We start from the raw sequence: 57,671 nt of genomic DNA on the forward strand, positions 1-57,671 counted from the left end.
CCGTCTTCCCAGTACTGATAACTGGCTTCTTCACCCACTTCCGCCGGGTCGGCGAGCATATGGAAAAGCGGGCCGCGGTGGGCGCTGATGGAGCTGGTCATGGCGTGTCAGGGTTCCTCATTTTGTATCAAAATCAACGGATTATAAATCAATTGTCCAGGGCGCGTCGGGCAGTTCGACTTCGTCGCAGTTATTGCCCGGCCCTTTGCGGTCGACGACCAGAAAGTCGCTGACGTCTTCCAGCGCCAGACAATAGTGATGCCAGACGCCTTTGCGGTAATTCACGCCCTGTCCCGGCTGCGCCAGGAAGACTTCTACTTTGTCCGCGTCGAAGTCTCCAGGCGGCGCCACTACCACCAGATAGGGACGGGGGCTTAATGGGTAGAACGCCTGACTGCCCAGCGGGTGCCGCTCCATGATGCGGAGACTGACCGGCTGCGCCAAGGGCGTGGAACGGAACAGGCTGATAATGGGCGCGCCATCGGACTCCGCCACATCCACCGTCGCCAGATTGTGATAGCGTTCCGTCTGCCCGTAGTTGATGGTGAAATGTTCACTGCCTGCGTCGGCGACAATGACGTCGCCGTAGGGCGCGAAAGCTTCCCGGGTCAACGGCTGCGGACGTAAGCGACGCGCGGACATCTTAGCTGCCCCGGTAAGTGGAGTAGCCATAGGGAGAGAGCAGCAAGGGAATATGGTAGTGCTCGCCATCGCCGCTGATTTCAAAGACGACGTCCACATACGGGTAGAAACAGGTTTCCGGACCGCGATAACCGGGTGTATGCGTTAGCTTTTTGAAGTACGCCGCGGTATCGAAGGCCATCAGATAACGGCCTGCGGGCAACACCACGCTTTCTTCCAATAGATTGGGCAGACGGCCGTCGGCGTTGGTTTCGCCGCCGCCAATTTGCTCCCAGTCATCGTCGACGAATGCAAAGAAGCGAATGGGAACGCCGGCGGCGGGTTTGCCCTGGGCGGTGTCCAGAACATGAGTGGTGATTTGGCTCATAGCAGTTTCTCCAGGCGGATGCGGGTGATTTTACGTTGCTCTTCCGCAGCGTTGTTAACTTCCTCGCTACGCGCGTTGGGGAGTCTCGCCTCCAGCAGCGACAGCATTTCCGCCGCCGTTTTACCGGTGGCGCAGACAATAAAAATAAAGCCGAATTTCTCTTCGTAAGCCTGATTTCCGGCGGCCAGGCGCTGCAGGGTTTCCTCGTCAGCGCTGTTGACGCCGGACTGCTCGCCGGCGGCCAGGGCTTTGGTGTGAGCGTACTTGGCGCGCAGAGAGCTAACGTCACCGATTTTGGGGTGGCCGGAGAAGGCTTCCAGATAATCCTGCTCAGTTAATCCCGCCCAGATGCGGTCGGCGGTTTCGTATACAGCCGCGTGATTGGCGAATGGACGCGCCGCCGTCATGCCACGGGCCCAGGCTTCACTGCTGCAACAGGTCAGGAAGGTCGCCTGCGCCGTTTGTTCCGGCATAGCGTTGAGTTGTTCCAGGGTGACTTGGCTCATTTGGGATACCCCAGCACGCGCAGACGGCTGACGCCGCCGTCAGGATAAATATTCAAGCGCAGATGGGTGAACGCGGTGGCTTTGTCCTGGATTTCATCCATGAACAGATGCTCGCGATGCGCATGCAGCTTGGTTTCAGCAATGACGGTTCGCCACTCCAGGGCTTTCAGGCTGTCTGCGTCCGTGCAGTTCGGGTCCGCCGCCACCGCGCCTTCCAGAGAAAAGCGGTCAGGGTAGTTACCTTTGAAGTGGCAGGTGTCGACGATGATTTTCTGCAAGGCTCCCGGAGCGGCCAGACGCATGATCAGCCAGTCGTAGCCTGGGCCGCGACGTCGTTTGGTTTCCCAGCCGTCGCCCATATTGACGCCGCGTCCGGGCATCAGCAGGTTCTGCATGTCGCTGAAGAACATGTCGCTGCATAGCAGGGCGCGTCCACCGTTGGCGATAGCGGCCAGATCCACCAGCTCGCCGGGCAGGGTGCGCGACCAGTCCACCTGGGGAGAACCGTATACCCGCAGCCGCGCCACGCCACCGTCGGGATAAATGTTCAAGCGTACGTGAGTCCAGTTATCGGCGCTGTCCACTTTGATCAGGTTCTGGCTGTGAGCGTTGACGCTGGTTTTTGGCAGGATCTCTGTCCACTGTGTGCCGGCGTCCGGCTCGCCCAGACAGTAGCAGGCGTCCAGAGACACCGACGCTGGGGCGTTGCCGCGGAAGTGATTGGTGTCGGCGTCGATAAAATCGATGCGACCGGGCGCGCCGAGACGCACTGTGCACCAGTCGTAACCGCCATCGCGGCGACGCCGTGATTCCCAGCCATCCATCCATTTGCCGTTATCCGTGTATTTATCGGCGATGAAAATGCCGCGTCCGGACTTGATCAGGTTGTCCTTGGAGGCGAAGAAGTCGTCGCTGCAGGACAACACCTGGGTTCCCAGGCGTTCGGCCGCCAGGTTAAGGGCGCCAGGATAGGGCAGTTCAAAATCGATGGCGTGACTCATACAGAGAATTCCAAAATAAGTGTGGAGGTTAATCGTTGTTGTGTGTCGTTCATTGCGTCCGCGCTTAGCCTGCTTTGCTTTCTCTCAGCAGCGGCTGGCCTTTGGCGGCGCCGATAAACTGGTCGTCCTTGTAAATGCATTGTCCGCGTAGCCAGGTCTGGCGAATGGCGCCGGTGGCCTGCATGCCTTCATAAGGCGTAATTTTGTGGCGATGCTTGATCATGTCCTTACTGATGGTGACCGCCTGATGGTCGTCAAATACCAGCACGTCGGCGTCATAACCCGGCGCCAGGCGGCCCTTGCGATGGGATAAGCCGGCGAAGCGCGCGGTTTCCCAGCTCATCAGGCGGGAAATAAAGGGCAGCGACAGGCCCCGCTGGTGGGCTTCATGCCATACCAGGGGCAGGCTGAACTGCAAGGCGGAGATGCCGCCCCAGGCTTTTTCAATGTCGCCGCTGTCGATTTCTTTCAGTTGCGGCGTACAGGGAGAATGATCAGACACCACGAAGTCGATCAGACGTTGCTCCAAGGCTTGCCACAGGCGCTCACGGTTGTCGTTTTCACGAATGGGCGGGCAGCACTTGAACAGTGTTTTGCCATCCGGGATGGCTTCGGCGAACAGGGTCAGGTAGTGCGGGCAGGTCTCCACAGTGAAAGTCAGTCCGGACTCCTTGGCGGCCCCGATGGCGGCCAAAGCCTCCGCGGACGACAGGTGTACGATATGTACTTTGCAGTCCACGCCTTGCGCCTTAAAATCGCGGGCGGCGCCGATCATCAGATCAATGGCGTCGTTTTCCCAGGCTTTGGGGCGCGAAGCGAGGAAACTCTGATAACTATTGCCGATAGCGGGCGGAGGGCTGTGCTCTTTGTCCAGCTCTGCGTGAATCAGATAGGGAACGCCATAGCGCGCCAATATCGGCATGGCCCGCTTGACGTCGCTCTCCGTCACTGGCGGAAACTCATCGATTCCAGAGTCGATCAGAAACGACTTGACGCCCAGCACGCCTGCGTCCAGCAGTGCAGGCAGCTCATCGATATTTTCCGGTACGACGCCGCCCCAAAAGCCGCAGTCGACCCAGAGTTTGTCGGACACTGCATCCAGCTTGGTGCGAAAGGCGTTGGCGGTGGTGGTGACCGGGATGCAGTTCAGCGGCATGTCCACCAGGGTGGTGATGCCGCCTGCGGCGGCGGCCTGGGTGGCGGTATTGAAGCCTTCCCATTCGGTGCGGCCTGGCTCGTTAATGTGTACGTGAGTGTCCACCAGACCGGGCATCACCACGTCATTGCCGACATCCACCAGCTTGTAGTCGGCGTCTATCGACATATCATAAGGCTGCACTTCCACGATTTTGCCGCCGGCCATCAGCACCGTTGCAGGCTGCATGCCCTGATCGGTGATCACTCGGCGGCTGCGAATGGCGACGCCACTCATAAAGTCTCTCCTGAGGATGTTTGCGTTGACGTTGAAGCGTCCGTGTCGCTGGCGTCGCGCGGCTCTGCCTGATCGGCGGCCCAGCTTTTAATGTCTTTCCAGGCCACGCCCTGTTGCGTGGGGCTTTCGGAAGTGTGGTACAGGCCGATTAACTCGGCGGCGATAGACACCGCCACTTCCATTGGCTGCTTGCCGGGAACGGCGGACAAGCCTACCGGGCAGCTCACGCGCTCGACCTGACTGGACGCCACGCCGCGATAGTCAAAGCGCTGGCGGAAGCGCGCCCACTTAGTGGCGGAGCCGATCAGCCCCAAATACGCGAAGCGGTCCTGGCGCAGGATCTTTTCCGCCAGCTCGTAATCCAGCTGATGGTTGTGCGTCAGAATCAGGTAATAAAGGTTATCCGGCAGATCGTCGATCACATCGCAGGGATAGGCGTCCACGCGCTTTTGAGTATTGGCGGGCAGCGTGCCAGGAAACAGCTCTTCCCGGGAATCTATCCAGGTCACTTGCACCGGCAGATCCGCCAGGATCGTCACCAGCGCTTTGGCGACATGGCCGGCGCCGAACAAAGCGATCTGCGTGGGGCAGGGCGCAAAGGCTTCAAACAGGACAGTGGCGCTGCCGCCGCAGCATTGGCCCAGACTGGCGCCAAGAGGGAAGTGCTCCATGCGCTGACTGTAGTCCCTTCTGGCCAGCATCTCCCGCGCCATGGCGGTGGCCTTGAACTCCAGATGGCCGCCGCCGATGGTGTCGAACGTAGCGTCGGCGGACACGACCATCTTGGTTCCACTGTCCCGGGGCGTAGAACCGCGCGCGCCGATCAGCGTGATCAGCACGAAGGGCTGCCCGGAGCGGCTGAGCCGTTGGGTGACTTCGAACCATTGCTCCTTATACATGGCTTATTCTCCCTTGGCGGCGCTCAAGGTCGCCTCAACCGCCGCCAATACCCGTTCTGGCGTCGCCGGCGTATGCAGCGGCGCGTCAATGCGGTAATCGCTCAGGCTGGAAATCGCGTCTTTGAGGGCGCACCAGACTGACATCGCCAGCATGAACGGCGGCTCGCCCACCGCTTTGGAATGATAAATGGTTTCCTCGCGATTGGGCTCATTCGGCAACAGCTCAACGTTCAGGACTTCCGGCAGGTCCCCCAGGGTGGGAATCTTGTAGTTCGCCGGGCTGTTGCTGAGCAGGCGGCCATTGGCGTCCCAACACACTTCTTCAGTGGTGAGCCAGCCCATGCCTTGAATAAAGCCGCCTTCTATCTGACCGATGTCGATCGCCGGGTTCAGCGATTTGCCCACGTCATGCAGAATATCCGCCCGCAGCACTTTGTATTCGCCGGTCAGGGTGTCGACGACCACTTCCGAAGCAGCGACGCCGTTGGCGAAGTAAAAGAAAGGACGGCCCGACGCGGTGTCGCGGTCATAATGGATTTTCGGCGTTTTGTAGAAACCGGTGGCGGACAGAGACACACGGCCCATGTAAGCCTGTTGGATAAATTCGGCGAACGGAAACGCCCTTTCGCCCACATGCACATGATTATCTGCAAAGTAAATCTGCTCCGGCGTCGCCTGATACTGCTCACAGGCGAACTCAATCAGTCTGCCCTTGAGTTTCTGCGCGGCGTTCTGCGCCGCCTTGCCGTTCAGATCCGTGCCCGAGGACGCCGCCGTTGGCGAGGTGTTGGGAACTTTGTCCGTGCGTGCGGCGGAGACGACGATATGGTCCATATCGACCTGGAATTCCTGCGCCACGATCTGCGCCACTTTGGTGTACAGGCCCTGGCCCATTTCCGTGCCGCCGTGGTTCAGGTGAATACTGCCGTCGGTGTAAATATGAATCAGCGCGCCAGCCTGATTCAGGTGCTGTACGGTGAAGGAGATGCCGAATTTCACCGGCGTCAGCGCCAGCCCCTTTTTCAGGATCGGGCTGGATTCGTTGAAAGCGCGAATGGCTGCCTTGCGGGCGTGGTAGTCGGCATCCGCCATCAGCTTGCGCGTCATCAGCGGAATGAGGTTCTGCTCTACTTTTTGATGGTAGGGCGTGACGTCATAGCCGCCTTGTTTGAAGTCATAGCGCTCATGATCTTCCCGGTAGTAGTTCAGTAGACGCACTTCCACCGGATCTTTGCCGACGCGTCGGGCGATCGCTTCGATCATGGCTTCCGCCGCCATCATCCCCTGAGGTCCGCCAAAGCCGCGAAACGCAGTGTTGGACACCGTATGGGTCTTGCAGCGGTTGCCGAGAATATTGGCGTTAGCCAGGTAGTAAGCGTTGTCCGCATGAAACATGGCGCGGTCGACGATAGCGTCGGACAGGTCCGGCGAGTAACCGCACAGGCCATTCACGGTAATGTCTGCGGCCAGTATGCGGCCTTCGTCGTCAAAGCCCACGTCAAATTGATTATGGAAGTGATGGCGCTTGCCGGTCATTTCCATGTCGTCGCTACGGCTGAGGCGGAACTTCACAGGGCGACCGCTTTTACGCGCCAGCACCGCAGCGAGGCACGCCCAGGGCGCGGCCTGAGTTTCTTTGCCGCCGAAACCACCGCCCATGCGTCGCACGTCGACGGTAATGCGATTGAAGGGGACGTCGAGCACTTCCGCCACCAGCTTCTGCACTTCCGAAGGATGCTGGCTGGAGGAGAAAATCTGCATGCCGCCATCTTCGTCTGGAATCGCCAGGGAAATCTGGCCTTCCAGATAAAAATGTTCCTGCCCGCCGACCTCAATATCGCCGCTCAAGCGGTTAGGCGCGCTGGCGATCGCCGCTTCCGGCTCGCCCAGTCTCATCTGATGAGGCGGACGCACAAACAGCTGTTGTTGCAGGGCGTCTTCAATAGTGAGCGTCGCGGGCAATACTTCGTATTCAACTTCCGCCAGTTTCACCGCGCGGCGGGCGGCGTTATGGCTTTCCGCGGCGACGGCGAACAGGGGCTGACCGACGAATTCCACCTTATCCTTGGCCAGCAGCATATCGCCGGGAAAAACCGGACCGATATCCAGATGCCCCGGTATGTCGTCGGCGGTAATCACGCACAGCACGCCGGGCGCGGTGCGGACTTTGTCCAGGTTCATGGAAAGAATGCGGGCGTGGGCGTGAGGACTTTTACCCACGCAGCCGTATAGTTGCCCCGCGTGGGAGAAGCGATCGTCGATGTATTGGGCTTCGCCGGCTACGTGTTTGTGCGCGCTGTCGTGCTTGGCGTCGCGCCCTGCTTTGGGAGAGCCTTGAGATGGTTCCAGGCGCGTATGGGCCGCTGGCGCGCCATCCAACTTCACCTCAAGTGGTTTGCCGAGTTTGTTCAACAGATCACGCATAGTGAAATACCCTCGTCGCCACCGCCCCATCGGCGCTTTCAATATACAACCGCTGCAACAGGTTCGCAGCCACTTTGCTGCGATAGTCGGCGCTGGCGCGGACATCGCTCAAAGGAGAGAACTCCTGTGTTATGGCCGCCTGAGCGGCGCTGATCGTGTCTGGCGTCCAGGGCTGGCCAAGCATGGCCTGCTCGGTGAGGGCGGCGCGCTTGGGGATGGCGGCCATCCCCCCGACGCCCAGGCGAATATTCGCCACCTTCTCGTTCTCTATTTGGACATAACACGCCAGGCACACGGCGGAAATATCGTCCTCCAGTCGTTTGCTGACTTTATACAGATGCAGTTTGGCGTTTGCTTGAGCGCGGGGAATGCTGATAGAGGCAATGAACTCGCCGGGCTGTAACGCTGTTTTCTTGTAGTCCAGGAAAAACTGATCGATGGGAAGCCGACGACTCTGATCGCCTTTGCGCAGCGTCAATTCAGCATTCAACGCCAGCAGCACCGGCGGCATGTCGCCGATAGGGGAGGCGTTGCCGATGTTGCCCCCCAGGGTGCCCTGATTGCGCACCTGCATTGAGCCCAGGCGTTCCAGAAACGGCTCCATATCGGGATATTCCTGGGTCAGCGCGGACATGGCGCGCTCGTAAGTGACGGCGGCGCCGATTTCCAGTGAGTCCTCAGTAACCGTCAGCGCGTTCATCTCGGCGACGGCGCCGACATAGATAACATGATCGAGCTGTTTCAACTGCTGAGTGACTTCCAGCGCCAGATCGGTGCCGCCAGCCAACAAACGGGCATGGGGCGCGGCGTCGTAAAACTGGGCGAGCTGGTCGAGCGACTCAGGCAGGTGGAAATGTTTGGCGACGCCCTGTTCTTCGCGCGTGACGGAACCGGGGCCTTGCGCCTTGATGGCGGCCAGTTTGGCGCAGATAGCGGCTTCATCTTCTCTTATTTGCGTCAGTTGTTCAGGAGATGTGGCCTGTCGCGCGGCGTCCAGAATAGGTCGATAGCCGGTGCAGCGGCACAGATTGCCGGCCAGATAGGCCTCTCCTTCCTGACGTGAGCAGGCGCGCGTATCCGCCTGTTGCTGTTTATGCTGATACAAGGCGTACAGGGACATGACGAAGCCGGGTGTGCAGAAACCGCATTGGGAGCCGTGCTGATCGACCATCGCCTGTTGCACGGGATGCAGGCTTCCGCGCCGGTTAAGATATTCAACAGTGATGAGCTGTTTGCCGTGCAGGCCGCCCAGGAAGGTAATGCATGTATTAATGGAGCGGTAGGCTAATGCGCCGTTTTCCTCTGTGGCGATCACCGCGGTGCAGGCGCCGCAGTCGCCGGATGCGCAGCCCTCCTTGGTTCCGGTTAGCCCCTTATTGGTGCGCAAGAACTCTAAAATGGTCAAATCCGGGTCAAAATTGTCGAGCTCTAAGGCGTCGTCGTTGAGTAAAAATCGAATCACCGTGGCGTACCTTGATCTTTTTATATACAGCTTACTAAAAATTTTTTGTTATAACGTCCACATGACGCCGCTTAATTTTATACGCAGACAGTCGCTGGTTTTTCACGCCTGTCCTTATAGCTTACGCCCTTTAAAAAACTTGTCTACATGGTCAGGTTATTATTTACATACAAATTCGGTCAACCTATAGTTCAACTCAGATCTGATCGAACATTAGGCGGATTTTTGCGTCGATGTAAGGTTAGCAAATGTTTTGCCAAAGTTGATCAATTGGTCAAATAAGAAAAAACTGACCAGTTGGCCAAAAATTTGCATTCGGAATGAACGCAAACCGGCATAAGCAGTCTGAACCCGCGTCATTCGCGGTGTTTGGGCGGTTGAAATTGCCGGGGTTTATGTTGATGATGCGGCCCCTGTTTGACCTGGGCCGGCGTCAGACCCCGGAGCCGGACAGAATAAAAACAGCAGAAATATTCCAAAGAGGCTTGGCAGCGCATGACAATCGATATTGATCTTCCTCCGCCGAGTAAGGATTACCGGCTGCAGCTACAGGGAATCACCAAGCAGTATCCAGGCTGCCTGGCCAATGATCGCGCTCATCTAAACATCCGTCCTGGCGAAGTGCACGCCCTTCTTGGCGAAAACGGGGCGGGCAAAAGCACCTTGATGAAAATTATCTACGGGGTCACCCGGCCAGACGCCGGCGTTATTTACTGGGAAGGCGAGCCGGTGGAGATCGCCGATCCGGCGGCGGCGCGTCGCCTGGGCATCGGGATGGTGTTCCAGCACTTCTCTTTATTCGAAACGCTCACTGTCGCAGAAAACATCTCTCTCAGCCTGCCGAAAGAGCAGGTGCGCGATCGCGCCGCCTTATCCCGCCGCATCAGCGACGTATCCAGTAAATACGGCATGGCGCTGAATCCGGATCGTCTGGTGCATACCTTATCTATAGGCGAACGTCAGCGGGTCGAGATCGTGCGTTGCCTGCTGCAGGATATCAAGCTGCTGATCCTGGACGAGCCGACCTCGGTGTTGACGCCCCAGGAGGTCGACCAGTTATTCGCTACGCTGCGGCAATTATCTCAGGAAGGCTGCAGCATCCTCTTTATCAGTCACAAGTTAAATGAAGTGCGTGCGCTGTGCGACAACGCCACTATCCTGCGGGCTGGACGCGTCAGCGGCCATTGCGTCCCGGCGGAAGAAACCAACCACAGCATCGCCCGCCTGATGGTGGGGGACGATACGCCAGTGCATGCGGAGCATGAGAAAACCGAGGGCGGTGAAGATTACCTGATCGTGGACAACCTGTCGGTGAAGACGGACGACCCTTTCGGCGTCAATCTGGAGTCACTCAGCTTTACCGTGAAAGCCGGTGAGATTCTTGGCGTGGCGGGAGTGGCCGGCAATGGCCAGGAAGAATTGCTGGCTGCGCTCAGCGGTGAAACGGTGGTTCTGGACTCCCCTGAAGCGATCCGTCTGTTGACGCAACCGGTGGCGGCGATGACTTCCGGTCAGCGTCGCAAACTGGGAGTGGGGTTCGTGCCGGAAGAGCGTCTGGGTCGCGGCGCGGTGCCGGATATGAGCCTGAAAGAAAACGGACTGCTGACCGGCTATTTCCAGGGACTGACCAAAGCCGGCCTGATCAGTATGCCGGCGGTGCGCAAATTTGCGGAAACCGTGCGCACCCGCTTCAACGTCAAAGCCCCCAACACGGAAACTCACGCCAAATGCCTGTCTGGAGGCAACCTGCAAAAATTCATCATTGGCCGTGAAATTCTGCAGAACCCGAAGCTCCTGATCGCCGCGCACCCGACCTGGGGCGTGGATGTGGGCGCCGCCCTGGCGATCCACAAAGCGTTGATCGAGCTGCGTGATCGCGGCGCGGCTATTCTGGTGGTGTCAGAAGATCTGGACGAACTCTTCGCCATCAGCGATCGCCTGTGCGCCCTGTACGTGGGCAAGATCTCGCCGATTAAAGCGACCAGGGATACCACTATCGCTGAAGTGGGCGGCTGGATGGGCGGCGACTTTCTGGAGTCGTCGCAGCCTGCGCCGAAGCAGGCGGTGGGAGCCTGAAGAATGAGAGAGCATAACGAAGCAGACTTGTTAGCGAAGGGGGCCGGGCAATGATATTTAAACTGGAGCGTCGTGTGGACGACTCCCGCTGGATGGCGTATCTCTCTCCCATACTGGCGGGGGCGCTGACGCTGATTACCGGCTCCATTCTGTTCTGGGCGTTGGACAAAGATCCACTGCAAACCCTTTACACCTTCTTTATAGCGCCGGTGTCGGATCTGTACGGCTGGACCGAGCTGGGGGTGAAAGCTGCGCCGATCATGCTATGCGCCCTGGGATTGGCGGTATGTTATCGGGGCAAGGTCTGGAATATCGGGGCGGAAGGACAGCTCCTGTTCGGGGCCCTGGTCGGCGGCGCCGTGGCGCTGCAGTTTCTGGAAAGCGACTCCGCATTCGCCCTGCCGCTGGTGCTGTTGGCTGGCGCGTTGGCGGGCATGGCCTGGGCGGCTATTCCCGCGTTGTTGAAAACCCACTTCAACACCAACGAAATTCTCACCACCATCATGCTCAACTACATTGCGCTGAACCTGTTGCTGTTCAGCGTGCATGGGCCTCTCAAAGACCCTGGCGGGTTCAATTTTCCCGAGTCCGCCCTGTTCACGGAAGCCGTGACGTTGCCGTTGTTGCTGGAAGACAGTCGCATGCATATCGGTATTCTTTTCGCTTTGTTCGCCCTGGTGGCGGTATGGGTGCTGTTGAGCAAAACCTTTGTTGGTTTTCAGATCAAGGTATTGGGGCTGGATACCCGCGCCGCCCACTTCGCCGGCTTTAAAGAACGCCGTCTGGTGTGGCTGGCGCTATTGTTGAGTGGGGCTCTGGCTGGTCTGGCCGGTGTGTGCGAGGTGTCCGGGCCGATTGGTCAGCTGGTGCCGCAGGTCTCACCGGGTTACGGCTATGCGGCGATCATCGTCGCCTTTCTGGGGCGTCTGCACCCGGTGGGCATTCTCCTGTCGAGCATGTTGATGGCGTTGATCTATATCGGCGGCGAGCTGGTGCAGATTGAACTGAACCTGCCGCTGGCGCTGACGGGGCTGTTTCAAGGCATGCTGCTGTTTTTCCTGCTGGCTTGCGATGTGCTGATCGTATACCGCATCCGCCTGAATCCGCGTTTCAGCACGATGCGCAAGCCTTCTCCGGAGGCGCTGGTGAACGGCGCGGACGCAAAACTATCCACTCACTCGCAATAACGGGGCGTCGCCATGGATTACGATTTGATAGTCAATATTCTGTACGCCACCGTCCGCACGGGCACGCCGCTGATTCTTGTCGCGCTGGGCGAGCTGGTGTGTGAAAAGTCTGGCGTGCTTAATCTGGGTCAGGAAGGCATGATGCTGATGGGCGCGGTGATCGGCTTTATCGCAGCGCTGGAAACCGGCAACTTGTGGCTGGGCGTCACCTTCGCCATGACGGCGGGACTGCTCATGTCGCTGTTATTCGGATTCATCTCGCTTAATCTGAGCGCCAATCAGGTCGCCACCGGTCTGGCTCTGACCATATTCGGGGCTGGTCTTAGCGCTTTCGTAGGCAGCGATTATGTGGGGACGCCGCTGGAAGGCATTCAACCCTGGCATATTCCTTTGCTCTCGGACATTCCTTTTGTTGGCCGCATTCTGTTCAGTCATGACCCACTGGTCTATCTTTCATTCGGACTCTTCGTCGGCGTTTACCTGTTCCTGAACCGCTCCCACGCCGGACTGGCGCTGAAAGCGGTGGGCGAGTCGCCGCAGTCCGCCAAAGCTACGGGACTGCCAGTGTTCAAGATTCGCTATCTGGCGGTGATGTTCGGCGGCGCCATGGCGGGGCTCGCTGGCGCCTACTTATCATTGGCCTATACGCCGCTGTGGGCGGAAAACATGACCGCCGGGCGCGGCTGGATCGCTCTGGCGCTGGTGGTGTTCGCCAGTTGGAAGGCCGAGAGGGTGTTGCTGGGGGCGTATCTGTTTGGCGCGTTCAGCATCATGCATCTGGTGGCGCAGGGGCTGGGCTTTTCGGTGTCGCCGAATCTGCTGGCGATTATGCCTTACCTGGCGACCATTGTGGTGCTGGTGATGCTGTCTTCGGATAAAGCCAGGGTGAAGCTCTATGCGCCGGTATCGCTGGGCAAACCGTTCCATCCGGCGGACTAAGCACCGTTTGTTTACGCGTCAGGCCCGGACGGCCTGCGCCAGGCGACGCGCAGGGAGCTGCGGATAACTCAAAAACTATCCTGCTGAAGGGGTTACATTGTATGAAGCAAGAAAAGAAATCGTTGGCGCAGCGCTTCGCCAAGGCCGCGGGCGTCGCACTGGCGCTGTTTATGTCGGCGCAGTCCGTGACGGCGGCGGAACCGGTGAAGGTCGGTTTCGTCTACGTCGGACCTACCGGCGACGCGGGTTGGACATACTCTCACGACAAAGCGCGTAAGTATGTCGAAGAGCAGCTTGGCGATAAAGTAAAAACCACTTATGTCGAGAGCGTGGCGGAAGGCGCAGACGCGGAGCGTGTAATCCGTCAGTTGGCCAAGTCCGGCAACGATTTGATCTTCACCACTTCCTTCGGCTACATGAATCCAACCCTGAAGGTGGCCAAGCAGTTTCCCAAGGTTAAATTCGAACACGCCAGCGGTTACAAGCGCGCCAAGAATGTGGGCACTTACTTCGATCGTATCTATGAAGGTCGTTACCTGACCGGCGTTATCGCTGGCAAGATGACCAAGTCCAACGTCATCGGCTATGTCGGCTCCTTCCCGATTCCTGAAGTGGTGCGCGGCATTGACGCCTTCACACAGGGTCTGCGCAGCGTCAATCCCAAGGCGGTGGTGAAGGTGGTGTGGGTCAGCTCCTGGTATGATCCGGCGAAAGAGCGGGAAGCGGCGGAAACTCTGATTCTGCAAGGCGCTGACATTATTAACCAGCACACGGATTCCCCAGGGCCTATCCAGGCGGCGCAAGCCAAAGGCGTGTATGCGTTCGGCTATCACTCCGACATGTCTCTGTACGGCAAAGACGCGCATCTGACCGCAGCCACCCACAACTGGGGACCGGTCTATCTGGATAAAGTGAAGTCTGTGATAGACGGCAACTGGACTTCTACGGATTTCTGGGGTGGCCTGGCGACCGGCGCCACAGCGCTGGCGCCGCTCAATTCGGCGATCCCGGAAGACGTCGTCAAACTGGTGGAAGAACGCAAGCAGGCCATCATTGAGGGCAAACTGCACCCCTTCCAGGGGCCGGTCAAAGATCAGACTGGCGCGATCAAAGTGCCTGCTGGCCAGGTCATGAGTGATGAAGACATGCTCTCTCTGAACTGGTATGTGGAAGGCGTGGAAGGAGAGCTTCCCAAGTAGGCGCCCGTCCTGCTTTAACTTATGATGGCCCCGGCGCCGGTTTTTCCGGCGCCAGGATATCAGGGCGATCAAAATACGGGTGATCAGATGACGACTCTCTGGATAAAGAATCCACTGGCGATATACGGCCAGGAAGCGGACTGCGACGCTGGCGGCGGCGTAGTGACGCGCGGCTCGGAAATCGTTGAACTGGTGGCGGCGGGCGGCGCGCCTGCAACGCCCTATGACGAGACCTTCGACGCCTCGCAGCATGTATTGCTGCCGGGACTGATCAACACCCATCATCATTTTTATCAAACACTGACGCGGGCGTTGCCCGACGCCTTGAACAAGTCGCTGTTCCCCTGGTTGCAGAGCCTTTATAAAGTCTGGGCGCATCTGGATGCGGACATGGTGCGTCTGGCCACCGAGATGGCGTCAGCGGAACTCCTGTTGTCCGGTTGCACCACGGCGGCGGATCATCATTATCTGTTTCCCATGCAGATCGACAACGCCATCGACATCCAGGCGGAAGCGGTGCGCAAGATGGGCATTCGCGCTTTATTGACGCGGGGCTCCATGAGCCTGGGGGAAAAAGACGGCGGTCTGCCGCCGCAGTCGGTGGTGCAGGATGAACAGTCGATCCTGGATGACAGCCTGCGTCTGATCCGGGCCTATCATGACGGCAACGACGGCTCCATGCTGCAGATCGCCCTGGCGCCCTGCTCGCCATTCTCCGTCACCCGTGAACTGATGCAGGAAACCAATCATCTGGCTTCCCGGGAAGGTGTTTTGCTGCACACCCATCTGGCGGAAACCGAGGACGAAAATGACTTCTGCCTGCGGGTCTACGGCGTGCGACCGGTGGAATATCTGGCGGAAGTGGGATGGATGCACGAAGGCGTCTGGCTGGCCCATGGCATTCACTTCACCGATGAAGAAATGGATGAACTGGGGCGTCGCGGCGTTGGCGTCGCGCACTGCCCCAGCTCCAATATGCTGTTGGGCTCCGGCGTGTGTCAGACGCTGGATCTGCAGAAGCGGGGCGCTCCCGTCGGACTGGCGGTGGACGGCTCCGCTTCCAACGATTGCTCCAACATGATTCAGGAAGTGCGTCAGGCGCTGCTGATACAGCGTTTGCGCTATGCGCCGGGAGAGATCACCCATCAATGGGCATTGGACCTGGCCACCAAGGGCTCGGCGAAGCTGCTCAAGCGTCCTGAACTGGGCGTGCTGGGCGTCGGAAAACAAGCGGACCTGGCGTTGTTCAAGCTGGATGAGAATCGCTTTTCCGGCTCCGGCGATCCGCTGGCGGCGTTGGTGTTGTGCGGCGCCCATCAGGCGGATGCGGTGATGGTGGCCGGGCGCTGGCGCGTCAAAAACAGTGTTCTCATGGATGTGGATATGGCTCGATTGCGCGCGGAACATACCGCTGCGGCGCTGCGTTTGCGCCAAGCCGCTTGCAGTTAACGCCATAACATGAACAATACGTTAATTCAGTGAGTTAACCGTGGGCGTCGTCGCCGTTGTCGCGGCGGCCCGCGAACTGTTCACCCATTAAGCAGCAGGGGATGGTTAGGGCGACTATGGTATTGAAAACAAACCGTGTGGAGAATCCGGGCCGTATCAGGCAAAAGAATGAAATGCTTATCCTGCGGGCGGCGGAAATAGAATTCGCCCGCCACGGTTTCAAGGGCGCGACAGTTCAGCAGATCGCAGACACCGCAGGGCTGCCCAAAGCCAACGTTCATTATTATTTCAAAAGCAAGCACGACCTTTATCTGGCGGTGCTGAGCGACATCGTCGAACTCTGGAACTCCGCCTTTGACGCCATCCGCCCGGAAGACAGTCCGGCGGACGCTCTGGGACGTTATATCCGCTCCAAGGTCATGTTGGCGAAAACCCATCCATTGGCTTCCAAGATCTTCGCAACGGAGATCATCAGTGGGGCGCCTACGCTGGGCAAATACCTGAAATCCAATAACCGCCAATGGGTCAGGGAAAAATCTGCGGTGATCCAGTCCTGGATTGATCAGGGCAAAATCGATCCCATTTCCCCGGAGCACCTGATTTTCCTGATTTGGAGCGCCACCCAGCATTACGCGGACTTTAGCACTCAGATTGAAGCCGTGCTGGGACGCAAAAAGCTGACCTCCAAGGATTTCGATTTTGCGGCGGATAACCTGATTCGCATTATTCTGAAAGGCTGCGGCGTCAAAACTCCCTGACAGGGCGTCAATACGATAAATTTTCGCGTTCAAGGAACTTTTCTTCGACAGTGACCGGGTTTGTTTAGCGACCGAGACGGTAGAGCTGGTGCGGCCGCGCGCTTACCAATTTGAGTTCTGCGTCTTCCGAGCGGCAATACCCATTGACCTACGATGTGGCGGTTTACCGGAGGTTGAGTGAAAGCGACGCCTTTCACAGTGGGGCGCCGCCGGCGTTCACCAAGCGCGTGCAATTGCAGGAGTGCGCGGATTGCGCCGGTCGACTGCGCTAAGGCTCCATTCCAAAACGATGTGCGGGCGCCTGGGTCAGGCGGCCCGCCAATCGGAAAGGTCCAAAGATAGCCCGTGCTTCGCCCTGGCTTTCAGGCAGCCCTCTGAACCGGCTTCGAACTCCCGGCAGGGAGTGGGCCTTTGCTCGTAAATGGAGCAGGTCGTATAGCCGCCGATATCGCCGCATAACGCGTGACAACGGGGCTGCGGCTGATTGGTGCCGATCATCACGCTACGCCAGGGATTCAGCTTCTCCGTAAACTCCAGCGGCACCACGCCGCCGGACTCGGCGTCCGCCTCAGCCCAATAAAAAGACACGCGAAAACTGGCGCAACAGGCGCCACAGGACAAACAGGGGTTGTCCACACTCATTGCCACACACTCCGTGCACAACAACCAGCGCTAACTCTGGATGGTTTGATAGATGAATCTGCTTGGCGACGACCGGGAAATCGGCATGGAAACCGTTCGGTCGCCGTAAATCGGAGGCCATTATCTGTTCAATTCCGCATTTTGGCAATATAGTCAATAAATAGACGTATAAACTGAGGGAGGAAGCAGTCGACTCCAGCTCGGGCATTCGGCCTAAGTGCAAGGCGGGATTACTATTTTTTTAGGATTATGCACAATCACACACCGGCTGAAGCCCGCCGTTAAGAGATCGCTGTTCGCTTGACGGTTAGGGGAAGACCGAGCAAATGGAAGTAAAGTGTATATCGGGTCATCAACAGGAATGGCAATGAGAGTTTTTCATGGTTGGCGCTTTGAATAATCATTGGTGGTCGGCGCTTATCCTACTTATATTCACTGCGCCCCTGGCGGCGGCGCCTTCTGTTTCTTCCTATGGCCATAAAGGCGAGATCTCCGGGGAACATCAAGACAAAGACGGCTTGCGCCCTATGGCGTATTCCCTGCGCTGGGAGTTGTATCCGTTGTTGAGCGGTCCCGCCGTAAGCGGGTCCATCAAGTGGAAGGCCCTGCCCGGACTGGTGGACGCCGAGTTGGGCGCCGGCGTTCAGGGCGACAGTATTCCGCCGGAGGTCGCCGCCACCATCCTGCCTTATGACATTACTGTCTACCTCTGCGGACCCAGTAATGCGTTCAAACAACCGGTTTGTCTTGATGTGGACCCGGGCATGGCGAAACCGGGCGGCGGCGATTGGTCGCTATCGCTGCCTCATCAGCTCGACTGGAGCAATCTTTTTTGGATTCCCGGCGAAGATAGCCGTCGCTGGTTGACGGAAGAGCAGGCCAAAGGCGTGGCGCGCAAAGGGTTTAAACCAACCCGAGCGCGTATCGCCAAGATGAAATGGGACTTATCCGGCTTGCGTCGGTGGGCCGCAGAATTCTACCCCTTTGAAGAAATTCGAACTCTGGAGACTCGCGTCTTCAGCCAGCTGGATGTTATCGCCAGAGCGCATCGCTTATCTCTATCTCCCATCCGTGAAAAGCTGGACATCTATAAAAGCGCGCATACGCCTATTGTGTATAGGGATAAGCTCAAGGCGATTCTCGCCAGTTTTGACGCGGGTTTGTTGGACCCCATGCTTGAGCCGGAACGTCGCGACGCGCTGTCACAGCAGGTATTGCGGGTGCGCTCTGATATGGCGCGCGAAGATGTCGCCCACAGCAGAAGGGTGGCGGAACTGGACAAACAGGCGCGTTCCCAGAAATTGGAATGGGAGCAGGCGCTGTATCGGCGCGTGTGGCGGGATGAAACCAACGAAGCGCTGCGCCTGCAGGCGCAATATGACTATCTGCTGCAGCAGGCGGAGCGATTTGGCGTGAAGACGCTGGATGCTTTCGGCTGTGAAGAATACCTGTTGGCGTTTTCGGAATCTAGCGAAGAAGAGTTGCGCGAGCGGTTGGAATGCGTACAGGAGTATGATGGCTACCTGCTCAACAAGCTGGCGCAGACGGAAGCATTGCTGGACCTGCATGACGCCACGGCGGCGAAAGGTAAATTGCGGGAAAAAATCGAAGAGGCGCACGAGCAGGTCGAGAAAGAGATCGCCGATAATTTATTGGCGATGGAGCAATATTATGACCGGCTGAGCCGGGATAAAGCTCAAAAAGACGCTTTCTCCGCTCAGCGCAAAGCGGAGCAGGAACGCCTGTTTCGCCATTGGCTGGAGAAATACGCGAAGGGGGCGCTGGCGCAGGCGGAACAGTCATTGAACAACCTGCGCCGGGTATTGATGGCGGGGGGCATGACCCCTGACGCCGCTCCGGAAGATTCCGCCAATCGCACTGACAAGAAACGTCCGCCTCCGACGATGTCCGGCGGAACCCTGTAATTCCATGCGTCCTGTTTAGGGCGCGCCTAAGAACAACGAGACCTTGTGCCGAACAAACGATAGAAACGATAGGTGACGGCGGATTACGACGGAATGGAAAAAGCGCAGATCGAAGAATTTATAAAATCCCGGGGGACGGTGGATGACATCCTGTCGCCATCGGCTTGGCGGGCGTTTTGGACGCGCTTGCAGAATGAACTGATCGGCAGGGCGATGAGCAACAACCGGGCGGCGGACTCGGAAGAGTTGCAGACGGCGATGGCGCAGGTGGAAACAGTCTGGCGCAAGTTGGGCGAACAGCTGCAGGAACGTCTGGGCGTGGTGCTGCTTGATGCGCCCGGTGGGTCGGATAAAGACAGTGGGGTTCAGGACGCTATTAACCAGGGGATTGTCGATAGCCTGTGCAGGCAGGGTCTGGAGCATAAATTCTGGAACCTGCAACTGAAAAAGTCTTCTCCCAAACCCAAGCCGCAACCGCAGTCGACGCCTTTTAAAACCGGCAATGGCGTCGTCGCTGAACCCAAAGCGATGAACCGGGCGGTGCGGGTGGTGCGCCCCGACGTTAAAAAAACGCTCGCCTCTCACCTTCGCTCCCGGCGTTTTGTCTTCGCCGGCGTCGCTATCCTGGCGGCTGCGGGCGTGATGGCGCTGCCGTTCGGCTGGGTGACGCCGACGGCCATCTTATGGTGGCTGGCGTTCGCCGCGTTTTGCGCCGCGGGCGTGATCTTTCCCAATATCTACGGCCGCCGCACCACGCAGTTTTTTATCGCCTTTGCGGTCACCTTGGGTCTGATCGGTTTGCTGGGCAAGACGGCGGATACGCCGCGCTGGCGAGGTATCAAAACCGGTATCGTCGCCGTCACCTATCCTGTCTACAACATGCTGGGCCTGCATAAAGTCATTGATATCAGCTCCGTGCGTCAATTGATAGTGGAGGGACGCACGCATATCAGCGTCGATAAGCGTTTGTATGACGAAGTTATCGGGCAGGGCGAGCTGGTGCTGCAAGTGGAGAATCAAAGCCCCTGGCGGCTGTCTCCAAAGGGGCTGCGTGTATTTGCGCCAGAGCAGGGCTGGCTGCGTCTGCGGGCGTTTGGCCTGGACGCGCCGGGTTTGTGGCGAGGAGAACCGATAGCGCCATACAGCCGCGGCGAGTGGCGATTGCTCGTCCCTTCTTCAGGAGAGAGCGCCGCTGCGCTGACTCAGGCGGGTCTACCGGATAACGCCTCTCTTGCGGAGGCGCAGAACGCCCTGGAATCTCTACGCGGCCTGGCTCGTTATGGCGAGGATCTGTCGAGCGCCCTGGAGCCTCAATATCAGATTTCTCAATATGACCGGCAGGCGGAACTGGAAAAAATGTTCGACCGCCTGCTCGCCAATTGATGGATTGCTGTGGAGCGATTGATCAGAGCAGGTCCGTCAGCAACACGCCGACGCCGATGCGCTCCACGGACGCGTTATAGTCCATCAGGTTTTCGCCGTAGCCATTGAAATACTGCACATAACCGCGCAGCCGTTTCCATAAGGGGAAGGTAAACCCTAACTCCACTGCCCCCTTGTTATCTTCGCGCAGATTGTTGCGCAGCATGAGACTGGCTTCGTAGCTATCCCAGCGGTAAGCGGTGGTGAACTCGAAATGTCCCATGTAATCGTCGATATCGGGGTTGTCGTCGCCTTTGGGATCAAGCTTGTCCTTTTTCTGATCTTCTGGAATTCTCCACCAGGGCTTCAAGCTGAAAACGAAGCGGTTATGCTCCCAGATGAAGTTGGCGTAGATGCGGTTCCAACTCCGCGACAGCGGCTGTGAGCGACCGTTGGACTGGTGACTGAAGCCAACCGCCAGCAGACTGAAATCAGCGGTGGAGAAGGTCCAGTCCACCGGTGCGATCCAGAAAACTTCCGGCTCGTAATTAGTCTCCCGGAAGGGGGCGGAATAGTCGTGGTTGTATACCTGCCAGAAGGACTTGAGGGTGACGCCGAAAAATATTGCGTCCGAGTCAATGAAGGTTTCCTGCGCCAGCGGCACTTTCAGGCTGATCTGAAATTTCGCCTCCAGATTGTCCAGCTCGGCGTCCTCTCCGAGGTCGTAAGCTTCGCGTAACGGTTCGCTGTTAGGGTTTTTCAGGTAAGACACCGGCATCAGGTAATTGCGCAGGTGGGGGGTGATCACGCTGCGGCTGTTGCTGGAAAGCTGCTCCCGCATAATGCGTTCGGCGATAACGCTTTCTCCATTTTTCACCGTGGGGCTGGCGTCTTCAGGCATTTTGGGGATTTCTACGCCGCAACGGCTTTTCAACTCGTCGATGGTCATATCGCCAGGCCCCTGGGTCAGCGCTTTGAAGATGCAGGTTTCGGTTTCATCCTGATCTTTTTCATGCAACTGAGCCTGAGCGGGAAGGGCGTTGCCGCCCAGCGCCAGGGCGCAGAAAAAGGTAATAGTATTCAGTCCATTAGGCGCTGATTTAGAAAAATTCATACTCTGGTAATATCCGCGTTGGGCAGGTTATGGAAGCATACGTGACAGAGAGCCGCGATTGTAAATCTAACCTGGATTTATGACAAAACCGCTCCCATCTCATAGGACGTTATAACTAAGGAAATTTTCAAACGCGCTTTCAGGCCGTGTGGCGTGCGTTCGCCGTCGGCCCGTCTGCGTCAGCGGAGGAATGATACATGTTGATGGGTAAAACCCTGACTGGATTGAGATTATGTGTACTGGCCGCTTGCGTCGGCTGGGCGGCCTCCAGCGCCGCCGCACTGCCACTGGCCGACTCCCAGGGCCAGCCACTGCCTACCTTGGCGCCCATGCTCAAGGAAGTGAACCCCGCTGTCGTCAACATCGCGACCTACGCCAAACAGGAAAGCTACAGTCCTTTAATGCAGGACCCTTTCTTTCGTCACTTTTTCAACATCCCGGACAGCCGGAGGCTTCGCGAACAGCGTCGCCAGCAAAGCGCCGGCTCCGGGGTCATTGTCGATAAAGATAAGGGCACGGTCGTCACCAACTACCACGTCATCAAAGGCGCGGATGAGGTGCATGTGTCGTTGACGGACGGCCGCACCTTGAAGGCGGAGGTGCAGGGAGGCGATCCTGACGCCGACATCGCCGTTCTGAAAATTGAGGCGGACGATCTTAGTGAAGTGAAAATGGCGGACTCGGACAGACTGGAAGTGGGGGATTTCGTGGTCGCAATCGGCAACCCCTTCGGATTGGGACAGACTGTCACCACGGGCGTCGTCAGCGCTTTGGGACGCACTGGATTGGGCATTGAAGGCTATGAAGACTTTATTCAGACCGACGCCTCCATTAACCCGGGTAACTCCGGCGGCGCGCTGGTCAACCTGCGTGGCGAGCTGATCGGCATCAACACCGCAATTCTGGCCCCGTCTGGAGGCAATGTCGGCATCGGGTTCGCTATACCCGTCAATATGGCCAAGGCCAGCATCGATCAAATCATTGAGCACGGCGAAGTAAAACGCGGGCAACTGGGCGTGGGGATTCAGGACATCACCCCGGATCTGCGGCAAGCCTTCAAATTACGCAATGGCCAGCGCGGGGTTTTGATCACCAGCGTCGCCAAAGGGTCTGAAGCGGAGAAGGGCGGTCTGAAGACGGGAGATATCATTATCGCTGTTGATGACAAGCCCACTCGTAGCGCAGGTCATCTGCGCAGCCAGATCGGACAACGCAAAATCGGCGACAAGCTGCGCGTGACTATCTTGCGCGAAGGCGTGGAGGCAGTTGTAAAGGTAACCTTGCAGGAACCGCCCAATAGCATCGCAGGCGCCACCCGTATCCACAAGCTGCTTGAAGGAGCCTCCTTTGAAGATAATCCAGACGGCTCTGGCGTCGTGGTGACCGGATTGGCGCCTAACTCAAACGCCGCATACAGCGGACTGCGCCCTGGCGATGTCATCATCGGCGCCAATAATCGCCGGGTAAATTCCGTAAGCGACTTGCAAAAAGTGGTGGACGCGGGAGAGACCAAGTTGCTCCTGTTGGTGCAGCGAGGCGGCGGCGCGTTTTATCTGGTGATTCGCTGATTTGATCTGCGTAAAAGATATGGTCGACAGGAGTTGGCCATATCCTGGATAACTTGGGGGGGGATTGAGTTCAGTTCAATTACATTCCACTTGTGGATATAAAGCAATTCGGTGAGCGAGCTGAAAAACAAAGGGAACTGGTCGAACGACAAGCCTGCTGCGTCGTTTTAGTGTACATAATGAACTTTCCATGTGATTGATTAGTATGAAAAATATCTAATAGTGGGTATGATCCGCCTTCACCTGGACAGGTGAGAAGTACTTATTAAAAAGGAGAAGTCAGTATGACCAAAACACTAGCAGGGCTACTTTTAGCAATTTCCACCACCGCATCCGCACAGTTTCAAGTCGAAAATAATGTTGAGTATGGCTTTATACATCTGGATAGGGTTTCTCTGTTTCCTGAATTGAAACTTGGCGAGTCTGTCTACGTTAAAGATATTGATTTTTGTATGGATGAAAATGGCGCACTATATGCTGGCGCTAACGGCTATCACTTCTATCCCACTCTAGATGCGCCCTATGTGATAACGTCGGTAGGAGAGGGTAAAGTGGCGATAACTCATATATCCGAAAAAAACGGTTTTCTGCTAAATGGTCCGGCCGTCCAGATACTGCATAAATTGAAGCAAGAGGACTTGAGTAACCCTTGGAAGTGCGGCTTGGAAGGCGCGGAAAATACTCCTGTAGAATCTCGTTCGCCGTATAAAGTTGAATCGTTGTTTGGCCATATCAGCTATGAAGGTTTAGCGGAAGCAGTTAATAAAGAGTTTGAATCACGTTATGGCTCTGACGTTACTTACTCGACCGTCATTCGCATATACGAACCGGAATAAGCCATTGTCTTAATTTCTTAATTTCTTAATTTCTTAATTTCTTTATTACGCCTGGCGCACCGCCGCACTGGGCGTTCCCTTCAATTCATGACATTCTGTCTTACCCGGATAACTGCGGATTTTTCCTTGACCGGATACTGCGGTATCATGGCGGCCATTTCCATCAGTTTCAGCGGCGGACTCCCGTTGCTGTGAGTAACGAAGATCTTCCTATGAATCTGCAACAATTGCTTGAACAGAAAATCAGCGCGGCGCTGCATGCGGCGGGCGCTCCAGAAGGCTCCCCGGCGATCGTGAAGCCGTCCGGCAAGCCCCAATTCGGCGACTATCAGGCCAATGGCGTGATGGGCGCAGCCAAAGCGCTGAAAATGAATCCGCGCGAATTGGCCACCAAAGTCCTGGACGTTCTGGATCTGGGCGACATGGCTGAGAAAGTTGAAATCGCCGGCCCTGGCTTTATCAACATTTTCCTGAGTAAAGACTGGATGAGTCAGAGCCTGCGCCAAGTGCTGGCTGATCCACGCCTGACCATTCCTCTGGACAGCCCCAAACAGACCGTCGTGGTGGATTACTCCGCGCCTAATCTCGCGAAAGAGATGCACGTAGGCCATCTGCGCTCCACCATCATCGGCGATGCCGTCGTCAGAACCCTGGAGTTCCTGGGGCACCGGGTGATTCGTCAGAACCACGTGGGGGACTGGGGCACCCAGTTCGGCATGTTGCTGGCTTACATGAACAAGTTGAAGGCGGAGAACCAGCAGACTCTGTCCATGGAGCTGGCTGACCTGGAAAACTTCTACCGTCAGGCCAAGACGTGTTTTGATGAAGATCCTGAATTCAAGGATAGCGCGCGCCAGTACGTCGTGAAGCTGCAGTCCGGCGATCAAGAGTGTGTGTCGCTGTGGAAAACGTTCATTGATATTTCCCTGCAGCATTGTGAAGACGTATATGAACGCTTGAATGTCAGCCTGACGCGGGCGGACGTAATGCCTGAAAGCGCCTATAACGAAGACCTGCCGAATGTTATCGATGATCTGCGCGAGAAAGGCCTGCTGACTAACAGCGACGGCGCTGAGTGCGTCTTCATGGATGAGTTCAAAGGCAAAGACGATGAGACCTTGCCGCTGATCGTGAAGAAGTCTGACGGCGGTTACCTGTACGCCACCACGGACCTGGCGGCATTGCGCTACAGAGAGCGGGTTCTGAAGGCGAACCGGGTGCTTTATTTCGTCGATGCGCGGCAGTCATTGCACTTGAATCAGGTTTATGCGGCTGGCCGCAAGGCGGGCTTCGTCAGCCCGGATATGTCCTTGGAGCATATGGCGTTTGGTATGGTTCTGGGCGCGGATGGTAAACCCTTCAAGACTCGGGATGGCGGCACTGTCAAATTGGCGGATCTGCTCACCGAAGCGCAAGGTCGGGCTTACGCCGTCGTGAAAGGAAAGAATCCGGAGATGCCGGAAGAAGAGCTTAATCGCATCGCTCACGTCGTCGGTATGGCGGCGGTGAAGTACGCGGATCTGTCCAAGAACCGCTCCAGCGATTACATCTTCAGCTTCGACGCCATGCTCAGCCTGGAAGGCAACACTGCGCCATATGTGCAGTATGCTTACAGCCGGGTAGTGAATGTCTTCAAGAAAGGCGAAGTCGGTAATCTGACTTTTGAGGGCGACCTGCAACTGGCGGAGCCTATCGAGCGCGCGCTGGCGGTCAGATTGTTGCAGTTCAATGAAATACTGCACTCTGTGGCGTCTGAAGGCTGTCCGCACATTCTGTGTGGCTATCTCTATGATTTGTCTAAAGAGTTTGCCAGCTTCTACGAAGGCTGTCCGGTGCTGAAAGCGGAAGAACCCGTACGCAGCTCGCGTTTGATGCTGTCATTGCTCATCGCCAAGACCCTGAAACAAGGCTTGGATTTACTGGGCATCGAAACCCTGGAGCGGATGTAGTTCTCATCCGGCTTCTCTGAAACCCGGCGGGGTCTCTCCTCCGCCGGTTTAATCTTTTTCTCCTTTCCCTTGCTGTGATTTCCCAGGCTTGCCTTTCAAGCGGCCTTCATTGTGTCGCTTTCGCGCTGCCGATCTGATCAAAGTTTGAAAGCGGGGACATTCAAGCTGATTGGGCTCAGGGCAATTAGCGACATGGATGATGCTGTCCCGCATCGTCTCCATTCGCTGAATGAGCTGGTCCAGCTCGCTGGCTTTTTCGATGAGTTGCGCCCGGTCTATTTTGGGCTTCCCATCGTGGGAGAACATGGCCCCAATCTCTTCCAGGCTAAAGCCCGCATATTGGCCCAGGGAAATCAAACCCAACTGGTCAATGACCGTGGAGCGGAAAATCCTTTTTAACCCCTCTCGCCCAATGGACTTTATCAGCCCCTTCTCCTCGTAGTACCGAAGGGTGGAAGCAGGCAAGCCGGACAGCTTCGCCACTTCGGCGATATCCAGCTCATTACAGTTTTTCATAAAGGTGTTGACCTAAAGCTGACTTTAACTTGCATAGTAACTTCCTCAATACGGTAGTTAAAGAGGAAGTGGAGTCGTTATGGCCAACAGTGTGGAGCCTCTCTCTGAATACCATGGCGCGCTGGCCGCGTTGCTGCTGTCAACTTTTCTCACATCCCTGGCGATCAGTAGCGTCAACATTCTATTGCCCGCACTGGTGTCCAGCCTCGACGCCAACTACGCCCAGGTCCAGTGGGTGGTTCTCGCCTACATGATCGCGCTGTCTTCTTTCCTGGTGATTGCCGGGGGGCTGGGGGATACCTACGGCCGTCGCCCATTGTTTATCGCTGGCCTGGGTATTTTTATGGTGGGCTCCGCCTTGTGCGGAATGACGGAAAACATAGGGATGCTCTCGGCGTACCGTGGAGTCCAGGGCATCGGCGCTGCGATAGTGGTATCTCTGAATCTGGCTTTGGTGAGAGATGTTGCGCCGACGGGGCACACCGGACGGGTAATGGGTTGGGTAGGGGGCATGTCCGCCGTGGGCACCGCTGCGGGTCCTGTTCTGGGTGGCCTGATAACTGGCTTCGCAGACTGGCGATGGGTGTTCTGGCTCAACCTCCCTTTGGGGGCGCTTACTCTGTTGCTCGCTGTGCGTTATCTTCCTCGCGCCAGCCAAGGAGCGGGTAAGGGGTCGAAACCGTTTGACCTGATGGGCGCCGCCCTGCTGGCGATGATTGTGCTCATCTATTCGTTCGGGATTAAGCTCAAACTTGAGGGGGCGTTGCTGCGCTTTTTTATGGCGGGGCTTGCGCTTGTTCTGTTGGTCGCTTTTGTCCTGGTTGAACGGGCGAAGCCCTCTCCTTTGCTTCACCTTTCATTGTTGCACGATTATCGCTATGGCCTGAGTTATCTGATTCAGTTCATTGTGGCTTCGGCGGTAATGACCGCCTTGGTGATTGGGCCGTTTTATCTGATTTCCCTCGGGTTGAATCTGTCCATGACCGGGCTGGTGATGGGCTGCAGCCCTGTGTGTGTGATGATTACCTCAAGCCTTATCGGTCGCCGCGTAAAACAGGAAACTTGCAGCAACATGGCGTCAATCGGCGTGCTGTTTCTATTCTTCGGCTCCCTGGGCCTCGCTCATCTAAGCGCCGCGACGGGCGTCATCGGCTATATCGCCTGTCTTATGGTGACCGCCATCGGCTATGCGATCTTCACCGTCGCGAACAACACTCAATTAATGGCTCGGGCCGCTCCAGAACAGCGAGGGCAGATATCCGGCCTGCTGAATCTATCTCGCAATCTGGGAATGCTGACCGGCGCAGCCTTGATGAGCGCTTTGTTCGATAGTGTCACCAATGCGTCGGCGCTTAGCGCGCTGACTCTGCAACTGGCTGAAACCGGCTTGCATCGTGTGTACGTCTGCGTCTCCGTAGTGTTGTGCTTTGGTCTTGTTGTGCGCGGGTACTGGCATTTCAGGGAATACAGAGAAAAGGACGGAATAAGAACACTAACCTAAAGTCGGCTTTAACTACTGAGACGCGTTAATAAAACTTGTTTAACCCTTTGGAGGACTTATGCAACCTACCGCACTCGATCACTTTATCGAATTGGCTCGCGAGGGCTGGGATGGCTTGACCACAAGTAATGTAATAAGGCTCCGCCGCTTGCTGCAGAATCTGGCGAAAACGTCCGCTGAAGAGCCTTGGCTGGCGCAGATTCATGCGGATCGTCCCGAGATGGTTGAGTTGTATACCGACCCAGAGCACGGATACAGACTGCTGGCTCATACCGAGCCCCAGGGGCTGTATCGCATGCCTCATGATCATGGCGCCGGCTGGGTGCTGTACGCCTTACAGTATGGCGCCCTGGAAATGTCCACCTACCAGCCCATTACGGATAAGCGCGGCAGAACCCGGCTGGTGAGTAGAGGTTGCGATACCCTGATCCCCGGCGATTGCAGGGTGTTTTTACCTGGCGATATACACGACCCCCGGTGTGTCTCTGACTATATCGTGCAGTTTCGTCTTACCAGCAGCGACTTCAAACTGGAGAAGAAAGAAGGACGGATGATTCAGTACCTGGATCAGGGGAGCATGGCGTGAAGGGCCTGGCCTGGCAGGGGCTCTCGCGCCAGATCGCCGAATGTGTCAGATGGCGGGTTTTATTGACTCCGTTTTTTCCCCCTGAAATAATCGCGCGATGATTTACATTGATATTCATATTGTGTCGCGAATTGAGGGCGTTCCTGGTGGGGCGTCCGTAATTCGTGAGCAAATCTAAGTTCGCGTAATTGCGAAATCAGCCCCGCCGTATCAACGGACGGGGCTTCGTCACGCCTGTAGGAAGTTGTATCCCGTTCGTTGCCGGCATTTTCAAACGGAGTACACACTCATGACACAAAATATTTACGACACCGATTCTTTCTTCGAAGGCTACAGTCAGCTGCCACGTTCCCTGAAAGGGCTGGACGGAGCGCCGGAATGGGCTTCCATCAGAGCGCTGATGCCGCCATTGGCGAATGCCAGTGTGGCTGATTTAGGCTGCGGATTTGGCTGGTTCTGCCGTTGGGCGCGTGAGCAGTCCGCCGCCAGCGTACTGGGCGTCGACGTTTCTCAAAACATGCTGTCCAAGGCGGAAGAGATGACTTCTGACGCCCATATTCAGTACGTGCGCGAGGACCTGGAGACACTGACCCTGCCCGAGAACACCTACGATCTGGTCTACAGCTCGCTGACGCTGCATTACATCGCCAATCTGCAAGGCCTGTTCGAGCAGGTGTATAAGAGCCTGAAATCCGGCGGCTGGTTGGTCTTTTCGGCGGAACATCCGATTTATACGGCGCCCAGGAATCCCGGCTGGGCGGAAGACCAGCACAAGAACACGCTTTGGCCTATCAACCAGTATCTGGTGGAAGGACCAAGAACCACAGATTGGCTCGCGGACGGCGTGGTTAAACAACACCGCACTTTTAGCGCGTATCTGACGATGCTGATTAATACCGGCTTCACCTTGAAGCATCTGGAAGAATGGCGTCCCAGCGCGGAGCAAATCGATGAGTGCCCGGAACTGAAAGTCGAATTGGAACGACCGATGTTCTTTATTATGGCGGCGCAACGCGGTGAGTAGCGACTGATATAAAACACGACTCGACTAAGTGAGAACCTGGGCGGCGATCTCTGTCCATGAGGCGCCGCCTTTTCATTGCCTTTTTTTCTTCGGCGCATGGCGTCAGCCTGACGGGTTGACATCTTTCTCTTCGGACGCATAATGTCCGGCATGATTACTTTCAACTCGCATCCAATGCATCTGCATTCACTGTCGCATCGTCGGCTGGGAGAGCTATTGCTTGGTTGAAAGTTAAGCCCGTTCACTGAGAAAGCCCTCCCAGCGCTGCTGCGAGGGCTTTTTTATTGTTTTTAATTCAGTGAATGGGAATTCGTTATGGAATATAAAATCGAAGGTATGGCCAAAGGCGTCCGCATTATCAGCGGCGATACGGCGAAGAAGCGCAGAGTCTTGCTGAATCAGATGATTGCGCTGGCGGAAGCGAGCGGTTTTGAAGAGGTGATTCTGCCTTCCATTGAGCCGTCACAAGTTTATGTGGACAAAGCTGGCGAGGAAATATTGGGGCAGATGTATGTGTTTCCGGATAAGAAAGGCCGCTCTTTGTGTCTGCGTCCAGAAGGGACGGCGACTGTACAAATGGTGGCGGATAAACACTTCAAACGCAGAAAGAACGTGCGGCTCTGGTATTTTGAGCGCTGCTGGCGCTATGAACGGCCGCAGGAAGGGCGCTATCGGGAGTTCTTTCAGTTTGGCGTCGAGGTCATTAACCCCACTACGCCAACCGTTCGGCAAGAGTTGATCGATCTGGCGGAGAAGATGGTGGCTCTGCAAACCACGGAGTATGAGGTATTCAGCGCCGTGAAGCGCGGCTTGAGTTACTACATGGAGGATGGCTTCGAAATCTCCGTACCCAAGTTGGGAGCGCAAAAGCAAGTGGTCGGAGGCGGCGCATACAAGCAAGGGATTGGCTTCGCGATTGGTTTTGACCGCCTGATGCTTTGTTAGGTAACCCCTCGATCAATCATCTACTGTGCACAATGGATGGGGAAATCCACCTGATTTATCAGGCATTCTGAATTTCCCTGTCCTCATCTTCCCGTTCGCCCTGAGTCTTTCCTCATCTCCCCCGTTCGCCCTGAGCCTGTCGAAGGGCCTTCCAGGGCGACTCAGGAAAAAAGCCGATTTCCCGGATGTTGATTAAAGATCGTTGTCTATGGATTAGCTCTCTGGGAAGCCCTTCGACAGGCTCAGGGCGAACGGAGTAGAGATAGACTGGAGAGAAGGAAAGGTCGTATTCGGAGATGCCGGTTATTTCACTTATTAATCAGGCAGACAAATAGCTTCCTTCTATTTGTCTGCAACGACAGGGCCCGCACATGTCAGGCCCTGTCTCCCGCGCAGGCGCATTCATGCGCCTGAGTATTAACATGTCAATATCATTGCCATATTAATATACACTAAAGGCCCTTTTGCGGGCCTCTGGTTGCCTATCTCTCTTAAACGAGGGACGTCTTATCCGGCTACCTTTTCACCAGTTCAACCCGGCGGTTCTTGGCTTTGCCAGCTTCGTTTTCGTTGGAGGCGACAGGGGCCGCCATACCGACGCCCAAGGCGGTCATGCGTTCAGCGCCAATCTTGTACTGGCTCACCAGCGCATCCATCACGGCTTTGGCGCGGCGTTCGGAAAGGCTGCGGTTGTAATCAAGCGCGCCGGCGTTATCAGTGTGGCCGACAATTAACACCTTCAGAGACGGCTGGGACTTCATCAGTTTGGCGATTTCCGCCAGGGTTTCCGCTGATTCCGGTTTGATATCCGCCTTGTCGGTGTCGAAATATACCCCATACAACGCAATATGCCCCTCCGCATCCAGTCCTTTCGCCATAGCCTCTGCGTCCACTTTCACCATGCCTGACTGCATGGGAGCGGATTCCACTACCTGCGTATTCACGAACACCCGGTTTTTATCCTGCCCGCCGATGGAGTAAGCTTTGGTGATATACACCGCCACATGCACGGTTTGATCTTCCCGGGTCAGGCGCGCCAGCAGGTAGCGCTGGTCTTTTTCGTGAAACATCATTTTTACAGTGAGGTCTTTGGGCGTCACGATTTCGTTGAATGGACGCCCGGCGGGTTTGCCGCCGCACTCTTCATTCTTGCAGCTGAATAGAATCTCGAAACCCGCGCCGGTCAGCGCTTCCTCATAATTACGGGACACTTCCAGCGTGCTGCGTCCTTCGGGGATACGGTAAGCCACACGGGTTAATTTTCCTTCCAACTCCAGAAACGCGCCGGGATTCTTGTCCTTGCCGCCCCGTTGTTGGATCGGCGTCTGCGCCAGGGATACTTCGGTGAAGGCCTGTTTCTCGTATTTGATGATCTCGGCTCCCGCATAACGGGACACCATGGGATGATCCTCTGCGCCGGCTATGTCCTGCGCGGACGCATACTGCGCCAATGCGACATAAATCAGGATGAACAACTTCCAAAGTGAGCGAGCCGTCATAACGATAAACCTCCGCTATTAATAGAAGAAAGATAGCTCACAACGCCAGGGTACTGCATGGGCGTTTCAAGATTACTGCGACTTTCGGGTTGCTGACCAGCTATTATTCAGGGAGAAGCAGTGCAATATTTCATTGACGCGCGGATGAATAATGTTGATGGCTGAACAACCTGGCTCCCTGACTTTACTCCTCCTTGGCGGCGGGCATACCCATGCGTTGTTGTTGCTGGCGCTGGCCCGTGATCCTTTGCCGAATGTGCGGGTGGTTCTGGTTTCCGAGCGGCCGTTGAGTCCTTATTCAGGCATGCTGCCGGGACTGGTGGCGGGGCACTATCAGTATGAGGAGGCGCATATCGATTTGCTGGCGCTGTGCCGTCAGGTGGGCGCTGAGTTTGTCGAGGGTAGAGTGAAAGGGCTGGATTGCTCCCGACGTGTGGCGCACCTGGAAAACGGGGAGGCGCTGCACTATGACTATCTGTCTCTCAATATTGGCGCGGTTCCGGACTTGAGCACGCCGGGAGCGTCTGACTATGCGATTCCCGTTAAACCCATCGCCGACTTCTGGCCCCGCTGGCGTGAGGCCTATGCAAGCCTGAGCGTCGATCCAGAAGTGCGGAATATTGTTGTGGTGGGCGGCGGCGCTGGCGGAGTGGAATTGGCGTTTGCTATCGCCTATGCGCTGCAATCGGCGCCAGTCGTTCATCAGGTGAGTCTGGCGGCGCGCAATGCGCCTGTGGCGGATTATCCGAAGCGTATGCGGCGCTGGCTGCAACGTCGATTCGACCAGCGCGGCGTGATTGCGCTGACGGATTTCAACGTGGCGGAAGTGGCGTCAGATCGGCTGATTGACGATAAGGGGCGGACGGCGCCGGCGGACCATGTGTTCTGGTGTACGCAAGGCAAGGCGGCGCCTTGGTTGTCCGAGACGGAGCTGTCTCTGACTGCTGAGGGTTTTATCCGTGTTACTCCCAGCCTGCAAAGCATCGCTTTTCCGGAAGTGTTCGCCGTTGGGGATTGCGCCTGGATTGACGCCTCGCCCACGCCCAGGGCGGGGGTGTACGCCGTGCGTCAGGCTCCCTTCTTGCTGGATAATTTACATCGCTTGCTGCGAGGATTGCCGATGCGGGCGTATCGCCCTCAGCGGCGCTTTCTGAGTTTGCTGGCGTGCGGCGGTCGTGATGCGGTGGGCGCGCGAGGACGCATCAGTCTGGCGGGGCAATGGGTGTGGCGCTGGAAAGACTCCATCGACAGGCGCTTTATGCGACGCTTTCCCCACAGTTGAATCGTTTAGTCGTCGCTGCTGGGCTGCGCTTCTGGAGCGGGAGCGTCGTAGGCGCCGCGGTAGTAGTCGGCTTCCATCTCCTGATAGCGCCCACTGTCGCGAAGGCGCCCTAATCCTTCATTGAACTGCAGTATGAATCTGGCGTTCAGCGGCTGCTTGCGAGACAGCATCAGGCGGTACTTATGCTGGTCGAAGACCGTGGATGAATGCGTGATGCGAACCTGTTCTTTAGCGGGAAAATGCATGCGGAGCGCGCTGTAGCCGACGGCCCTGGCCAGAGGGAAGGCGTCGACGCGGCCCCGTAACAGCATATTCATGCCCACTTCTATGTCCCGCACTGAGACCAGTTTGACCTGACCGGATTCCACCAGGCTTTCCCATACCCCAAGTTTGGAGCCCAGCGGCACGGCGATGGACTCGCCGAGCAAATCTGAAGGCGAGGCGGGCTCCAGCGGCTGACTGCGCAAATGAAACAGCACTTCGTCCTGAGTAGCCACCACATCACTGAAATAGGCGAATGCCTCCCGTTGCGGCGTTTGCGTCCATAGCAGCGAGCCGTCGATCTGCCCGCTCTCCACCATAGCCTCGGCGCGGGCCCAGGGGAAAAACTGGTATTCGACCTGTACTCCCACAATGGCGAAAGCTTCCGTGACCAAGTGTGAGGCGAAACCATAATGGGGCAGCTTCTCGGACAAAAAAGGCTTCCACTCCCCATTGGCCAGAACTATCCGTGGGCGTTCCTCCGCTTTCACATAAGCGGCGCAAACCAGACATAAAATAATGCGTAACCAATAAAGCATGAAGTGCAGCAGGGGTTGTGCGTCGTACTCTTAACTATAGCCGAATCGTTGCGAAGGCTTGTTGCAGTCCTGTGACGGACCTGTAAGAAAACGCATCAAGGAGTGTTAAGAGGGACGGCGGACAAAGGCCCGAGCCGGGCCTTTGCGCGGGTCGTGAGGGGAGCGTTTTATTCCTGAGTTGGAACGCCGACTTCTCTCACCAGTTTTGAACTCCAGGGGCACCAGATATTGCCGGGTAGAAAGGCGCCGCCGACTTCGTCGAGATGCTCTTGTACGTATTGCATGGACGCGTCGCAGACCTCTATGGCGAACTCAAAGAAGCTGATGGTGTCCGTGTCCAGATGATATTGCCATCTTGGGTTGTAAGGCGCCGGGGAGGGGGTGACATAGCCCATGACGTGATAAAAGTCCGCCTGGCCGTTGGCCAGAATGTCCCGCGCCTGTTGAATTTTCGCTTTATCCGTCAATTGGATGACAAACGTCTGCTCTGGCTTGACGTCGGTGAATTCGAAATAGGCGACCTCGGCGGAGGAGGCGGTGGCGGCGCAGAACGCCAGGGGGGCGGCCAACATTTTGGTCAGATGCTTTTTGATGGACATAAGATACTTCCTTTTAATGTAAGACTTTCCGGTAATAACGCTCGTGATTGGTTCACGGAGCGGATTCTACTGCGTTTAATGCGCCTCCAATACCGTGCTTTTCCCAATATTCATCCCAGTTTCGAACCGATTAAAAGAATCGTTATTGGCTGGGCAATACGAGCATAAGGAATATGAGCCGGCATCAAGGCGCTGTTGCTTGCATAACCGGATAAAAAGCAGTATTGGATGCAGTTGTCCGGCGAGTATGTACAACCTTGAAAAGGACGCCGCAGTGAATAGCCGTTCTCGAAATGGCGACAACCTGCGCAAGCTGGCCGGCTTCGGTACGATAAGAGCAACGAGCGTCCCGTCCAGGCAGTAGAGGGACGGGGACTGTATGAGTGAATGGAAACCAACGGATGTATAAAGCAAAGTTAAAATTGTATTCCTGCGTGCTGCTGTCCACCCTGAGTGTGGGAGGCGGCATTGTCACTAATGCGGCCTGGGCCGCGGAGACAGGGAGCGTACCAGCGATGGCGCAGACAGAAGCGTCGGATCAACAGGCGGAAGCCTTGTTCGACCGTATTTTTAAAGGCTGGGTGTCGCGCAGCCCCACCTTCCAGTCCTATCTGGGCATCAAAACTGACTACGACAAATGGGACGATATGAGCGAAGCGTTCTCTGAAGAGTCACTGCGCATCGCCAAGGCGGATTTGCAGGATTTGCTGGCGCTGGATGCCTCCCGTCTCAGCGCCTCGAACCAATTGAGTTATCAGTTGATGCAACAGCAGCTGGAAGCTCAGATCGAAGACTACCGCTGGCGTCACTACGACTACCCGGTGAATCAGATGTTCGGCGTTCATTCCGGCACGCCGTCTCTGTTGATCAATCAACACAGCATCGACAACGTCAAGGATGCGGAGGCTTATATCAGTCGTCTTAATGGCGTTCCCGCGCTGTTCGATCAACTGATTGAGCAGCTGGCGCTGCGGGCGGAGAAAGGCGTGATTCCGCCGCGCTTTGTGTTTCCCAAAGTGATTCAGTCCAGCCGCAATATTATTACCGGCAAGCCATTCGGCGGTGAGGAAGACAGCGCGTTGCTGGCGGATTTCTCTGCGAAAGTCGCCGCGGCGGAGATTCCAGAAGCGCGTAAAACAGCTTTGATCGCGGAAGCCAATAAAGCGCTGCTGACTTCCGTGAAACCGGCCTATGAAAAGCTGATCGCCTATCTGGCTGACCAGGAAAAGCGCGCGGACGACAAAGCCGGGGTCTGGAAATTCCCGGACGGCGATGCGTTTTACGCCAACGCCCTGCGTCGCACCACTACTACGGACATGAGCGCGGAGGAGATTTATCAGCTGGGCCTCAAGGAAGTCGCCCGCATCCACGATGACATGCGCGCCATCATGCGGCAGGTGAAATTCAAAGGCGACCTGCAGGCGTTTTTCACCTTCATGCGCGAGGACAAGCAGTTCTATTATCCTGAAACGGAAGAGGGCAAGCAGGCCTACCTGCAGAAAGCCACCGCGCTGATCGACGATATGAAAGCCAACCTGCCCAAGCTGTTCATGACTCTGCCCAAAGCGGACCTGAAGGTGAAAGCGGTGGAGCCGTTCCGGGAGCAGGAGGCGGGCAAGGCGTTTTATGAAGCGCCGGCGCTGGAAGGCGATCGCCCGGGCCTGTATTACGCCAACCTCTACAAAATGAGCGAAATGCCCATTTATGAGATGGATGCGCTGGCCTACCACGAAGGCATTCCCGGTCACCACATGCAGATCTCCATCTCCCAGGAGCTGGACAACCTGCCCACCTTCCGTAAGTTCGGCGACTACACCGCCTATATCGAAGGCTGGGGACTGTATTCCGAGCTGCTGCCTAAGGAGATGGGGTTCTATCAAGACCCTTATGCGGACTTCGGACGTTTGTCCATGGAACTGTGGCGCGCCTGTCGTCTGGTGGTGGATACCGGCATTCACGCCAAGCGCTGGACCCGGGAACAGGCGATCGACTATCTGGCGGAGAACACGCCTAACGCCCGCGGAGACGTGGTCAGGTCTATTGAGCGTTACATCGTCATGCCAGGGCAGGCCACTGCGTACAAGATCGGCATGCTTAAATTCCAGTCTCTAAGACAAAAAGCCAAGCAGGAATTAGGTGAGAAATTCGACATTCGAGAGTACCATGATATTGTATTACGTGACGGAGCCGTTCCGTTAAATGTTTTGGATGGACTGGTGACCGATTGGATCGATCACAAAAAAAGGGATGTTCTCGCCAAAGAAAAAGAGGCGCTTCAAGACGGGAAGTCATGAAGTCTCTGAGTCTGCTTTTCTTCTTGTTGAAAACATTCCACCGACATATCTGAATCATCGTCCGTTCAGGAGCGGTTTTACTTACGTCGTCAGGCGCCCCTGTGTGAGCAGGGGGCCGATGGCGGGTTGCGTGGCGATGCACGTAACCGTTCAGGAATAAAATAACCAGCTAAGGAGTTTGCGAGTATCTATGAAAACATTACACCTGTTTGCCGGCGCGACCATGTTGGCCGCCGCCTTTACCTTGTCAGGATGCGGCGGTTCTGGTGATGAGCCGGTATCCGTCGCGCCAAAAGCGGAAGCCGCCCAAGTCAGCCAGATGGAGACCAGGTCGGGGGCGAAGCAACCTGGGAGCAAATCGACGCGAATGCACCCGGTCACGGGAGAGCCGTTGTCCGCGGAGCAGGTTTTGATAAGGGGTAATGGTTCGGAGCCCGGCTCCATAGATCCTCAGCTGGTGGACGACAGCGTCGGCGGCGCCATCGTCAACGATCTCTTCGAAGGCTTGACCAGCAGCGGTCCCGATGGTCAGTTGACGCCAGGGGTGGCGGAGTCCTGGAGCGCCAGCGAAGACTTCAAGACCTGGACCTTCAAGTTGCGTCAGAACGCCAAGTGGAGCGATGGCGAACCTGTCACCGCCAATGATTTCGTCTATTCCTGGAGACGGGCGGTGAATCCTGAAGTCGGCTCCAACTACGCGTACTACATGGAAGTCGCCGGCGTCGCCAACAGCACCGCCATCGTCAACGGCGAGAAACCGATTACCGATCTGGGCGTGCAAGCGCTGGACGATTACACCCTGCAGGTGTCTCTGGAAGTCCCGGTGACTTATCTGCCCATCATGGTCTCCCATTACACCACTTACCCCTCGCCCCAGAGAGTCGTGGAAAAATACAAAGGCGACTGGACCAAACCCGGCAACATCGTCTCCAACGGCGCCTACAAACTGAAAGAATGGAGCGTCGGCGAGAAAATGGTCGCCGTGCGCAATGAAAACTATTGGGGTAACGCGGACACTATCGTCAACGAAGTGGTGTACCTGCCCATCGACGACACCATCGCTGAAATGCAGCGCTTCGAAGCCGGCGAGATGCACCACACCAACACAGTGCCGGTTTCCCAGATGGAGCGCATCAAGAAAGACATGAACGACGAGCTGATCTCCGTGCCCAAGCTGGCCACCTACATGTATCAGTTCAACCTGCAGGAAAAACCCTTCGACGACGTGCGTGTGCGTAAAGCGCTGAGCTACGCCATTGATCGCGACATCATCGTTAAGTACATCACCAAAGGCGGGCAGACACCCGCATACAGCATCACGCCTCCAGAAGTGAACGGCTTCCATTACGTCGCGCCTGAAATCAGCAAATTGACCCAGGCGGAAAGAGACGCCGAAGCGATTCGTCTGCTGAACGAAGCCGGCTATAACAAAGACAACCCCCTGGTGTTCGACCTGGTGTACAACACCAGTGAAGGTCATAAATCCATCGCTGTGGCCATCAGTCAGATGTGGAAGGAAAAACTGGGCGCCATCGTGACCCCCACCAACATGGAATGGAAAACCTTCCTGACCGAGAAAGCCGCCGGCAACTTCAAAGTGGCCCGTTACGGCTGGAACGGTGACTATAACGAAGCTTCCACCTTCCTGACCTTGATGTTGTCCAACAGCGGCAACAACGACGGCAAGTGGAACAACGCAGAATTCGACAAACTGCTCGCTGACGCGCGCAACTCCACTGATCCAGCGCCTTTCTACGAGAAAGCGGAACAGATCCTCAGCGCGGAAATGCCCGTCGCCCCCATCTATTTCTACCGCGGCCTGCGTATGGTCAGCCCTCAGCTCGGCGGATACGCCACTAATAATCCTCTAGACATCGCTTACGCCAAAGATATGTACATCAAGGCGCAATAAGTCAGTTTTAGCCGCCTGCGCGCGCAGGCGGCTCTACTCTAGTGGGAAAATAAAAACATGCTGAGCTTCATCATCAGAAGATTGTTGGTGGCGATTCCTACGCTGCTGATACTCGTCACTATTTCATTTACATTGATGCACGCCGCCCCGGGCGGACCTTTCACCAATGAGCGCAAGGTCCCGGAAGCGGTGATGAAAAACATCGAAGCCAAATACCATTTAGACCAGCCACTGTGGAAACAGTACTTCTATTATCTTGGCGATCTGGTTCAGGGGGATTTGGGACCTTCTTTCAAATACAAAGACCATACGGTCAATGAACTGATTTCGGCGAGTTTCCCCAGGTCCGCCTATATTGGGGTGCTCTCTTTCGTGATTGTCGTGGTTCTTGGCATCGGGATTGGCGTGGTGGCGGCGCTCAATCAGAACCGATGGCCTGATTACGCGGGTATGACCTTCGCCATGTCCGGGGTCATGCTGCCCAACTTCGTGCTGGCGCCGCTGTGCGTCATGATTTTCGCGGTATACCTGAAATGGCTGCCCGCCGGCGGTTGGGAAGGGGGGCGCATTGAATATCTGATTCTGCCTATCGTCGCCATGGCCACCTCCTATGTGGCGCAGGTCGCCCGGATCACCCGCGGCAGCATGATCGAAACCATCAACAGCACTTTTATCCAGCGCGCCCGCGCCAAAGGACTGCCGCGCAGCCATATTATTCTGCGTCACGCCCTTAAGCCCGCCATGATTCCGGTCATTTCCTATCTGGGGCCGGCTTTTGTGGGCATCGTCACTGGCTCGGTGGTGGTGGATAAAGTGTTCTCCACCGGCGGCATCGGCCAGCACTTCGTCAACGGCGCGATCAATCGCGACTATTCCCTGATTCTCGGCGTCACCATTCTGGTGGGCGCGTTGACTATTTTCTTCAACGCGTTAGTGGACATCCTCTACACCGTGCTCGACCCGCGCATCCGCTACTGATAGCGGCGAACTTAGCGAACCGGATAACAAGGAATACGAATCATGCTGTTGATGGGCAAAGACAAAGGCGTGGCGGCGATGGCCGCCAATATGGGCAAATACAAAGGCCGCAGCCTGTGGGCGGATGCGGCCAGACGCTTCGCGCGCAACAAGGCGGCGTTGATCAGCCTGGGCGTGCTGGCGCTGCTGCTGGCGTTCTCACTTTTGGGGCACTATGCCTCAGATTGGAGCAATGAAACCATTGATTGGGGACGCCTGAGCAATATTTACGAACAGGGTCAACCCAGCCTCGAAAATGGACACTACTTCGGCCTTGATCATGTAGGGCGCGACCTTTACCAAAGAGCAGTGCAGGGCAGCCGGATTTCATTGATGATCGGTGTGCTTGGCGCGTTTGTGGCGGTGGTTATCGGGGCCCTGTACGGCGCTATCTCCGGGTTTGTCGGCGGTAAAGTCGACAGCCTGATGATGCGCTTGGTGGACGTGCTCAGCGCGTTTCCGTTCATGTTTCTGGTCATCGTGTTGATGGCGATTTTCGGGCGCAACGTGCTGCTGATGTTCGTCGCCATCGGCGCGGTGAGCTGGTTGAACATGGCGCGTATCGTGCGTGGCCAGACCTTGAGTCTGAAGCGCAAGGAATTTATTGAGGCCGCCTTCACCGTGGGCGTGCATCCCATGGTGATCATCCTGCGACATGTAATTCCCAACCTGCTTGGCGTCGTTATCGTTTACGCCGCCTTGTTGGTGCCGGAAATGATCATGTTCGAGTCATTTATTTCCTTCCTCGGCCTGGGCGTTTCCGAACCGCAAACCTCCTGGGGCGCGCTGATTTCGGAAGGCGCCGACAACATGCGCAGCACCCCCTGGATGCTGGCGTTTCCCATGACGCTGCTGATCGCCACGCTGTTCTGCTTTAACTTTATCGGCGACGGGTTACGCGACGCATTAGATCCCAAGGGTAATTGAGGCGAAGGTTATGTCATTGTTGCAAGTAGAAAATTTAAGCGTGTCCTTCAGCACTCCCGAAGGATCGGTCAAGGCGGTCAGCGGCCTGAGCTACACCGTAGAAAAAGGCGCCACTCTGGGTATTGTCGGCGAATCCGGCTCCGGCAAGAGCCAGAGCGTGTTCGCCATCCTCGGCCTGCTGGCCAACAACGCCCAGGTGTCCGGCAGCATTAAGTTCAACGGACGCGAACTGATTGGCCTCAGCGAGCAGGAGCTGAATCGCATCCGCTCAAAGGAAATCGGCATTATTTTTCAAGACCCGATGACCTCGCTGAACCCCTTTATGCGGGTCAGCGATCAGTTGTCAGAAGTGTTGATGCACCATAAAGGGATGTCGAAGAAGGACGCGCTCAATGAAGCCGTCCGTATGTTGGACGCCGTGCGCATTCCCCAGGCGCGGGAGCGGGTGAACATGTACCCCCATGAATTTTCGGGGGGCATGCGACAACGGGTGATGATCGCCATGTCGCTGCTTTGCAATCCACAGATGCTGATCGCGGATGAACCGACCACCGCATTGGACGTGACGGTTCAGGCCCAGATTATGCATCTATTGAAGGAGCTGCAGCGGGAACTCAGCATTTCGATCATTCTGATCACTCATGACCTGGGTATTGTCGCCGGCGCCTGCGATCACACCATGATCATGTATGGCGGGCGCATGATGGAATACGGCTCCACTCTGGATATTTTCAAAACGCCGTCCCATCCCTATACCCAGGGACTGTTGAAAGCGATTCCCAGACCGGATGACGAGAGCGATGAGCTCTACTCCATTCCCGGCAATCCACCGAATCTGCTGAATCCGCCGGCGGGATGCCCGTTTGCGGAGCGTTGCTGCGAGGCGGGCGAGCAGTGCGAGGCGCGCGCGCCTGCGCTGGAGGCGTTGTCCGGGGCGCGTTTGCGGGCCTGTCATAAGCCTTGGACGCCGCCGCACAGAAAAGAGCCGCCCGCCGCCGGCGCGCGCCTGGAGTTGGAGGCCGGCGTACGCGGAGATGTGATATGAAGACGTTGCAATATAAGAACAAAGGGAATGCCAACATGATGAGAGGAGTGGCCCAATGAGCAGCGCCAGCCCCATATTAAGCGTTCAGGATCTCTGCGTCCGCTTCGATTTGCCGCGCAGCGGCGTCTGGCCATGGCGGGGGGAGGCATTACAGCTCAAGGCGGTGAATAACATCAGCTTTGACCTGTATCCGGGAGAGATTCTCGGCATCGTTGGTGAGTCCGGATGCGGCAAGTCCACCCTGGCGCGCGCGATTCTCGGCATGCTGCAGAACGTGCAGGGCAAAGTCGTGTGGCAGGGAGAGGACATGCTCGGACTCTCTCCCTCACAGTTGCGCAAGCGACGCCAAAAGCTGCAAATGGTGTTTCAGGACCCCATCGCTTCGCTGTCGCCGCGCATGACCGTGGGGGAGATCATCGCCGAGCCGTTGAAGACCCATTATCCGGCCATGTCTTCTGCGGAGCGGGAAGCGAAAGTGGTCAGCATCATGGAAACGGTCGGCCTGCACGCCAATCAGGTCAATCGTTATCCTCACGAGTTCTCCGGCGGTCAATGTCAGCGCGTGGGCATCGCCCGCGCTCTGGTGCTGGAGCCGGACCTGATCATCTGCGACGAGCCGGTGTCCGCCCTGGACGTTTCCATTCAGGCGCAGATCGTCAACCTGCTGAAAAAGCTGCAGCGGGAGTTGGGCCTGTCGCTGATCTTCATCGCCCACGACCTCAATCTGGTGAAGTACATCAGCGACCGGGTCATGGTGTTGTACCTGGGACATGTCATGGAAGTGGCGAACAGTCGCGATCTGTATCGGGAGCCGCTGCATCCCTATAGCAAGGCGTTGATTTCCGCAGTGCCGATTCCAGACCCGGAGCTGGAGCGCGGCAAGGAAGTACTGTTGCTGGAAGGGGATTTGCCGTCGCCGATCAATCCGCCGGCGGGATGTCCCTTTGTCACTCGTTGCCCCATGGCGACGCAGGTCTGCGAACAGACCAAACCAGAGCTTCGCGCGGTAGCGGACGGCCAACGTCGCGTCGCCTGCCATCACGCGTGATCATAAGGACGTAATCGAGTTTTAGTCGTTGTAAGGAAGTGTCTATGTCGTTCGTAAAACAAGGTGTTGAGCCATCTATTCACTGTAGCTTCGTATTTTCATATCTCGCTTATCTACGAGAGAGCCGGCTTGATGAGCAGGCGCTGGTGGATGCGGTGAAGGGGCTGAGGGAGGTGTTGGACGAACGTTGCTGGGTTCCCGCGCGCATGCTCAACGAGCTGACCGCACGGGCGCTGTCGGAAACCCGCGATCCCTATATGGGGTTGAGGTTCGGAGCGGAAATCGACGCCTCGACCTATTCCATTCTGGGTTATATCGTCAGCTCCGCGCCCTCTGTGGAGGAAGCCTTGTCTGTGCTGCGCAAGGCGCAACGGGCGGTCAGCTCCATCGGGGAGCTGCAACTGATTGTGGAGGAAGACGCCGTTACTTGCGTTTTCAAAGACAACTGGCCGCGCAAACTCATGCTGGACCATTTGGTGGAGGCGTTCATCAGTTGCTGGAAGGCTCTGGGCAGTCGTATCTCCGGCATCAAGGCGCGGGCGACGTTGGTCACCTTCAAGCATGCGCCCGTCGGCGATCCGGTGCAGTATGAAAAAGAGCTGGGCTGCCGGGTGAGCTTTCACAGCCCGGTGGATTCGGTGCGCTTTTCCCTGCAAGGCGTCAGCCACGAAACGCTTTGCGTGGGCGACAGTCTGGTTTTCGAAGCGTTGAAAGAGCGCCTGCTGAAGATGCTGGGGCCAGGGTCCCGCAATATCTCCGCCCAGGTCAATCGAGTGCTGGTGGAACTGCCGGGAGAACTGTTTCCCAGTATGGAAATGGTGGCGTCCCGCCTGGGCATGGAACCCATTGAACTGGGCAAACAGCTGAAAAGCGAACACGCCAGCTTCCGCACCTTGCTGGATCGCCGCAAGTTCATGCAGACCCTGGCGCTCATGCAGACCACCAAGCTTGATCTCGCCGCCATCGCCGTTCAGGTCGGCTTCTCCGAACAAAGCGCCTTAAGCCGCGCATTCCAACGCTGGACCGGCATGCCCCCGGCGCAATACCGGGAGATGCTGCAGCGGCAGGAACACTGGCTGCGGCGTCAGCGAACGAATGGCCTGGCAGGCGCGCCGCTCGCTGACGTGCCTTTAAACTCCCTTCGCAATGAAAAAGCAAAGTTTATGGCGTCAGCGTTAGTGTGATGTGAATGAATCTATTCCATCCAGTTATACCCCAAACGCAGCCCAGAGATGTTGTCGTTAGTGACTTTTAGGCCAATATAGGAGATTGCAGCCCTAGAGGATTGTACGAAATAGTTAGGAGTCTGGAGATTGTGTGGGACGATCGTCTTCTCTGAATGATAGATTCGACCAAATGGGGCCTCCCCGCTGTAGTTGAGAATTCTGCTTTCAGAGTTCCATCGAGACTGGTACAACTTGATGGAGGTAAGATTATCTCTATGCGCTCCTACTCCTAAACCTGTCAATACATTGCCGTCAGGAACTTCTGCGAACAGCTCTACCCCTGAGCCACATTGTTTGTAGTGAGACTTGCCAAGAGTATTGTCAGCATTTAAGGCGCGGTAGGCTATTTTTATTCCTTCTACGTTGTCGTTCCTGACTTTTGCGCCAAATCCCGTGATCACCGAGCCTGCGGGGGCCTGGCAGCTCAGCTCCATTGGATGGGGGTCGCCAATGTAAACTGTGCCTGGATAGACGGAAGCAGGCTTTAACGGCAACGATACAGGTATGAGGTTGGCGATAGTATTGGTGGATGAAGCGTAGCAAGCTTCCTGTGCTGCCTTGCATATCGAGATGGCTTCATTCAACATGTTTATATTATGGTTGACGTTACCTAGTGCGTCATCATAGTCCTGAAAATAACTTTCCCAGTGCTCGTTGACTATCTCGTCAATATTTTGATAAAGCAAAGCGCTGAGGGCTGTCTTATATTCAAATTGTTTTTTCCAGCTGGTCGCTAGTTTACTACGGGCGGTATATAAGTCGTATTCTGGAAGATTGCCTCCAATTTTAATATTGACTGGAAATCTATAGTAATGGTCAGAGTCAATTTCTGTAATAATTGGCTTCATTTGAAAGGTGTCCAGTGCGCCGGCTTTGACATACTCCTCTGCGGTATTAATCAGCGCATGACACTTATTAGTATTGCTGCCCTTAACCAGACAGTCCTTTGACTCTTTTAATAGATTCTCTACCTCTGAAAGTAGTTCTTTGTCTCCGCCTCGTTGCAGAACACTTGTGGTGATATTTATATTAGGACTGAGTTCCGTTGCCTGTTGGTCTATCCAGCCTTTTAAAATATCGGAATCAACAAAGCTATAATTCCCTGGTGAATTTGCTTCTGCATGAGTCGCCATTTTTTGATTGGGAAAGTCCAAGCGCACTGCAAAGTAGAAGCGACCGCCGAGCTTTGCATAGTTTATCAGGTTATCACCGCAGTGGTTTACAAACTCGTCGTTGGACTGCGACAGAGCCTGCTCGCCAACTTCATTAATCTTGGGCGATGAACTATTAACCTCTAGTTTTATCCAGCTAGAGTTATATTCTGCGCTCGCCAGGAATGTCAGACTGGTGGGGGTCGGATGTATAAATTCCAGGAACTGCTTGATTTCTTCTTGTGATTCATCTGCGCCGAGAAGTTCGCCTACCGATGCTTTAAATAATTCTTCAGGCGCTTTTTCGAGTAGCGTGTAGCCCAACTTGCGGATAGGACGCTGTTTGATTCCGTTAATATCATGTACGACCAGGTCTCCGCTGAAGCAAACCTCTTTTAGCTCTCCTGTTTTCAATACTTTACCTCGACCTAAAACGCCGTTCAGAGTATTTATCGTTTCATTATTTAAAAGATCTTTGGCTGGGGTGGGATCAGCAATGGAATAGCTGGATAGCGCTATCATCGAGATTGCCAGTAAGGCTTTGCGTGTTGTTGGTATAAATGGTTCAGACATATTTTCTTCCTGCTGAAAATCAAGAGCGGTTATATAAGTCTAATTGCGGACGTGTTCACTTCTGCCAATGAAAAAAGGAATGTTCCTGCCCGCTAGGGCGGGGAATGTAATCTTCACTGCCTTAACGAAAGCTGAATAGAAAGGGTTGTTGCCTGCGTTTTTGTGCTGAATAACCGCATGAGTGTAGTGGATAGTCTATTGTTAAAGACGTTGCGGTCGCTTTAAGCGTCCGCGCGTCAGAATTATCGCCTTGATGGATACCACCCAGCGGATGGAGTTGCACATGAAACTCAACTTCTTTCAAAAGCTTGTCTTACTGGTGGCGCCCGCCGCCGCCTGTCTCTTGATATTGGCTTATGTGATTATTTCCGAGTCTCTACGCGAGTACCGACAAGCGGATGATCTCACCTACATGGTGGCGCTGGCGGGGAAAAGCAGCTATCTGACCCACGAGCTGCAAAAGGAGCGCGGCGCCAGTGCGGGTTATCTGGGGGCGGGAGGCAAGGCCTTCGGCGATACGCTGAAAGAGCAGCGCATTCTGACCGACCAGCGCCGCTCAGAATTAACAACCTTTCTGGCGGCCCACCGGGAAATGATCTCCAGGCCGGAACTGCTCACCCTGATGCAAACCGTTGATGACCTGATGGCGCAAATGCCACAGATGCGGCAACGGGTGGACAGCCTGAATATTTCCGCCGCCGAAGCCATCGGCTATTACACCCAAATCAATACGCTGCTGTTGTCCACCGCGTCAACCATCGCCGACGATGCGGTGACGCCTCAAATCAGCTCGGCGCTGATGGCTTACTACAACTTTCTGCAGGGCAAGGAGCGGGCGGGAATTGAACGCGCAGTGCTCAGCAATACCTTCGTCGCGGGGAAATTTGCGCCAGGGAATTATGAAAAGTTTATCCGGCTGGTCAGCGAACAGAACGCCTACCTGGAAACCTTTGATCAATTCGCCCAACCCGAACAGGTTGAGTATCGCAAGCGCACCCTGCAGGGCGGCGCGGTGGAGCAGGTGGAACGGTATCGCAGCCTGGCCCTGAGCGGTGAATTGCAGCAGGATGCGGCGGACTGGTTCAAGCAGGCTACCGGGCGCATCAACCTATTGAAAAATATAGAAGACAAGCTTACGGATGAGGTGCTGGCGCTGGCTGAGCAGGTTAAGAGCGATGATCTGAGTTTGTTATGGCGGCATTGCGCGCTTACTCTTATTTCTCTGGCCATTGTCGGGGGCATGGCGGCTTTTCTGACCCATGGCGTGCGCAAACAGGTGCGCAGCTTGATGGAAACCATGCGCGCTGTATCCATCCGCAAGGATCTGCGAAGCCGGGCGAACGTTCTGGCGGGCGATGAGCTGGGGGAAATCGCCAGTCTGCTGAATGATATGCTGGATAACTTCCGTAACGCCGTGCACCGAATATCCGCCTGCAGCGGCCAATTGGCGTCGGTAGCGGAAGAAAGCGCTGTGACGGTGGCGACGACGGCGGACAGTCTGAGCATGCAGAAACAGGACACGCTGATGGTCGCCTCCGCCGTGGAAGAAATGAGCGCCTCCATCAAGGAGGTCTCGGAGAATACCGCCAACACGTCCGACGCGGCCGGCTCCGCTGACAGTCTGGTCGGCAAAGCCCATCGCCTGATCTCAGACGCCGCGGCGACCATCGACGCCGTGGCGGCGCAAGTCGGAGAAGCCTCCGCCTCTATTCGCGGTCTGCGAGACAGCAGCGAGCGTATTTTCCAAGTGGTGGATGTGATCAAGAGCATTGCTGAACAAACCAATCTGCTGGCCCTGAACGCCGCCATTGAAGCTGCTCGCGCCGGTGAGCAGGGGCGGGGGTTCGCTGTAGTGGCGGATGAAGTGCGTTCGCTGGCGCAGCGCACCCAAAGCTCGACTACGGAAATTGAAGACATGATCAGAGCGTTTCAGGACGAAAGCGGCCGGGCGGTGTTGAAAGTGGAGGCGAGCAAGGACGCTGTCAACAAAAGCGTGGTGGGCGCCGGCGAAGTGCGCAAGGTGCTGGATGAGATACTGGCGGCCATTCACGATATCAACCAACGCGCCATACAGATTGCAGCGGCGGTGGAGCAGCAGGCGCAGGCCAGCAGCGATATCGCTTCCAAGATGCAATCTATTGGCGAAAAATCCCAGGTCGCTGCAGAAGCCGGGGATCACATCTCCGCCGCCGCAGGCGAGCAGAGTCGTCTGGCGGACGAACTCAAAACGCTTTCCACAGCATTTCAGGTGTAATTATTAACCAGGCAGACAAATAGCTTCCTTCTATTTGTCTGCAACGACAGGGCCTGCGCATGTCAGGCCCTGTCTCCCGCGGCTGGCCGCCGCGCAGGCGCATCCATGCGCCTGATCATTAACATGCCAATATCATTGCCATATTAATATTCAGAATAAAAAAGCATAAGAGGTAGGGCCTCTTATGCCTGTCGCTTTGTTTTTCCTGCCTGTTTTCCTCAAATAATTAACGCTTAACCTAAGTTAAATCCAAATAAAACAAACTGTTGCGTATTGCCTTTCAGCCTTGGCGGCCACTCACTTCATACGCCAAATTGCATAGAAAAAATACCTTTCTGGATGATACCAATTCGTGTACTAATATATACCATTGAGATACCAATAATAAGTAATCTCATGTCGTAGGTAGGTCCATTGATATAAGTGGTACGGTATAGGCGGTCCAATAAAACCCTAACGAAGGGTGCAAGGCGCAGCCAGGTAAACCGGGTTGGGCCGCTTACTACAAAAATCCAATAAGGAGTCCCGCAAGCGTCGGGACGTTTTGCCTCAAGGAAATAACTATGCGTACTCAATACACATTCGGAATGGGGATATTAGCCTCTGCCTTCTGCCTTTCCAGCGCCGTGGCGCTGGCCGCCGTGCCGGAATGGAAAAGCAACGCCGTTTATCAGGGCGGCGATCAGGCGCACACCGCCAATACGATTTATCAGGCCAGATACTGGACGCAGGGGGATGATCCCACCGCTTCCGGACAATGGGGGCCGTGGAAACCGGTCGGACCCTGCGACGCCTCTTGCGACGGGGGCGACAGTCCCGGCGACGGCGGCGATCCGGGGCAGGGCGACGATAGCGCCGGGGATCTGCCGCAGCCGCTACCGGGCGGCGGATACAGCATGAAAGCCTCCGTCATTCATGCGGCGGAAGCGAGCCTTACCGATACTCCACTGTTCAATAAAGTTAAAGACTCCGTCAAAACCAGGGATAACAGCGTGGTGGAGGCGGTGGTTCCCGGGGCGGCGTCCAATCCCGCCAACGTCAAGCGGGTGGAAAGCATCATCTCCAACGCCCAGTTTGAAGAGACCTTCCCGCAGCGTCATGAGTCCTACACCTACACGCGTTTCCTGAGGGCGGTCGCGAAGTTCGAAGGCTTCTGCTCAACCTATGACGACGGTCGCGACAGCGACGCCATCTGTCGTAAGTCCCTGGCGACTATGTTCGCCCACTTCACTCAGGAAACCGGCGGTCATGACGGTAACTCCTCCATTCCCCAGTGGCGTCAGGGCCTGGTGTTCGTCAGAGAAGCCGGATGCGACGCGAACAACGCCGGGTGCGGTTACAACGCGGAATGCAGTCCGGACACCTGGCAGGGTAAAACCTGGCCCTGCGGTAAAGACGCCAGCGGCGATTACCTGAAGTACTTTGGCCGCGGCGCCAAGCAGTTGAGTTACAACTACAACTACGGACCGTTTTCGCAGGCGATGTATGGCGATGTGCGAGTGCTGTTGAACGACCCGGAAAAAGTCGCCGACACCTGGCTCAATCTGGCTTCCGCTGTGTTTTTCTTTGTGTATCCGGCGTCTCCGAAACCCAGCATGTTGCATGTGGTGGACGGGACCTGGACGCCTAACGCTCACGATGAGCAACTGGGCATCAAGCCTGGCTTCGGCGCCACCACCAATATCATCAATGGCGGCATCGAATGCGGCCACGGCTATGAGAAGCCGCAATCCGTCAACCGCATCGATTACTACCGCAACCACGCCCAGGCGCTCAATGTCGCCATCGGCGCCAATGAAGAGTTGGGATGTAAAGATCAGAAAAGCTTCGACACTCAGGGCTCCGGCGCATTGCAGGTGTACTGGGATCAGGATTGGGGTTACTACCCGGACATGCCCGAAGGCAAATCTTTCGCCTGCAAGCTGGTCGGCTATCAGACCCCGTACTTCGCGCTGGCGCAAGGTGACTATCGCCGCTGCGTGGAGAACTTTTTCGACGTCACCGTCGTGACTGATGAAAAACAACAAACAGCGGGACAATGAAGCCCGCGACCGTAAAAGGACTGTAAATTATGAAAATGAAATTGCTGACCGCCACCTTGATTGCTGCGGGAGCCCTCAGCCAATCGGCGTTCGCTTATGATTGCGCGGGACTTTCCGACTGGGACAGCGGCGCCGTATACACCGGCGGCGCGAAAGTGAAACACAAGAACAACGCCTATGAGGCGGCCTACTGGTCGCAGGGCGCCGATCCTGAAACTCATTCCGGCGACTGGCAGGAATGGAAGCCACTGGGGCAATGCGATGACGGCGGCCCTGTCGATAACAAGCCGCCCAGCGTTACTCTGACGGCGCCAACCTCCGGTTCTGAATACGCCGTCGGCGACATTGTCATGCTATCCGCACAGGCGTCCGATGAGGACGGCTCCGTCGCCAAAGTGACTTTTATGGTGGATGACGAAGTGGTCGGCGAAGATGACAGCGCGCCTTATTCCGTCGAGTGGAAGGCGGAGCTGGGCGCCCACACCGTCAGCGCCGCCGCTGTGGATGACGACGATGCGGACGCGACGTCCGGCAAGGCCAGCATTAAAGTCGCCGACGACGATACGCCGCCGGACAACAAGGCGCCGACCGCCAGCGTCACTTCCCCCAAAGCAGGCGATGAATTCGAAGCGGACGCCAGCGTTAATATCAGTGTCGACGCGGCCGATGAAGACGGCTCCGTGAGCAAGGTGGAGTTCTATGTAGACAACGCCTTGATCGGCGAAGACGACGCGGCGCCCTATGAAATGGACTGGAAAGCCGAGTCCGGCGCGCACCGTATTTCGGCCAAGGCGATTGATGACAAAGGCCTGGGCGGCATGGCGCCGGCGGTCGCCATCAAAGTGAATGGCGGAACCGATCCTGGCGGAGAAGACTGTCGTCCAGAAGGCCTGTATCAGACGCCGGGCGTCGATGTGCCTTACTGTAGCATCTACGACGAAAACGGCCGTGAAAAAATGGGCGCGGATCATCCCCGCCGCATCATCGGCTACTTCACGTCCTGGCGCACCGGCAAGAACGGCGCGCCCTCTTATCTGGCCAGTGACATTCCCTGGGAGAAGCTGACCCACATTAACTACGCCTTCGCTCATGTGGACGGGAACAACAAGATTTCCGTGGGCAACGTGAACAACCCGGAAAACGCCGCCACCGGCTTGACCTGGGACGGCGTAGAAGGCGCGGAAATGGACCCGAGCTATTCCTATAAGGGGCATTTCAACCTGCTGAACAAGTTCAAGAAGCAGTATCCGAACGTGAAGACGCTGATCTCCGTCGGCGGCTGGGCTGAAACTGGCGGCTATTTCGACGAAGACGGCAAGCGCGTCGACAGTGGCGGCTTCTACACCATGACCACCAACGCGGATAACAGCATCAATCAGCAGGGCATCAACACCTTCGCCGATTCAGTGGTGGCGTTCCTGCGCTCTTATGGCTTTGACGGGGTGGATATCGATTATGAATATCCCACCAGCATGAATGACGCCGGCAATCCGGACGATTTCGCCATCGCCAACGCCCGTCGCGCCGGTCTGATGGCGTCTTACGTGGAACTGATGAAAACCCTGCGTGAGAAGCTGGACGCCGCCTCAGCCGAAGACGGCAAGCACTACATGCTGACCATCGCCTCGCCCTCTTCAGGCTACCTGCTGCGGGGTATGGAAGTGATGCAGATCACGCCGTATCTGGACTACGTCAACATCATGACTTACGACCTGCACGGCGCCTGGAACCAGTTCGTTGGTCCCAACGCGGCCTTGTATGACACCGGCGAAGACGTGGAGTTGAAAGCCTGGAACTACTACAACACCTCTCAGTATCAGCGCATTGGTTATCTCAATACCGACTGGGCTTACAAGTACTTCCGCGGAACCATGCAGGCGGGTCGGATTAATATCGGCGTGCCATACTACAGCCGTGGCTGGCAGGGTGTGAACGGCGGCGACAACGGGATGTGGGGCACGGCGTCCGCGCCGGACCAGAATAACTGTCCTCCCGGAACCGGAACCGGCGATAAGAACGACTGCGGCCATGGCGCCGTGGGTATCGACAACATCTGGCATGACCTGGACAAACAGGGCAATGAGATGGGCGCCGGCTCTAACCCGCTGTGGCACGCCAAGAACCTGGCGGAAGGCGTAGCGGGCAGCTACATCGCGGATTATGGCCTTGACCCGGCCAACGACCCTACTGACGTACTGACCGGCTCCTACAGCCGTCACTATGACGCTACCGCGGTGGCGCCCTGGTTGTGGAATGCGGAAAAACGCGTGTTCCTGTCTATCGAAGATGAGGAGTCCATTGGCGTTAAGGCCAACTATGTGGTCGACAACGGCATCGGCGGCGTCATGTTCTGGGAATTAGCCGGCGACTACGACTGGAACGAGGACAAGGGCGAGTACTTCATGGGCGACACCCTGACCACCCAGTTTTACGACGCATTCAAAAACGCGGCGCCATACGGTGACCAGGTCGGCTCCGATGTGCCGGCGACCAGCCTGGACATCAAGTACAGCATCAGCGGCTTCAAGTTGGGCGATCAGAACTACCCGATCAACCCCAAACTGAAAATCACCAATAACTCGGGCCAGACCATTCCCGGCGGAACCACCTTTGAGTTCAATGTGCCCACTGCGATTCCCGACACCATCAGCGATCAGAGCGGTGTAGGCCTGAAAGTTATCGCCAGCGGCGCTAACAGCTCCGGCAACAACATTGGCGGTTTGGAGAACGATCACCACACCGTGGCGTTCACCCTGAAAAACTACCAGGCCCTGGCGGACGGTGAGAGCATGGACATCACGCTCAACTACCACCTGCCCATGGCGACGCCTTCCAGCTGGAGAGTGAAAATAGACGGCGCCACCTTCGCTCTGAAACAAGAGCACCCGGAACTGCCCGCAGGCTCTTTGGACGGCGGCGATAATGGCGATGGCGGAGACGACGGTGGCGATGATGGCGGTAACGACGGCGGCTCCTGCGCCGACGCCAACGTCGATCCCAGCAAAGTGAACGTCTATCCCAACTGGACCCAGAGCGACTGGCAAGGCAACCCCACCCATGCCGGCTCCGGCGACCTGATGTCCCACAACAAGGTCGTCTACCGCGCAGGCTGGTGGACCCAATCCACCCCAGGCAGCGACGGCAGCTGGACCCTGGTGTGCCGCTTCTAAACTAAACCCACCCAGTCCGCCCCTTTAACCGGGGGCGGGCTCAGAACCATCCTGCCTTGTAGCTTAACGGCTTTTCCTTTTGAACCAGTTATTGGCGCTAATGGCTGGCGCGATTCCAATTCAGTCTTCTGAGACTTATGGTTATCTTTTTCTGAGAATTTGGTAGCTTTAGTGGTCAAAAAGTTTCTTTGCTATATCCTTTTGTGGTTCCTATAATTATCAAATTGCCACCTTTTGATAACTGTAGTGATCGCTCGATATGCCTGGTGAAAAAAGAAGCGCTATTGTTTTTCCCAAGAACCAAAAGGTTCTCTCCCAGTTAGGTGAGAACATAAAGTTGGCCAGAAAGCGCAGAAACTATACTCAGACTCTGATTTCCGAGCGGACTGGGCTCAGCCGGTTAACCATTCGCAGAATCGAGCAAGGAGACGCCAAAGTGTCTATGGGGCATTATGTGGCGGTATTAGGCGTACTGGGATTAGTAGAGGACTTGGTGAAAGTGGCCAGTGACGATGAATTGGGACGCAAGCTACAGGATATTAAGCTTCTGAGTAAGCAAAAATGAACACTGAAGTCTTTGTATTTGCTGACTGGGAGGAATTCGATGAACCGGTTTTGGTTGGGAGACTCCGCTCTACTGTCACCAAGAATAGAGAGCATTTCAGCTTTCATTATGATGAGGGGTGGCTGAAGCTTCCCAGCGCACAGCAAATAGACCCTGACCTCCATTTGTTCTCTGGCGAGCAACATAGCTCAAACACAAATAACTTTCGCGCATTTCTGGACTCTTGTCCTGATCGTTGGGGACGCTTGCTGATGAACCGTCGCGAAGCGGTCTTGGCGCGTCAGCAGGAAAGGCGTCCCAAGGTGCTTCATGAGATGGACTATCTCCTCGGCGTCCATGATCTTTATCGCCAAGGCGCCTTGAGATTTAAACAGTCAATAGAGGGCGCCTTTCTTGATAACGACGAGCGGCTGGCGGCCCCGCCCATATCATCGTTAAGGGAGCTGGAGTACGCTGCCCAGCAAGTAGAAGACAGCAACAGTGATGATCCCGAGTATCTAAGATGGCTCTACATGTTGATGTCGCCAGGCTCATCTCTAGGTGGCGCTCGCCCCAAGGCAAGCGTGGTGGATGAGGCGAATCACTTGTGGATCGCTAAATTTCCGAGTCGCCATGACGACCATGACATTGCTGCGTGGGAGTTTACGGCTTATCAATTGGCGTTGGAGGCGGGGATAGTGATGGCTCCGTGCAGAATTGAGAGATTCAATAGCCATCACCACACGTTTTTAACCCAGCGTTTTGATCGCACTGCTGCCAGTCGTCTGCATTTCACCTCAGCGTTAACGCAGCTTGGTTACTATGATGGCGACTACGACGCCAGTTACATCGAATTGGCGCAGTTTCTTACGGAGAGAGGCTCCAACACCAGAGATGATTTGGCGCAACTATGGCGCCGTATCATTTTTAACATTGCGATTTCCAATACGGATGATCACTTGCGTAACCATGGGTTTATCTATCAAAAGGGGGGATGGGTTTTATCTCCGGCTTACGATATTAATCCTGTTACACCCTCTAATGGACTGCATTTGAATATTACTGATAATGACAATAGCCTGGACTACGACTTAGCGGTGGATGTGATCGACTTTTTTCAACTAAGCGTCAGTGAAGCGAATGCGATAAAAGATGAAGTGCTGCACAGCGTTAGTCAGTGGGAATCGGTGGCTAAAAACATCGGTATCAGCCGAGCTGATCGACAAATAATGGCTTCAGCGTTCAATGTTGGATAAAAGAGTCGCGGTTCTCTAACCAGATTCAAGCCCGCCTGAGCAGGCTTTTTCTGCGTCTCTCTTACAAGAGCTTCCAAACGCTCACATCACCCACAAGTACACGCATAACGCCATCACTGGCCAACCTACGTAAGGGGCCAGCGTCCAGCGCCAGATCGTCAGGTAGGGTACGTAGCCGACGCCCCACAGGAAGAGCGTCAGCAGGTCGTGTTTGAGTTGGCGGCGATGAGCTCGATCCGCCCCGGCATCTGCTCGATAGTCTCAACAAACAACGTATTCTTCACTTCGCAGAAAATGCGGAGTATTGGCTGCGGAGACAGTCCTTTCCCGGTAACATCCGTGAATTGCGCAACCGGGCTGAACAGGCGATGAGGCTGAGCGTCGTTATCTGCAAAGCGTCTTCGACCGACGCAGGGGCGACGATGCATCTCTGGCCAGACTGCTCGGCGTTAGTGAAAGAACGTTATATCGAAAAATCAGGATGTTGAAATAGGGACTGTGAATGCCCCTCCGATGGCTGGCGAGGACATCAGGCATCGGAAGTAAAGCGAGTAAAAAGGGAGTATAAGAATGGGCGCTTTTCTTCGAAGGCTGTTTGCAATATCGATGATTGTTCTGGGTGGAATACTTTTCCTGTGGGGAGCGTCCGACTTGTTCACGGTGAAGAGCATCATGGGCGATAAATTTGTCGCAAGCGGGAAAGATAGCGCGGAGGCGCTTGTCATTCTTCTTTTGGGAATGGCCTCTATCGTGTATGGCGTCTTCGATATCAAGCTAACGAGAAGCCAGGTGTAATAATTTGAGTGCGATCTGTGGAATCGCTATGGCGTTTCACTTAGCCGCTTATATAGGGCGTTCTAAAACCTGCTCTATTATTTCCCTGATTTTACTGAACTCCATTTTCCCGCAAACCGCGTCAGCGCCCGCCTTCTGAATTTTCGCGTTACCCTGCGCATGAGATGACGCCGCGATGATTTTCAGTTGGGGAAAGCGCTCACGAATCACTCGCGTGACTTCATCGCCTTTGCAGTCATCCAGGTCGAAATCAACCAGCGCCAGATCAAAGCGTTGTGATTCCAGTGCGGCCAACACGGACGCCATATCCGGCGCCACGGTGATCTCACAGTCCGATAAAAAGACATCCTGCGCCGAGGCGGCGAAGACGGGGTGATTTTCGATATATAGTATGCGGGTTTTCATTAAGTATATTGCGTCGATGATGGTTCGGACGAAGCGCTGTCAGGCACGCTGTTCAGTCTCTTTCTCAATTCTTCCAATAATAAGTTTCTTTTGCTCAACACGGATATCAACAGAAGCGACAGGAAGCTCAATAGAAGCATGCTGATGATTGCGCTGACGTGATTGCTTACCGGGAAAAATAGATTGATCAGCAGCCACATAAACGCTGCGCCAAGTATAAAACCTTTTATCCCTCCCGATGGAGAGCCAGCAATCTTCCGTATGAGTTCGTCATTGCTCAGTGTATCGAGCGGCTTGCTGAGGCGCTCTATCCAGCGGTCAATGATATTGCGGGGGAGAAGACTGGCTGGCTTGTTCTGCTGATTTGCCTGCTTGGATACGCGGGCGCAGAAAATAATAGTGATCAGATATATCAGATAGGCGACTAGCCCGTGCGCGATCAGCCGTTCGGCGTTCAATGTTTGGTCTGACGCCTGAAATATAAAATAGGCGCTGGCTTGCAATAACAGGCAATAGCCAGCACCCAACGTCGCGAAGGCGCCGAGTTCCGCGTTGGCAAGGGGCTTTCCATTGATTTTGCAGTAATAGCGTGTGCTCAATACCGCGCTAACAATCGCGCAAGAAAGCAAGCCCATTTCCACAAAAGCGTAGGAGAACAGAACAATGACAGGAGCTAACGCCAAAATGGAAAGTGCGAATAAAGCCAATGCACGAAGTAAGGGATAAGATTTCATACTGGCCACGCCTCAAAACAGAGCTTATGAAGAAACAGGGTAGTCATAGTTTTCTATGGCGCCCACTTCAACGCACAGTACAATCTTTGTGACAACGCATGCCGCCTGACTAACACTTTCAGACGCTGCGTGACGATCTTGCGGTCATGGGATCTTAACTGCGCAAATGCTCCGCCAAGTAATCAATAACGGTTTTGACGCGCTTTATCTTTGCTTTATCTTTTGAGTAAACCAGATACATGCCATTTTCAAACCGGTTGGGCGTGATGGCGTAGTTTGGCATCAGGCGTATCAATTCGCCGCGTTTCACTGAGTTCAATACGCCATGATCCGCCAGCAGGCCGATGCCGCCGTGGTTCAACGCGCAGTGCAGGATGCTTTCGGTATTGTTAGTGAGCAGATAAGGGCTTTGCATGGCGATGCGTTGTTGCGACGCGCCATCATCAAATATCCAGCTACTGTGAGGCGATGAAAACCGGTATGCGAGCAGCCGGTGATCATGCAGGTCTTTGGGATGTTTGGGGTCGCCGTATTTCTCAATATATTGGGGTGAGGCTATCAGCCAGAATTCGTAGGCGCCGAACTTTTTCGCCAGCAGGCGGGAGTCGTTCAGTCTGCCGAAGCGAACGTAGATATCATGCAATCCCTCGTTGGGATCAATGACGCGGTCGTCGCAATCCAGAATCACCGTCAGATCAGGGTAGTGGTCTCTCAAACCCGCCAGAGCGGGGGCGATGAAATAGGACGCGAACCACCAGGGAGCGGACAGACTCACTCTGCCTCCCACTT

52 protein-coding genes (2 of these 52 running past the window's edge) are annotated in these 57,671 nt (G+C 55.9%); 31 read left to right on the forward strand and 21 right to left on the reverse strand.

What is annotated here, in order from left to right; genetic code table 11:
* From guaD to xdhA, 9 genes are all read right to left on the reverse strand, one after another.
* Window positions 1-101: the 5' end (the start) of a guanine deaminase gene (gene guaD, locus HCH_RS04925; RefSeq protein WP_011395046.1), read on the reverse strand. 1,204 nt of this gene lie to the left of the window's left edge; only the first 101 of its 1,305 coding nucleotides appear in the window; its start codon is at window positions 99-101; its stop codon lies off the left edge, out of view.
* Between the two features lie 40 nt (window positions 102-141).
* The gene (locus HCH_RS04930; RefSeq protein WP_011395047.1) at window positions 142-642 is read right to left on the reverse strand and encodes an ureidoglycolate lyase; all 501 of its coding nucleotides are present in this window, start codon (window positions 640-642) and stop codon (window positions 142-144) included.
* A gap of 1 nt (window position 643) precedes the next feature.
* Window positions 644-1,009, reverse strand: coding sequence for a hydroxyisourate hydrolase (gene uraH, locus HCH_RS04935; protein WP_011395048.1), 366 nt, complete (start codon window positions 1,007-1,009; stop codon window positions 644-646).
* Window positions 1,006-1,515, reverse strand: coding sequence for a 2-oxo-4-hydroxy-4-carboxy-5-ureidoimidazoline decarboxylase (gene uraD / locus HCH_RS04940; protein WP_011395049.1), 510 nt, complete (start codon window positions 1,513-1,515; stop codon window positions 1,006-1,008). The genes uraH and uraD overlap by 4 nt, the downstream gene beginning before the upstream one ends.
* Window positions 1,512-2,516: an allantoicase gene (alc, locus tag HCH_RS04945; protein ID WP_011395050.1), complete on the reverse strand. Its 1,005-nt coding sequence runs from the start codon at window positions 2,514-2,516 to the stop codon at window positions 1,512-1,514. Before alc ends, uraD begins: the two co-directional genes overlap by 4 nt.
* A gap of 64 nt (window positions 2,517-2,580) precedes the next feature.
* On the reverse strand, window positions 2,581-3,948 hold the full coding sequence (gene allB / locus HCH_RS04950) for an allantoinase AllB (RefSeq protein ID WP_011395051.1): 1,368 nt from the start codon (window positions 3,946-3,948) through the stop codon (window positions 2,581-2,583).
* A complete protein-coding gene (gene xdhC, locus HCH_RS04955; protein ID WP_011395052.1) occupies window positions 3,945-4,847 on the reverse strand; it encodes a xanthine dehydrogenase accessory protein XdhC in 903 nt (300 codons plus the stop codon). Before xdhC ends, allB begins: the two co-directional genes overlap by 4 nt.
* Window positions 4,848-4,850: 3 nt before the next feature.
* Entirely contained in the window at window positions 4,851-7,271 is a 2,421-nt protein-coding gene (gene xdhB, locus HCH_RS04960; RefSeq protein ID WP_011395053.1) for a xanthine dehydrogenase molybdopterin binding subunit, read from the reverse strand.
* A complete protein-coding gene (xdhA, locus tag HCH_RS04965; RefSeq protein WP_011395054.1) occupies window positions 7,264-8,733 on the reverse strand; it encodes a xanthine dehydrogenase small subunit in 1,470 nt (489 codons plus the stop codon). The genes xdhB and xdhA overlap by 8 nt, the downstream gene beginning before the upstream one ends.
* Window positions 8,734-9,228: 495 nt before the next feature.
* Between xdhA and HCH_RS04970 the strand changes: the two genes are divergently transcribed.
* The 7 genes from HCH_RS04970 to HCH_RS34105 all read left to right on the forward strand — a co-directional run bounded on the left by HCH_RS04970 (window position 9,229) and on the right by HCH_RS34105 (window position 16,613).
* Window positions 9,229-10,809: an ABC transporter ATP-binding protein gene (locus HCH_RS04970; protein ID WP_011395056.1), complete on the forward strand. Its 1,581-nt coding sequence runs from the start codon at window positions 9,229-9,231 to the stop codon at window positions 10,807-10,809.
* Window positions 10,810-10,859: 50 nt separating this feature from the next.
* The gene (locus tag HCH_RS04975; RefSeq protein ID WP_011395057.1) at window positions 10,860-11,996 is read left to right on the forward strand and encodes an ABC transporter permease; all 1,137 of its coding nucleotides are present in this window, start codon (window positions 10,860-10,862) and stop codon (window positions 11,994-11,996) included.
* Window positions 11,997-12,008: 12 nt separating this feature from the next.
* Entirely contained in the window at window positions 12,009-12,935 is a 927-nt protein-coding gene (locus HCH_RS04980) for an ABC transporter permease (RefSeq protein ID WP_011395058.1), read from the forward strand.
* Window positions 12,936-13,036: 101 nt separating this feature from the next.
* On the forward strand, window positions 13,037-14,134 hold the full coding sequence (locus HCH_RS04985) for a BMP family ABC transporter substrate-binding protein (protein ID WP_011395059.1): 1,098 nt from the start codon (window positions 13,037-13,039) through the stop codon (window positions 14,132-14,134).
* An 87-nt stretch (window positions 14,135-14,221) separates the two neighbouring features.
* Window positions 14,222-15,583, forward strand: coding sequence for an 8-oxoguanine deaminase (locus tag HCH_RS04990; protein WP_011395060.1), 1,362 nt, complete (start codon window positions 14,222-14,224; stop codon window positions 15,581-15,583).
* Between the two features lie 116 nt (window positions 15,584-15,699).
* Window positions 15,700-16,341: a TetR/AcrR family transcriptional regulator gene (locus HCH_RS04995; RefSeq protein WP_011395061.1), complete on the forward strand. Its 642-nt coding sequence runs from the start codon at window positions 15,700-15,702 to the stop codon at window positions 16,339-16,341.
* A gap of 110 nt (window positions 16,342-16,451) precedes the next feature.
* Entirely contained in the window at window positions 16,452-16,613 is a 162-nt protein-coding gene (locus tag HCH_RS34105) for a hypothetical protein (protein WP_011395062.1), read from the forward strand.
* Between the two features lie 34 nt (window positions 16,614-16,647).
* Here the strand turns inward: HCH_RS34105 and HCH_RS05000 are convergent, their stop codons facing one another.
* Window positions 16,648-16,983 carry a YkgJ family cysteine cluster protein gene (locus HCH_RS05000; protein ID WP_011395063.1) on the reverse strand — a complete coding sequence of 112 codons (336 nt, stop codon included), beginning with the start codon at window positions 16,981-16,983 and terminating at the stop codon, window positions 16,648-16,650.
* A 380-nt stretch (window positions 16,984-17,363) separates the two neighbouring features.
* Between HCH_RS05000 and HCH_RS05005 the strand changes: the two genes are divergently transcribed.
* Window positions 17,364-18,908 (forward strand): hypothetical protein, encoded by a 1,545-nt coding sequence (locus HCH_RS05005; protein WP_011395064.1) that lies wholly within the window; start codon window positions 17,364-17,366, stop codon window positions 18,906-18,908.
* Between the two features lie 93 nt (window positions 18,909-19,001).
* The gene (locus tag HCH_RS05010) at window positions 19,002-20,291 is read left to right on the forward strand and encodes a hypothetical protein (RefSeq protein WP_041598432.1); all 1,290 of its coding nucleotides are present in this window, start codon (window positions 19,002-19,004) and stop codon (window positions 20,289-20,291) included.
* 22 nt (window positions 20,292-20,313) lie between these two features.
* Here the strand turns inward: HCH_RS05010 and HCH_RS05015 are convergent, their stop codons facing one another.
* Window positions 20,314-21,384 carry a phospholipase A gene (locus HCH_RS05015; RefSeq protein ID WP_011395066.1) on the reverse strand — a complete coding sequence of 357 codons (1,071 nt, stop codon included), beginning with the start codon at window positions 21,382-21,384 and terminating at the stop codon, window positions 20,314-20,316.
* A 197-nt stretch (window positions 21,385-21,581) separates the two neighbouring features.
* Between HCH_RS05015 and HCH_RS05020 the strand changes: the two genes are divergently transcribed.
* From HCH_RS05020 to argS, 3 genes are all read left to right on the forward strand, one after another.
* On the forward strand, window positions 21,582-22,952 hold the full coding sequence (locus tag HCH_RS05020; RefSeq protein ID WP_011395067.1) for a DegQ family serine endoprotease: 1,371 nt from the start codon (window positions 21,582-21,584) through the stop codon (window positions 22,950-22,952).
* A 284-nt stretch (window positions 22,953-23,236) separates the two neighbouring features.
* Window positions 23,237-23,788, forward strand: a complete 552-nt coding sequence (locus HCH_RS05025) for a hypothetical protein (protein WP_011395068.1) — start codon at window positions 23,237-23,239, stop codon at window positions 23,786-23,788.
* A 212-nt stretch (window positions 23,789-24,000) separates the two neighbouring features.
* A complete protein-coding gene (gene argS / locus HCH_RS05030; RefSeq protein ID WP_011395069.1) occupies window positions 24,001-25,737 on the forward strand; it encodes an arginine--tRNA ligase in 1,737 nt (578 codons plus the stop codon).
* A 48-nt stretch (window positions 25,738-25,785) separates the two neighbouring features.
* Here the strand turns inward: argS and HCH_RS05035 are convergent, their stop codons facing one another.
* The gene (locus tag HCH_RS05035) at window positions 25,786-26,253 is read right to left on the reverse strand and encodes a helix-turn-helix domain-containing protein (RefSeq protein WP_011395070.1); all 468 of its coding nucleotides are present in this window, start codon (window positions 26,251-26,253) and stop codon (window positions 25,786-25,788) included.
* A 79-nt stretch (window positions 26,254-26,332) separates the two neighbouring features.
* Between HCH_RS05035 and HCH_RS05040 the strand changes: the two genes are divergently transcribed.
* The 4 genes from HCH_RS05040 (at window position 26,333) to HCH_RS05055 (ending at window position 30,309) form a co-directional block, all read left to right on the forward strand.
* A complete protein-coding gene (locus HCH_RS05040) occupies window positions 26,333-27,754 on the forward strand; it encodes an MFS transporter (protein ID WP_011395071.1) in 1,422 nt (473 codons plus the stop codon).
* 58 nt (window positions 27,755-27,812) lie between these two features.
* Window positions 27,813-28,340 (forward strand): hypothetical protein, encoded by a 528-nt coding sequence (locus tag HCH_RS05045; RefSeq protein ID WP_011395072.1) that lies wholly within the window; start codon window positions 27,813-27,815, stop codon window positions 28,338-28,340.
* A gap of 289 nt (window positions 28,341-28,629) precedes the next feature.
* Window positions 28,630-29,364 carry a class I SAM-dependent methyltransferase gene (locus tag HCH_RS05050; protein ID WP_011395073.1) on the forward strand — a complete coding sequence of 245 codons (735 nt, stop codon included), beginning with the start codon at window positions 28,630-28,632 and terminating at the stop codon, window positions 29,362-29,364.
* A gap of 315 nt (window positions 29,365-29,679) precedes the next feature.
* Complete coding sequence (locus tag HCH_RS05055; RefSeq protein ID WP_011395074.1) at window positions 29,680-30,309, forward strand: ATP phosphoribosyltransferase regulatory subunit; 630 nt, start codon at window positions 29,680-29,682, stop codon at window positions 30,307-30,309.
* Window positions 30,310-30,824: 515 nt separating this feature from the next.
* Here the strand turns inward: HCH_RS05055 and HCH_RS05060 are convergent.
* A complete protein-coding gene (locus HCH_RS05060) occupies window positions 30,825-31,808 on the reverse strand; it encodes an OmpA family protein (RefSeq protein ID WP_011395075.1) in 984 nt (327 codons plus the stop codon).
* 157 nt (window positions 31,809-31,965) lie between these two features.
* On the opposite strand from HCH_RS05060, the gene HCH_RS05065 reads away from it, so the two are divergent.
* A complete protein-coding gene (locus HCH_RS05065; protein ID WP_041599243.1) occupies window positions 31,966-33,090 on the forward strand; it encodes an FAD-dependent oxidoreductase in 1,125 nt (374 codons plus the stop codon).
* A gap of 5 nt (window positions 33,091-33,095) precedes the next feature.
* Here the strand turns inward: HCH_RS05065 and HCH_RS05070 are convergent, their stop codons facing one another.
* Together HCH_RS05070 and HCH_RS05075 are read right to left on the reverse strand one after the other, a co-directional pair.
* Window positions 33,096-33,890: a substrate-binding periplasmic protein gene (locus tag HCH_RS05070; protein ID WP_011395077.1), complete on the reverse strand. Its 795-nt coding sequence runs from the start codon at window positions 33,888-33,890 to the stop codon at window positions 33,096-33,098.
* Between the two features lie 167 nt (window positions 33,891-34,057).
* Window positions 34,058-34,489: a hypothetical protein gene (locus tag HCH_RS05075; RefSeq protein WP_011395078.1), complete on the reverse strand. Its 432-nt coding sequence runs from the start codon at window positions 34,487-34,489 to the stop codon at window positions 34,058-34,060.
* 401 nt (window positions 34,490-34,890) lie between these two features.
* On the opposite strand from HCH_RS05075, the gene HCH_RS05080 reads away from it, so the two are divergent.
* The 7 genes from HCH_RS05080 (at window position 34,891) to HCH_RS05110 (ending at window position 43,916) form a co-directional block, all read left to right on the forward strand.
* Window positions 34,891-36,783, forward strand: a complete 1,893-nt coding sequence (locus HCH_RS05080; RefSeq protein WP_083769710.1) for a DUF885 domain-containing protein — start codon at window positions 34,891-34,893, stop codon at window positions 36,781-36,783.
* A 190-nt stretch (window positions 36,784-36,973) separates the two neighbouring features.
* The gene (locus tag HCH_RS05085) at window positions 36,974-38,695 is read left to right on the forward strand and encodes a peptide ABC transporter substrate-binding protein (RefSeq protein WP_011395080.1); all 1,722 of its coding nucleotides are present in this window, start codon (window positions 36,974-36,976) and stop codon (window positions 38,693-38,695) included.
* Window positions 38,696-38,752: 57 nt separating this feature from the next.
* On the forward strand, window positions 38,753-39,673 hold the full coding sequence (gene oppB, locus HCH_RS05090; protein ID WP_011395081.1) for an oligopeptide ABC transporter permease OppB: 921 nt from the start codon (window positions 38,753-38,755) through the stop codon (window positions 39,671-39,673).
* A gap of 42 nt (window positions 39,674-39,715) precedes the next feature.
* A complete protein-coding gene (locus tag HCH_RS05095; protein ID WP_011395082.1) occupies window positions 39,716-40,639 on the forward strand; it encodes an ABC transporter permease subunit in 924 nt (307 codons plus the stop codon).
* Between the two features lie 10 nt (window positions 40,640-40,649).
* A complete protein-coding gene (locus tag HCH_RS05100) occupies window positions 40,650-41,684 on the forward strand; it encodes an oligopeptide/dipeptide ABC transporter ATP-binding protein (RefSeq protein WP_011395083.1) in 1,035 nt (344 codons plus the stop codon).
* 55 nt (window positions 41,685-41,739) lie between these two features.
* Window positions 41,740-42,732, forward strand: a complete 993-nt coding sequence (locus HCH_RS05105; protein ID WP_011395084.1) for an oligopeptide/dipeptide ABC transporter ATP-binding protein — start codon at window positions 41,740-41,742, stop codon at window positions 42,730-42,732.
* Between the two features lie 44 nt (window positions 42,733-42,776).
* Window positions 42,777-43,916 carry an AraC family transcriptional regulator gene (locus HCH_RS05110; protein WP_011395085.1) on the forward strand — a complete coding sequence of 380 codons (1,140 nt, stop codon included), beginning with the start codon at window positions 42,777-42,779 and terminating at the stop codon, window positions 43,914-43,916.
* Between the two features lie 11 nt (window positions 43,917-43,927).
* Here HCH_RS05110 and HCH_RS05115 read toward each other — a convergent pair whose 3' ends face one another.
* On the reverse strand, window positions 43,928-45,682 hold the full coding sequence (locus HCH_RS05115) for a hypothetical protein (RefSeq protein ID WP_011395086.1): 1,755 nt from the start codon (window positions 45,680-45,682) through the stop codon (window positions 43,928-43,930).
* Between the two features lie 283 nt (window positions 45,683-45,965).
* Between HCH_RS05115 and HCH_RS05120 the strand changes: the two genes are divergently transcribed.
* From HCH_RS05120 to HCH_RS05140, 5 genes are all read left to right on the forward strand, one after another.
* Window positions 45,966-47,936 carry a methyl-accepting chemotaxis protein gene (locus tag HCH_RS05120; RefSeq protein WP_041598433.1) on the forward strand — a complete coding sequence of 657 codons (1,971 nt, stop codon included), beginning with the start codon at window positions 45,966-45,968 and terminating at the stop codon, window positions 47,934-47,936.
* A gap of 563 nt (window positions 47,937-48,499) precedes the next feature.
* Window positions 48,500-49,978 carry a glycoside hydrolase family 19 protein gene (locus HCH_RS05125; protein WP_011395088.1) on the forward strand — a complete coding sequence of 493 codons (1,479 nt, stop codon included), beginning with the start codon at window positions 48,500-48,502 and terminating at the stop codon, window positions 49,976-49,978.
* 29 nt (window positions 49,979-50,007) lie between these two features.
* Window positions 50,008-53,148, forward strand: a complete 3,141-nt coding sequence (locus HCH_RS05130; RefSeq protein WP_011395089.1) for a chitinase C-terminal domain-containing protein — start codon at window positions 50,008-50,010, stop codon at window positions 53,146-53,148.
* Between the two features lie 259 nt (window positions 53,149-53,407).
* Complete coding sequence (locus HCH_RS05135; protein WP_011395090.1) at window positions 53,408-53,713, forward strand: helix-turn-helix domain-containing protein; 306 nt, start codon at window positions 53,408-53,410, stop codon at window positions 53,711-53,713.
* Window positions 53,710-54,948, forward strand: coding sequence for a type II toxin-antitoxin system HipA family toxin (locus HCH_RS05140; RefSeq protein WP_011395091.1), 1,239 nt, complete (start codon window positions 53,710-53,712; stop codon window positions 54,946-54,948). The genes HCH_RS05135 and HCH_RS05140 overlap by 4 nt, the downstream gene beginning before the upstream one ends.
* Window positions 54,949-55,029: 81 nt before the next feature.
* Here HCH_RS05140 and HCH_RS35150 read toward each other — a convergent pair whose 3' ends face one another.
* Complete coding sequence (locus tag HCH_RS35150; protein WP_148212741.1) at window positions 55,030-55,152, reverse strand: cyd operon YbgE family protein; 123 nt, start codon at window positions 55,150-55,152, stop codon at window positions 55,030-55,032.
* Entirely contained in the window at window positions 55,146-55,376 is a 231-nt protein-coding gene (locus HCH_RS34555) for a hypothetical protein (RefSeq protein WP_011395092.1), read from the reverse strand. The genes HCH_RS35150 and HCH_RS34555 overlap by 7 nt, the downstream gene beginning before the upstream one ends.
* Here HCH_RS34555 and HCH_RS35155 point away from each other — a divergent pair.
* Together HCH_RS35155 and HCH_RS05145 are read left to right on the forward strand one after the other, a co-directional pair.
* The gene (locus HCH_RS35155) at window positions 55,337-55,441 is read left to right on the forward strand and encodes a helix-turn-helix domain-containing protein (RefSeq protein WP_202945329.1); all 105 of its coding nucleotides are present in this window, start codon (window positions 55,337-55,339) and stop codon (window positions 55,439-55,441) included. The genes HCH_RS34555 and HCH_RS35155 overlap by 40 nt on opposite strands.
* Before the next feature lie 77 nt (window positions 55,442-55,518).
* A complete protein-coding gene (locus HCH_RS05145; RefSeq protein ID WP_011395094.1) occupies window positions 55,519-55,743 on the forward strand; it encodes a hypothetical protein in 225 nt (74 codons plus the stop codon).
* A gap of 48 nt (window positions 55,744-55,791) precedes the next feature.
* Here HCH_RS05145 and HCH_RS05150 read toward each other — a convergent pair whose 3' ends face one another.
* The 3 genes from HCH_RS05150 to HCH_RS05160 all read right to left on the reverse strand — a co-directional run.
* Window positions 55,792-56,148, reverse strand: coding sequence for a response regulator (locus HCH_RS05150; RefSeq protein ID WP_011395095.1), 357 nt, complete (start codon window positions 56,146-56,148; stop codon window positions 55,792-55,794).
* Window positions 56,148-56,882, reverse strand: a complete 735-nt coding sequence (locus HCH_RS05155) for a hypothetical protein (RefSeq protein WP_011395096.1) — start codon at window positions 56,880-56,882, stop codon at window positions 56,148-56,150. Before HCH_RS05155 ends, HCH_RS05150 begins: the two co-directional genes overlap by 1 nt.
* A 154-nt stretch (window positions 56,883-57,036) precedes the next feature.
* Window positions 57,037-57,671 carry the 3' portion of a LysR family transcriptional regulator gene (locus tag HCH_RS05160; protein WP_011395097.1) on the reverse strand. Its footprint extends 268 nt past the window's final position, so the window shows 635 of its 903 coding nt (coding positions 269-903); its start codon lies off the right edge, out of view — the gene reads right to left on this strand; it ends in the stop codon at window positions 57,037-57,039.

The organism is Hahella chejuensis KCTC 2396, assembly GCF_000012985.1.
Lineage (GTDB): Bacteria > Pseudomonadota > Gammaproteobacteria > Pseudomonadales > Oleiphilaceae > Hahella > Hahella chejuensis.

Coding starts and splice junctions, on each gene's coding strand:
- HCH_RS04970 (WP_011395056.1), top strand. CDS start 9,229: ATGACAATCGATATTGATCTTCCTCCGCCGAGTAAGGATTACCGGCTG.
- HCH_RS05155 (WP_011395096.1), bottom strand. CDS start 56,882: ATGAAATCTTATCCCTTACTTCGTGCATTGGCTTTATTCGCACTTTCC.
- HCH_RS05000 (WP_011395063.1), bottom strand. CDS start 16,983: ATGAGTGTGGACAACCCCTGTTTGTCCTGTGGCGCCTGTTGCGCCAGT.
- HCH_RS05025 (WP_011395068.1), top strand. CDS start 23,237: ATGACCAAAACACTAGCAGGGCTACTTTTAGCAATTTCCACCACCGCA.
- HCH_RS05045 (WP_011395072.1), top strand. CDS start 27,813: ATGCAACCTACCGCACTCGATCACTTTATCGAATTGGCTCGCGAGGGC.
- alc (WP_011395050.1), bottom strand. CDS start 2,516: ATGAGTCACGCCATCGATTTTGAACTGCCCTATCCTGGCGCCCTTAAC.
- HCH_RS04980 (WP_011395058.1), top strand. CDS start 12,009: ATGGATTACGATTTGATAGTCAATATTCTGTACGCCACCGTCCGCACG.
- HCH_RS05115 (WP_011395086.1), bottom strand. CDS start 45,682: ATGTCTGAACCATTTATACCAACAACACGCAAAGCCTTACTGGCAATC.
- HCH_RS05135 (WP_011395090.1), top strand. CDS start 53,408: ATGCCTGGTGAAAAAAGAAGCGCTATTGTTTTTCCCAAGAACCAAAAG.
- HCH_RS04975 (WP_011395057.1), top strand. CDS start 10,860: ATGATATTTAAACTGGAGCGTCGTGTGGACGACTCCCGCTGGATGGCG.
- argS (WP_011395069.1), top strand. CDS start 24,001: ATGAATCTGCAACAATTGCTTGAACAGAAAATCAGCGCGGCGCTGCAT.
- HCH_RS04985 (WP_011395059.1), top strand. CDS start 13,037: ATGAAGCAAGAAAAGAAATCGTTGGCGCAGCGCTTCGCCAAGGCCGCG.
- HCH_RS04995 (WP_011395061.1), top strand. CDS start 15,700: ATGGTATTGAAAACAAACCGTGTGGAGAATCCGGGCCGTATCAGGCAA.
- HCH_RS05085 (WP_011395080.1), top strand. CDS start 36,974: ATGAAAACATTACACCTGTTTGCCGGCGCGACCATGTTGGCCGCCGCC.
- HCH_RS05140 (WP_011395091.1), top strand. CDS start 53,710: ATGAACACTGAAGTCTTTGTATTTGCTGACTGGGAGGAATTCGATGAA.
- HCH_RS05150 (WP_011395095.1), bottom strand. CDS start 56,148: ATGAAAACCCGCATACTATATATCGAAAATCACCCCGTCTTCGCCGCC.
- HCH_RS05010 (WP_041598432.1), top strand. CDS start 19,002: ATGGAAAAAGCGCAGATCGAAGAATTTATAAAATCCCGGGGGACGGTG.
- HCH_RS05075 (WP_011395078.1), bottom strand. CDS start 34,489: ATGTCCATCAAAAAGCATCTGACCAAAATGTTGGCCGCCCCCCTGGCG.
- HCH_RS05130 (WP_011395089.1), top strand. CDS start 50,008: ATGAAAATGAAATTGCTGACCGCCACCTTGATTGCTGCGGGAGCCCTC.
- HCH_RS34555 (WP_011395092.1), bottom strand. CDS start 55,376: ATGCATCGTCGCCCCTGCGTCGGTCGAAGACGCTTTGCAGATAACGAC.
- HCH_RS05105 (WP_011395084.1), top strand. CDS start 41,740: ATGAGCAGCGCCAGCCCCATATTAAGCGTTCAGGATCTCTGCGTCCGC.
- oppB (WP_011395081.1), top strand. CDS start 38,753: ATGCTGAGCTTCATCATCAGAAGATTGTTGGTGGCGATTCCTACGCTG.
- xdhB (WP_011395053.1), bottom strand. CDS start 7,271: ATGCGTGATCTGTTGAACAAACTCGGCAAACCACTTGAGGTGAAGTTG.
- HCH_RS05095 (WP_011395082.1), top strand. CDS start 39,716: ATGCTGTTGATGGGCAAAGACAAAGGCGTGGCGGCGATGGCCGCCAAT.
- HCH_RS05110 (WP_011395085.1), top strand. CDS start 42,777: ATGTCGTTCGTAAAACAAGGTGTTGAGCCATCTATTCACTGTAGCTTC.
- HCH_RS05015 (WP_011395066.1), bottom strand. CDS start 21,384: ATGAATTTTTCTAAATCAGCGCCTAATGGACTGAATACTATTACCTTT.
- HCH_RS05060 (WP_011395075.1), bottom strand. CDS start 31,808: ATGACGGCTCGCTCACTTTGGAAGTTGTTCATCCTGATTTATGTCGCA.
- HCH_RS05070 (WP_011395077.1), bottom strand. CDS start 33,890: ATGCTTTATTGGTTACGCATTATTTTATGTCTGGTTTGCGCCGCTTAT.
- HCH_RS05125 (WP_011395088.1), top strand. CDS start 48,500: ATGCGTACTCAATACACATTCGGAATGGGGATATTAGCCTCTGCCTTC.
- uraD (WP_011395049.1), bottom strand. CDS start 1,515: ATGAGCCAAGTCACCCTGGAACAACTCAACGCTATGCCGGAACAAACG.
- HCH_RS05005 (WP_011395064.1), top strand. CDS start 17,364: ATGGTTGGCGCTTTGAATAATCATTGGTGGTCGGCGCTTATCCTACTT.
- uraH (WP_011395048.1), bottom strand. CDS start 1,009: ATGAGCCAAATCACCACTCATGTTCTGGACACCGCCCAGGGCAAACCC.
- HCH_RS05050 (WP_011395073.1), top strand. CDS start 28,630: ATGACACAAAATATTTACGACACCGATTCTTTCTTCGAAGGCTACAGT.
- HCH_RS05065 (WP_041599243.1), top strand. CDS start 31,966: ATGGCTGAACAACCTGGCTCCCTGACTTTACTCCTCCTTGGCGGCGGG.
- HCH_RS05020 (WP_011395067.1), top strand. CDS start 21,582: ATGTTGATGGGTAAAACCCTGACTGGATTGAGATTATGTGTACTGGCC.
- HCH_RS05120 (WP_041598433.1), top strand. CDS start 45,966: ATGAAACTCAACTTCTTTCAAAAGCTTGTCTTACTGGTGGCGCCCGCC.
- HCH_RS05035 (WP_011395070.1), bottom strand. CDS start 26,253: ATGAAAAACTGTAATGAGCTGGATATCGCCGAAGTGGCGAAGCTGTCC.
- HCH_RS04990 (WP_011395060.1), top strand. CDS start 14,222: ATGACGACTCTCTGGATAAAGAATCCACTGGCGATATACGGCCAGGAA.
- HCH_RS05040 (WP_011395071.1), top strand. CDS start 26,333: ATGGCCAACAGTGTGGAGCCTCTCTCTGAATACCATGGCGCGCTGGCC.
- HCH_RS05145 (WP_011395094.1), top strand. CDS start 55,519: ATGGGCGCTTTTCTTCGAAGGCTGTTTGCAATATCGATGATTGTTCTG.
- xdhC (WP_011395052.1), bottom strand. CDS start 4,847: ATGTATAAGGAGCAATGGTTCGAAGTCACCCAACGGCTCAGCCGCTCC.
- HCH_RS05100 (WP_011395083.1), top strand. CDS start 40,650: ATGTCATTGTTGCAAGTAGAAAATTTAAGCGTGTCCTTCAGCACTCCC.
- HCH_RS05080 (WP_083769710.1), top strand. CDS start 34,891: ATGTATAAAGCAAAGTTAAAATTGTATTCCTGCGTGCTGCTGTCCACC.
- HCH_RS05055 (WP_011395074.1), top strand. CDS start 29,680: ATGGAATATAAAATCGAAGGTATGGCCAAAGGCGTCCGCATTATCAGC.
- HCH_RS04930 (WP_011395047.1), bottom strand. CDS start 642: ATGTCCGCGCGTCGCTTACGTCCGCAGCCGTTGACCCGGGAAGCTTTC.
- allB (WP_011395051.1), bottom strand. CDS start 3,948: ATGAGTGGCGTCGCCATTCGCAGCCGCCGAGTGATCACCGATCAGGGC.